Raw genomic sequence first — 57,671 nt, 5'->3', positions numbered from 1 at the left:
GGAAAGGACCGGCCATTCGTCCCAGGCACCTTCCAGTCCCGAGCGACCGTAGCCGGTCGTAAATACGAGCGGCACACCCTTGCCTCTGAGATATTGCGCGACCGGAAAAACTTTTTCGCCATTGATGTTCACATCAAGAACCGCAACGCTGATTGGCCCAACCTCCTGAACCATATCGCAGGCTCGCTGCAAGCGCATTGCCAGACCTACAACCTCGCACCCCAGATCAAAAAGCATGTCTTCCAACTGCATGGCGACAAGCGTTTCATCTTCTACAATAAAGACCCGCAGACCAGAACTGTGTGCTTCGTCATCCAACTGAGCCATCGGGTTTTCTCGCCTGCTGTTCTATTAAAAAATTCATCAAACAGGTAAATCCTGCCGCATTAAATTCGAAATCGACCTGACCACTCAATTCACCCTCAACAATTCGCCGAAGCATGCGGAGACCGAAGCCCGGCTCCGCACTGACGTTCTGTTCAAGGCCTCCAGTTTCACGCCACTCAACGTTCAAGCGGTTTGGAACTGCCTTATCCTCGCTCCATACAACGTGCAGACTGCCATTTGGTTGCGCCAGCGATCCATATTTTGCCGCATTTGCTCCCAACTCGTGAAATATCAGCGCAATCGCTATTGCCTCATTAGGGTCCAGCAGAATTTTCGGTCCGTCCAGCACAATAGAGTTGCTGTTGAAGGCCGACAGTTCCCGTTCAACCACGACTTGAAACTCTACCTGCTGCCAGTAACGCTCGCTCAGCACATCATGCGCGATCGATAGTGCACGTATGCGGGAGTCAAAATTCCTGCGAGCCTCCTCCGGCGGTTTACCACCAAACAGGCATTGCCGTCCGATCGACTGAACCGCAGAAAGAGTGTTCTTGACCCTGTGGTTCAACTCATCCAGCAGAAGGCGCTGCCGGCGGGATGCCTGTATGGCATCTGTCTGGTCTGTGGCCTGACCAAAGGTGCCGATGATTTCACCGGTTGAATCGCGAATGGGATGCAGCGAAATATCGACATACCGGTCGACGTGGCTGCCGTCCTCACTCAATTGCAATGGGATGTTCAAACCGCCAATGTGAAATGGCTGCCCGGTTTGATAAACCCGGTTGAACTCGGCCTCCAGCCCCATGCTTGTCAGCTCGGGAATAGCCTGTGCCAGAGTGCGCCCGACAAGCTCGCGCCCGGCAAGATATTTCACCAGAGTGTCGTTGGCGAAGGTGAAGACATGGGAGGCACCCTGAAATGCCGCAACCATGGCCGGTGCCTGCTGGAAATACCGCCGAAAGTCCGCATCTTTGCGCCGTTCAACTCCGCCAGACCCAAGCAGCGCATCATCTGGCCGAGCATCGGCATCGGGCAACAGATTGCTGAATGGCACAGTGACCGCGGCCCGCAGATGCGTTATTTCTGTCAGGTCAGTTACGCTGTGCAGCACGAAAGCGAGCTGTCCCGCCGCATCGAAAAGCGGCGTATGCACCACGCGCCAATAACGCTCGGCGGCTTCCATGCGCGGTTCACCGGCCTCTGCAATCGGGTAGAGAATGCTGTGTATCCGGTCTGGCTGGCCGGTGGAAACAACGGTCAGAAATGAGTTTCTGATCTGCCGAACGGCTGCTCCCCGCCCGGGAAACGCCTCAAAAAAATCCATTCCGGCCAAGTCTGTCGATGATCTGCCCGTTGCTGCCTCGTAAGCAGGATTTGCCGCGGCAACCCGCATATTTGTATCCAATACCAGATGCGGCGATGGAAGGGCTGCAAACAACTGGGCGAAATCAAGCCGGTTCATAAAATTTCCCGTTTGGGTGCACTGCTTGCATGAACAAGTAGCGGCAAGACAGTGCTCTTCGAGAAAATAACTGAATTAAATTTTTGAAATCTGAAGATGAGTGAAATGAAAGCCAGGCTAGCGGCGGCCCGGAGCATTGTTTTCCGGGCCGCCAGATGCATCAGCGGGTCAAGCGCTTGTAGGTCGGGCGCTTGGGATTAACCGATTCCGGACCAAGGCGACGGATCTTGTCCTGCTCATAATCTTCGAAGTTGCCCTCGAACCACTCGACATGGCTGTCACCTTCGAATGCCAGAATGTGGGTGGCAAGCCGGTCCAGGAACATGCGATCGTGGCTGATGACCACTGCGCAGCCCGCATATTCTTCCAACGCGTCTTCCAGTGCTGCCAGCGTTTCCGTGTCCAGATCGTTGGTCGGTTCGTCCAGCAGGATGACATTGGAACCTGATTTGAGCATTTTGGCCAGGTGCACGCGGTTGCGCTGACCACCCGAAAGAGTGCCAACCTTCTGCTGCTGGTCCGGACCCTTGAAATTGAAGTTCCCAACGTAAGCGCGGGAGTTCATTTCGTATTTGCCCAGCTTCATAATATCGACAGCGCCGGTGATTTCTTCCCAGACGTTTTTATCTGCATCAAGGTCGTCACGGCTCTGGTCAACATAGCCGAGATCCACTGTCTCACCGATTTTGATTTCGCCCGAGTCGGCTGTTTCCTGACCCGTCAGCATGCGAAACAGGGTGGATTTACCCGCGCCGTTCGGCCCGATAATCCCGACAATTCCACCTGCTGGCAGCTTGAACGAAAGATTCTCGATCAGAACCCGGTCGCCGTAGCTCTTGGTCAGATTCTCAATCTCGATGACCCGGTTGCCCAACCGTTCACCAGTCGGAATAACAATCTTGCCATCTGCCGGGCGACGATTTTCGGCCAGCTCAACCAACTCATTATAGGCTTTGATGCGGGCCTTGGACTTGGACTGCCGGGCTTTTGGCCCCTGCTGCATCCACTCCCGCTCACGGCTCAGGGCGCGCATTCGGCTGTCGGACTCACGCCCTTCCTGCTCCATCCGCTTGGACTTCTTTTCAAGGTAGGTCGAATAGTTGCCCTCGTAAGGCACACCCCGCCCACGATCGAGCTCCAGAATCCAGCCGGTGACATTGTCCAGGAAGTAGCGATCGTGCGTGATCATGAGGACAGAGCCTTCATATTCACGCAGGTGCTTTTCCAGCCAGGCTATGGTTTCGGCGTCCAGATGGTTGGTCGGCTCGTCCAGCAGCAGAATGTCCGGCTTGGCCAGAAGAAGCTGGCAAAGCGCAACGCGCCGCTTTTCACCGCCCGACAGCGGGGCCACAAGCGCATCACCCGGAGGGCAGCGCAGCGCATCCATCGCCATTTCGACCTGGCTTTCCAGATCCCAGAGATTCTGGCTGTCGATGATATCCTGAAGCTTGGCACCCTCTTCCGCCGTCTCGTCGGAATAGTTCATCATCAGTTCGTTGTAACGGTCCAGAATTGCCTTTTTATCAGCAACGCCCTCCATCACATTTTCGACGACCGTGCGCGACTCGTCCAGCTTGGGCTCCTGGGCCAGATAGCCAACTGTTGCGCCCTCCGCCGCCCAGGCCTCACCGGTAAATTCCTTATCCGTGCCCGCCATGATTCGCAGCAGCGTGGATTTACCGGCGCCGTTTGGGCCGAGAATGCCGATTTTTGCGTTTGGGTAGAAGGAGAGATTGATATTCTCCAATACCTTCTTGTTTCCGTAAGCCTTGGTAAGGTCGGACATGTGATAAATGAACTGGCGAGCCATGAGCCGTCCCGGATTTCCTGCAAGCTGGTGAACAAAGGCGCTGTGACCTGATATCTGCCCGAACAGAACCTGTTTCAGGCAAAAAATCAGCAGCGCATGTGAATTACGCCTCTATATGGCGAAGACAGGGCGAGAATGCAAAGGCTTGACGTGAAGCTCAATCCGTTCGATCCAGTCGCCATATGCGCCAGCCAGCAATCGGAACACGAGAATGATACGCCACATTGTTTTCTTCAGTGCACGTGACAAGGCCGACATTCCGGCGATTGTGGAGAAATTGAAAACACTGGGCACCATTCCTCACAGCACGCATTTTGAAGTGTGCATGAACGGGAAGGTGGACCCGATGGGCAATGATATCGACATCATCGTTTACGGTGAATTTGCCGATAGTGACGCGCTCGCCGCTTACAAGGCGCATCCGACTTACGCCGAATCAACCCGCACCGTGCGTCCGATGCGCGAGTTGCGCTATTCGGCAGATTACGAAATTCCTGACAAAGGTTGATGAAGGCCGCTGTTTTTTGGCCGGAGCATTTCTCGTTGAAACGGATACGTTTCAACGTAAGACAATGCGACCAAGCTAAAAATTGGCGCGTTACGGGTGATCAAATCAGCTGAAACGCGTCAAAGCATTTCTCTTTGAAACGGATTCGTTTCAACGCAAGACAATGCGACCAGACTAAAAATTGGCGCGTTCGGGCGATCAAATCACCTGATGCGCGCCTGCCCTGGTGCATCCACCTCTCCTTCGCGACAGCCCCATGCCTGCTGCGGTGCACTGGCAATCAGCCTTGCAAGCGGCTGGTCCTGCGAGATTTGCCCGGCGAGAGAAATCCGCAATTCGCGGATAAGGCGGCGATCGTCAACGGTGACACAATCCACAAGCACGCGGTCGCCTGCCCCACGACCAAAGGCATCGTCAAATGCCCGGCGGATTTGCCTGGATGATAGCGTGTTGCCGACATTGCGCACAAAAAGCTCGCCCACCAGTGACTCGTTCAACTGGTTGATCAGGCGGGCGGCACTGTTGAAGTAAACGTCTGGCTGCAGGCCCGAGCAGGAGCCGTGCTTGACCCACTGGTGCCGGTCCAGCCCCGATTCCACACCGGGCATGACATGCGCCAGGTTGCGCGCTGCAGAGCGTGAAAGCTCGACGGCTGGCAAGCGACTCCAACGCCCTGCTTCATCCGCTGATCTGACTCTGTCCGGCACGTTGCAATATTGCCCGGCTTGCTGTGGCCACAAACCATGAAGCGCGAAGCTCAATGGTGAATCGCCGCCGCTGCATTCACGCATATCAGGGCGTGTTTCGCAAAAGCTGGCATGCCAGTTGGCCGCCAGAACAAACTCTTCGACTTCTGGTTGTGATGCGTCGATGTCAGGAACGGCTCGTCGCGCCTCCTGCGTGCTGTCTGGCTGGCTGCCGACACGCCCGCAGCCATATGGCACCCAGCGGCGTTCCGGCTCTGCACCCGGCACAAGAATAAGGTAATGGCTGCCCGGTACAGAGTTTCTACCCAGCAATTGGTAGGATTGTCCGGCGGCAACGGTGACATTTCCCGGGTTTGGCCCGCCTTCCCTGATGGCGGAAGGCGCGGCACAAGTTGCTTCAGCAACAAAGGTGCCCGTCATTGGCACCTGTGCATTTGCAGGCAAAATTGTCAGGACAAACGCCGCAAGCGTGATAAGAACTCGTTTCATGTCGTGAACCATAAAACAGTTTACGCAAAAGTGTGTAACGCTTTTGGTGGGATTGTGCCGGGCATCGACACAGTTGAAAGCTCCTTTGTCACCCTCACGGTCTATGCGATAATTTCATGTTTGACAGCACCGAGACTCTGACATCTGCCACGGGGGCGCGGCTCGCGGTTCGCTGGACCATGGCTACAGGCAGGCCCCGCGCCATTATGCTGGTTATGCATGGGCTGGCAGAGCACAGCGGCCGCTATCACGCATTTGCCGACTGGCTGTCGAAGCGCGGCTTTCACGCCTACGCAGCGGATCACCGCGGCCATGGTGCAACGACTGCGATTGACGCCCCTCCCAGGCAGTTTGCCCGCAAAGATGGGGTGCAGGCAGTTGTTCGCGACTGGCAATCTGTGAGAGCGCTGGCGTTGAGCAGGCACGGCGCACTGCCAGTCCTTATTTTCGGCCATTCCATGGGCGGGCTGCTGGCGCTGAATTATGCCATATCGCACAGCCATGACATGGCGGGGCTGTGCCTGTGGAACTGCAATTTCGATGTTGGTCCGCAGGAACATCTTGCGCGGATAGCATTGAAGGCGGAGCAGGGTTTGAAAGGGTCGGACGTTGCAAGCGGCCTGTTGCGGCGCGCAACATTTGAAAGCTGGCGAAACAGCGTTTCCCCAAGACAGACTGACTTTGACTGGTTGAGCCACGACAGAGATGCCGTTGCTGCCTACATTGCCGATCCGCATTGCGGGTGGACGGCCACAAACTCCATGGCACAGAACCTGCTGCAGATGGTCATGACGGGAGGCCGGCAAAAATCGCTGGCATGCCTGCCGGCAGGATTGCCCATTCACCTGCTTGCGGGCACTGCCGACCCGGTCACAGAGCAAGGTGGCTCAATGCAAAGGCTGGCGGAAAAACTGCAGCATTGCGGACAAAAAAACCTGACGCTGGAACTGATATCCGGCGCCAGGCACGAAACATTGAATGAGTTGCCAGCCTATCGCGATGCGGCGCTGCAATCACTGGGCCAATGGCTGAAAAAAGCCACCGGCTGAAAAATCAGCTTTCCACACCGTAGGAAAGATCATCGCCGAGGTTGCAAACCGAGTAACACAGCTCCAGAGCGACGTTTTCATAGGAATGGATCACACGTTCCAGATGCAGCACGGGTGCGCCTTGTGAAATTCCGAGTGCCGCAGCATCGTCCGCGGACGCAAGAGCCGGGGTAATCCGCTCTGATTTGCGGGTGGCCAAACCATTAGCCGCCCAACCACCCTCGGCAAGGCTTCGCAATTTGTCCTGCGGCATGGATTTGCGCGAGGCATCGCACGGGATGAACACTGTCTCTTTCAGAACCAGACGGCCCTTGAATTTACGGTTGCGCTCGAAGCGCAGCACCGTTGATTTGTCAGTCAGACCGAGCGCGGTGGAAACCTCCGGTCGGGCTTTCTGCAATTCGGCATTTTCAACTTCAGTGCTCAAAACGGCCTTCTCGCCCGTTTCATCCAGAATGTTGGAAAACCGCGATTGCATGCTTTCGGAGCTTAAATCGGCAACAATCGTGCCGCGGCCCTGCTGGCGCTCCAGAAGAGCATATTCGGCAAGCACGTCGAAAGCCTTGCGCACAGTACCGATGCTGATGCCAAGCGAGCGGGCAATGTCAGACTCGTTCTCGATGATCTGCCCCGGCGCCCACTGACGCGACACAATGCGCGTTATAAACTCATCCGCAACCTGTTGGTACAGCGGTCGAATGTTAAACTGCTTGATCGCAGGCATGGCGGGCAACTCCCTCAATATTCGAATTTGTAACTTATGATATGCATTAATTGCTATAAAAAATCAACCTCTAATTGAATATTTATGGTTGTGTTGCGACGGAAATCTGCTTGACAGAAAAAGTTACGTCGCCTTAGCAACTACGCCGTTTAAACGTTTCAAGACTGCTCGGCAATGGGCATGTCCACCCGCAGCGTTACACAAGCTTGAATGAGCAAGGCGCTGCAAATACAAATGAATTCCCTAGAGCAATATCCTTTATCCATTTAACTGCCGCAGAATATTAGCAAGAGGATTACATCTAGCTCACGGTTGATCTATGTCAAACTTTCGAGTGAGACTCAACCACTTAAGCGTGTGGTTTTCGGGGTTCTCAGAGGCCACTATGTCGCGAACAACCGCCGCGCAGGTTGCTCCATGCCGAAATACTTCGGGCGCTCTGTCCAGGGTAATGCCGCCAATTGCAACCAGTGGCAGCGCTCCAATTTGCCTGCGCCACTCCGCAAGTCGTTGTGGCGTCTGGGGTTCCCACGGCATGACCTTCAATTGCGTTGGCCAGATTGGTCCCAGCGCCACGTAATCGGGCGCGACCGAGAGCGCCGTTTCCAACTCGTCTTGACTGTGAGTTGAAAGCCCGAACCGCATATTGGCGCGTCGAATTGCCGCAAGATCGGCGGTCTCCAGATCTTCCTGCCCTATGTGGATAAAATCGCAATCCTCTTCCAGCGCAATCTGCCAGTGATCATTGATCACAAGTTGACAATTGCCGTTCAGGCAAATCTCTCTGGCTTCCTGGATTTCTCGCCTCAGCAGCGGCAGTTCCATATCCTTGATGCGCAGTTGGATGAGCTTGGCCCCCACCCCGACCAGACGCTTCACCCATTGGGCGCTGTCCACTACCGGATAAAACGGATCAAGCTTTGTCATGTGAAGGCACGCCCCAGAACCGGTGTTGATGCTTGCGCAAGATTGCGCGGCTCGATGGCCCCGGCTTCAAAGGCCAGTCGACCGGCCTTCACAGCCAGGGCAAAGGCCGATGCCATAGCAGCGGGATCAGCGGCGCGGGCAATTGCAGTGTTCAAGAGCACTCCGTCATAGCCTAGCTCCATGGCCGCACTGGCATGCGATGGTACGCCCAGCCCCGCATCAACAATCAGGGTCAAATCCGGAAAACGGTTGCGCAGTGCTTGCAGGCCATGCCGGTTGTTCAAACCGAGGCCCGAACCAATCGGCGCGCCCCAGGGCATCAGGACGCTGCATCCGCATTGCACCAGCCGCTCACAGACGCTCAAATCTTCCGTTGTGTAGGGCAGAACCTCAAACCCATCGCGGCACAGTATTTCAGCCGCCTCCACCAGCCCGTACACATCCGGCTGCAAGGTTTGCGCATCGGCAATGACCTCCAGCTTGATCAGGTTGGTGCCAAACACTTCCCGGGCCATTTGTGCAGTGGTTACAGCTTCTTTGACACTGTAGCAGCCCGCAGTGTTGGGCAGAACATCGAAGCCCAGTTCATTGATCAGCGACCAGAATGCCGCGCCGGCCTTGTCAGCCGCCGCCTCCCGGCGCAGTGAAACGGTGACCAGTGCTGGCTCGGCCGCCCGCAAGGCGTTCTGCAGAACAATGGGTGATGGATATTGCGCTGTGCCCACCATCAGGCGGGATTCATAGCGCCGGTTATAAATCTGCACCTTCAGCCTCCCTGCATGGGGGCCAGAATTTCCACGCTATCCCCTTCCGTCAGCCTCGCCGCTTCTCGCTGCAACCGCGGCACAAACACGCGATTCAATGCCGTAGCCACCCGATTTTCGTCGTAGCCCAGCTCGCTGACCAGCGCCGCAAGATCCGGCGCATTGCTTTGCGCGCTATCGCCATTGATTTGAAGTTTCATACAACCTCTCTTTCTGCCAACGCATATGCGGCAGCTTGTTCACTGCAATCGGGCGCCAGCAGAAACCCATGCCGATACATGCCCGTCAGGCTTATTGTTCGTCCATTGCGGATGATGCGCGGAAGATTGTCAGCAAAGGCCGGTCGGATGCCTGCGCCCAGCTCAAGAACTTCCGCTTCTGCGAAGGCCGGATGCAAAGAGTAAGCCGCATTCATCAATTCCACAGCAGAACGCAATGTGACCGGGCCGCAATTGGCGCTTTCCACCATTGTGGCGCCAACCATGAAGCGGTCTTCACCATGCGGCACAACATAAAGCGGCCAACGCGGATGCAGCAGCCGGATCGGTCTTTGCAGTGTGATATCGCGACAGCGCACTATCAACATTTCCCCGCGAACGCAGCGAAGACCTGGCGCCTCTGCCTCAACCCCGCGGCAGTCAATCACCGCCTCGGCGGACAGACTGGCGGGCGTGATCACGTCCTGCCCAAAAGCCGTGCGGCCACCCAATTGCACAAAACGCGCCAGCAATTCACCCAGCGCAGCACGTGGCTGCAAATGCGCCTCTTCCGGAAAAAACAAAGCTTGCGAAAATCGACCCGCCAGATCTGGCTCAAGGTCGCTCAATTCCGGCCGCTCCAGCGTCTGGTGATTGCTGGTGTTGCGGCTCAGCCGCTTAAGCTCCACCAGGCCGGGCGTCGGGTCCACAACCAAAGTGCCGTTGCGCTTCAAGGTGCTGGTGTGTGCGGCCCACCAGTCAATGCCGGCAAGGCCGGGTCGGACAATACAATCGTCGGCCGTTTCCGCCTCGCAAAAAGGTGCCAGCATGCCGCCGGCCAGCCATGAGGCCGCACCCTGCCCCAATCGCTCCTGCCGTTCATAAAGCGTAACCGGCACGCCCGCCTCTGCCAGCCTTACGGCCGTGCAAAGTCCGGCAACGCCAGCCCCCAGAACAGCAATCATATCGCATCTCCGCGTTGTGGAGACCCAGACACTGGCCAGTGAGTGAATAAAGCCAGACCTGCAATGTGCCCCGCCACCATTGGGAAATGGTTTGGCAAAAGCGACATGGCAGATGAAAGTGCGGCTCACTCCATCCCTACGCCAGTGTCAACTGGATCAGGTTCTTAGGGTCGCCGCGCGCCTTGTGTGGCAATCGGCCTCTCAGTTCCTTACCCGGAACTCCCCTTGGACACCTGCCAAGCTAGTCATTGGCCCTGATATGTCAAGCGAAGAGCATACGCGCTGGCGGCAATGTCGGAAATTTTCTCATGTCGCTTTTATACAAGTCGTGCGCCGTTTTTATTATCGCAACAATTGAGTGCGCGATGCCATGGTAGCAATGTTCGGATTGGACCTGAAAAATGATGCAAAAATTCTCCGGCTTTCAGATCATTGCCAAGACGCTGGGTGGAAACAAAGGGTGGAAAGCGCAATGGCGCGACGCCGCTCCGCGCGCCAGCTATGACGCAATCATCATTGGTGGAGGCGGCCACGGCCTTGCCGCCGCCTATTATCTGGCAAGCGAACACGGAATCAGCAATGTTGCCGTGCTGGAAAAGGGCTGGATCGGCGGCGGCAATACCGGCCGCAACACCACCATCATCCGTTCCAATTATCTGTTCGAGGAATCGGCAGCGCTTTACAACCACGCGCTCAATCTGTGGGAAGGCCTGTCGCAGGAACTGAATTACAACGTCATGTACTCACCGCGCGGTGTCATGATGCTTGCGCACAATATTCATGATGTGCAGGTGTTTCGCCGGCATGTGCATGCCAACCGGCTGGCTGGCGTGGACAATGAGTGGCTGACCGCGCAGCAATGCAAGGATTACTGCCCGCCACTGAACATAGATGCGGCCACGATGCGCTATCCGGTGCTGGGCGGGTCATTACAGCGACGGGGCGGAACGGCGCGGCACGACGCGGTTGCCTGGGGCTATGCACGGGCCGCATCCGCCCGTGGCGTGGACATTGTTCAGAACTGCGAGGTCAAGGCAATTTTGCGCGGGGCGGATGGTGCTGTTACCGGGGTGGAAACAACGCGCGGCACCATTCATTCCAGCCGCATTGGCGTTTCTGCCGCGGGCAATTCGTCCGTTGTGCTGGATATGGCCGGAGTCAGCATGCCGCTGGAAAGCTTTCCTCTGCAAGCGCTGGTTTCCGAGCCGGTCAAGCCGGACTTTCCATGCGTTGTCATGTCCAACACCATTCACGCCTATATCAGCCAGTCTGACAAGGGCGAAATGGTCATAGGTGCGGGCACAGACTCTTACACCTCCTACACCCAGCGCGGAGGCCTGCACATTGCCACCCACACGCTGGACGCGATTTGCGAGTTGTTTCCGCAATATCGCCGGCTGCGCATGCTGCGCAACTGGGGCGGCATTGTTGATGTTACGCCGGACCGATCGCCCATTATAGCCAAAACTCCGGTGCGCGGCCTGTATGTCAATTGCGGCTGGGGAACCGGCGGCTTCAAGGCCACACCGGGTGCCGGAAATCTTCTTGCCTATACGATGGCGCGTGACACGCCGCACCCTATCAATGCCCCATTCACCATTGAACGTTTTCGCGATGGCACGCTGATTGACGAAGCTGCCGCTGCAGCCGTTGCGCACTAACCAGTACAGGCAAACCCATGCTGCTGATTGACTGCCCCTATTGTGGACCAAGGTCGGAACTGGAATTTCGCCATGCGGGCGAGGCCCATGTTGTGCGGGCGCACACACCGTCTGAAGTGAGCCTGGATGATTGGGGTTCGTATCTGTACAACCGCAGCAACAAGCGCGGCATGCACGCTGAGCGCTGGCGGCATATTCATGGATGCGGGCGTTTCCTCAATGCGTTGCGCGACACTCAAACCGACTTCATAACTGCGACATACAAAGTCGGAGAGCCCAGACCGGTTGCCGTTGAAGCAGCTTCGTTTCAACGCAAGGAGAATGCGACGAAGCGTTCCGGGCCGGAGGGCGGCCAATGAGCGGTTTTCGCAATGAGGCTGGCGGCAGGATCGATAGAAACAAGCCGGTCAGTTTCACGTTTGACGGCAAAACCTATCGCGGCTTTCAGGGCGACACGCTGGCTTCCGCGTTGATTGCCAACGGAGTGCATCTGGTCGGGCGATCGTTCAAATACCATCGTCCTCGCGGCATTTTAACCGCAGGCAGCGAAGAGCCTAACGCCCTTATTGGTGTGGATCGGGGGCCAGGTCGCTATACGCCAAACCTGCGCGCGACGCAGATTGAGGTTTATGACGGGCTGAAGTGCGAAAGCCAGAACCGCTGGCCATCGCTGGACTGGGATGTTGGTGAAGTCAACAATGCCATAGGGCGTTTTCTGTCGGCCGGCTTTTACTACAAAACCTTCATGTGGCCGAAAAAAGCATGGGAAAAGCTGTATGAGCCGCTGATCCGCCGCGCAGCAGGGCTTGGGCACGTGCCCACCGGGGCGGACCCGGACCGCTACACGCAGCACTATGCACATTGCGACGTGCTGATTGTGGGCGCTGGTCCTGCCGGTCTTGCCGCGGCCCTTGCTGCAAGTGAAAACGGCAAAAGGGTTATCCTTTGCGATGAACAGTCAGAACCCGGCGGGTCGCTGCTGTATGAGGACACAGCGACAATAGACGGTGTACCAGCAGCAGAATGGTTGCAGCAGACGCTGGCCGAGCTGGCAAAACGGCCCGGCCTGACCATTCTGCCCCGCACAACGGCATTCGGCTTCTACCCTCACAATTTTCTGGGCCTGGTTGAGCGTGTAACGGACCACCTTGCTGCCCCTGCAGCAAGCCTGCCACGAGAAAGAGTGTGGCAGGTGCGGGCTGGACGGGTGATTTTTGCCACCGGCAGCATAGAGCGGCCATTGGCTTTCCCGGAGAATGACAGGCCGGGTGTCATGATGGCGGAAGCTGCAAGACAGTATCTGCACCGCTATGCCGCCAGACCCGGAGAATCCGCTACGATTTTTACCGCTAATGACAGTGCCTATCGCGCTGCGCTGGACCTGCTGGCGGCCGGGGTGGAAATCAAGGCCATTGCAGATCTGCGCCCGAACCCGACAGGCCCCTGGGCGGACAAAGCGCGAGCGGTGGGAATTCCGGTCTATGGCGAAACCGCGGTTATCGGCACACGTGGCCGGTTGCGGCTCGGCAGTGTCATTCTCGGCCGGGTTGGCTGGCGAAGCGGGGAAACTGTGCCCTGCGACACGCTGTTGATGTCCGGTGGGTTTACGCCCAGCGTTTCGCTGTTTTCCCAATCTCGCGGCAAGCTGCGCTGGGACACGGCGTTGCAAGCCTATATCCCGGCTGCCTCAGCGGAAAATGAGTGTTCTGCCGGTGCATGCCGGGGCGTTTTCGACCTTGCAGCAGTTTTGGCAGATGGTTGGGAAGCGGGCCAATCCGGCGCTTCGCGCAATTTCATCACTGATGCCGTTTCCGTTGGCCAGAGCGGTTTTGTCGGCGCTACCCCACATCGTCGAAAGCCTCATGCGCTGAAGGCCTTTGTCGACTTCCAGAATGATGTGACAACCAAGGACATCAAACTGGCAACGCAGGAAGGTTTCCACTCGATTGAACATGTGAAACGCTACACAACGTCTGGAATGGCAACGGATCAGGGGCGGCTTTCCAATATCAACACGCTGGCGCTTGTTGCCGATACGCTGGAAAAGTCTGTGCCGGAAGTCGGGCTGACGAGTTTCCGCCCGCCCTATACGCCAACGAGTTTTGGTGCGTTTGCCGGCGTCGCGCGGGGCGAGTTGTTTGATCCGGTGCGTCGTACGCCCATTCATGAATGGGCAGCAGCGCACGGTGCGGCGTTTGAAGATGTGGGCCTTTGGAAACGCGCACATTATTTTCCGCAGGCAGGTGAGGATATGCACGCCGCAGTGGCGCGTGAATGCCGCACCGTACGCGACCGCGCGGGCATTTTCGACGCCTCGACCCTTGGCAAGATTGAAGTTGCCGGACCCGATGCCGCGGAATTCATGAACCGCATGTACACCAACCCGTTTCAAAAACTGGCGGTTGGGCAATTGCGCTATGGTGTGATGTTGCGAGAAGACGGGTTTGTGCTGGATGACGGTGTGGTTGCCCGTCTGGCCGAAGACCGGTTTCACGTAACCACCACCACAGGCGGTGCTCCGCGCGTTCTGCACATGATGGAAGATTACCTGCAGACCGAGTGGCCGGATTTGAACGTCTGGCTGACGTCCATCACCGAAGAATGGGCCACCATAGCTGTGCAAGGCCCAAGGGCGCGCGACATTCTGGCGCCGCTGGTCGAAGGCACGGATATTTCGCGCGATGCCATGCCGCATATGACATGGCGCGATGGCAAGGTAGCGGGCATTCCCGCCCGCATCTGGCGAGTATCCTTCACCGGTGAGCTTGGCTTCGAGGTGAACGTGCCTTCCGGCTATGGGCGCACCATATGGGAAGCCATCCTTGCTTCAGGTCAGCCGCATGGCTTGACGCCGTATGGCACGGAAACCATGCATGTGCTGCGTGCCGAAAAAGGCTACATCATCGTGGGGCAGGAAACCGATGGAACTGCCGTGCCGGACGATGTGAACCTTGGCTGGGCGGTTGCCCGCAAGAAGCATGATTTCGTCGGTATGCGATCATTGCAGCGTGCTGCACTACAAGCGCCGGACCGCAAGCAGCTTGTCGGCCTGTTGACCGATGAACCGCAAACCGTTCTGGAGGAAGGCGCGCAGCTTGTTGCTCATGCGGATGAGCGCACCGCAGCTTCAACGATACCGGCATTGGGCCATGTGACTTCGGCCTATTATTCCGCAACGCTGGGCCGCTCCATTGCTTTGGCTCTGGTGCAGGGCGGGCGTGGACGTCTGGGCCAGAAGCTGGATGTGCCAATGCCGGATGGCCGCATAGCGGTCAGCGTGGTTGACCCGATTTTCTATGACAAAGACAATGAGCGCCTCAATGGCTGAGCCAAGATATGAAAATCCGCTTGATATGTTGGCAGCTTCCAGCAGGCCGTCGGAAGCCGTGCAGTTGCGGCTTGTTCAGGCGCGCAGCCGCCTGAGCTTTCGCACGCGGGATGATGCGGCCATTGCTGCGGCTGACGATATTACAGGCACGCCCCTGCCCCGACTGGCGTGCCGGTTTTCGGAAAATGATGACCGGCGCGCTTTGTGGCTGGGACCGGACGAGTGGCTGCTGACCGCGCCGCTGGCGCAAGGCCCGGATCTGCATGAAAAACTGGTCAAGGCCTTGAAGCCGTTTGCGCATTCGCTGGTCGATGTCAGCCACCGGTCGGTTTCGTTCAGTGTCAGCGGTCCAATGGCGGCGCGCATCATCAATTCCGGTTGCCCGCTCGATCTTGGCAATACAGCATTTCCAATTGGCGGCTGCACGCGCACGGTGCTGGCCAAAACCGAAATTCTGCTGTTACGCTCGGGCGAAGAACACTATCATATAGATGTATGGCGCTCTTTCGCGCCTTATGCATGGAACTACCTGGAAGAAGCGCGCCGAGAATATATCGGGTAATCCGCAAGCTGGGATTGGGAGAGGATTTCGGCTGATGGTTTCGCTGTTTGAACTGTTCAAAGTGGGCATAGGCCCATCCTCATCGCACACGGTGGGGCCCATGCGTGCCGCTTCCAGTTTCGTGCGCGATCTGGCAGGCCAGCCAGATTATGCCGACGTCGCGCGCATAGACGCCACGCTTTACGGCTCGCTGGCATGGACCGGACGCGGCCATGGCACGGCAGAGGCGGTTATTCTGGGCCTGTGTGGAAAATCGCCTGAAAGCATAGAGCCGGATCAGGTGGCAGAGGTTGTGGCAGCCGTGCGAGCCTTGCGCCGCCTGCGCCTGCCGCAAGGGCGCGGCGTGCATTTCACCGAAGCTGACAACCTGATTTTCGATTTTGTAGCAGAGGCTCCGGTTCACCCCAACACTCTGAGCTTTGCCGCTTTCGACGGCGACGGGCGGGTGATACTGGAACAGCGCTGGTGCTCTGTCGGCGGTGGATTTGTTGTGCCGGAAGCGGAAGTCGGTCTGGACACCGTTGAGACGGTCAACGTGCCGTTTGATTTTTCCAGCGGCCGCACTTTGCTGGATATTGGCCGCAGAACAGGCTTGTCGATAGCCGAAATTGTCCGTGCCAATGAGCACGCTTTGCGCACGCCAGAACAAGTGACCGAGCATCTTGATCGGGTGATCAGGGTGATGATGAGCTGTGTGGATCGGGGGCTGGTGGCAGAGGGTGAATTGCCCGGCGGCCTGTTTGTAAAACGCCGGGCAAAAGCGCTGAAAGGCAAACTGGAAGCAGACCATTTGCGCAATGCGCGCCACCCGCATGAAATCATGGACTGGGTGAGCCTCTACGCCATTGCTGTTAATGAGGAAAATGCGGCCGGCGGCAGGGTTGTGACTGCGCCGACCAATGGTGCTGCGGGTGTGGTGCCGGCGGTGTTGAGTTACTATCAGAACCATTGCACCAGCGCATCACGCGTTGGCATGGAGAACTTTCTGCTGGCGGCCACGGCGATTGGTGGCCTGTTCAAGAAAAACGCTTCCATATCCGGCGCCGAGGTTGGCTGTCAGGGCGAGGTCGGTGTGGCCTGTTCCATGGCGGCAGCCGGCTTGGCTGCTGCTTTGGGCGCCAGCAATGAGCAGGTGGAAAATGCCGCCGAAATTGGCATGGAGCATCATCTTGGCATGACGTGCGATCCGATTGGCGGGCTGGTTCAGGTGCCGTGTATAGAACGCAACGCTTTTGGCGCGGTGGCCGCCGTACAGGCTGCATCATTGGCAATGCGCGGTGATGGCCAGCATATTGTTTCTCTGGACAAGGTCATTGCCACCATGCGCGAAACCGGCCGCGACATGGCAACCAAATACAAGGAAACCTCGCAAGGCGGGCTGGCGGTCAACCATCCCGAATGCTGAGGTTTCGATGACGCTGATTACGCTGTGAATGGCAAACGATAAGGGCACCAGTCAGGGTCACGTTCGGCCGGGAAATTCTATTTGAACGGACAGTTCCGCCAACTTCAGCTAACCACGAATAGCACTTTGCACCTTGACGAATGTGACAGATGATGATCCTGTATGGTTATCATACTTGTACAATTTGTCAGGCGCTTTATGTTGGTGTGGCGGTTTGCTTCTACGGCTTTGTCTTTATTCCTGCTCACTGGCCCGGTTGTCTCTCAGGAAGCCATTCGATTTTCGTGGCCGGTGAATGCCGGGCCGTTGAACCCCCATCTTTACAGCCCCAACCAGATGTTTGCGCAGGGAATGGTTTACGAACCTCTGGTGCGCTATCAACCTGATGGAAAGATTGTGCCCTGGCTGGCGCAGGCCTGGGACGTATCGCCAGATGGCCGGGTCTATATCTTTCAATTGCGGCTGGATGTGCGTTTTTCCAATGGCGAGGTTTTTAACGCGGCGGCGGCCGCTGCCAATTTCAATGCTGTTCTGGCCAATCGGCAACAGCACGCCTGGCTGGAGCTAGCCAACCAGATTCTGTCTGCTGACGCTATTGGTGATTACACCCTGCAACTGACGTTGAAAGAGCCATATTACCCCTTGTTGCAAGAGCTTGCCTTGCTGCGCCCTTTCCGTTTTGCAGCGCCATCACAGTTCATCAATGAGGGCACAAAAGAAGGAATTCTTGCGCCAGTCGGCACAGGGCCCTGGATTTTTGCACAAGCGCGGCCATTTGAGTTTGACCTGTTTGTCCGCAATGACACCTATTGGGGCGCCAAGCCGGATTACCCATCCGTCGAAATCAAGATCATTCCGGACGCGAACACTCGAACCGTCGCATTTGAAACAGGCGAAATCGATCTGATCTACGGCGTGGATGGCCAGATTTCGCCCGATACGTTCGAGCGTTTTCGCAACTCCGGCACAGCAACAGCAGAGCTTTCCGAGCCTATGGAAACGCACATGCTGGCGCTGAATACAGGCCATGGCCCGACGGCCGATCTGGCAGTGCGCCGGGCTATCAACCACGCGGTCAACAAGGACCTGATGGTGAGCCACCTGTTTCACGGCACACAAAGCCGCGCGGACACACTGTTTGCGGCCAATGTTCCCTATGCAGATATCGGTCTGGCACCCTATGCTTATGACCCGGAGAAATCCGTTGAGCTGCTGGAAGATGCCGGATGGATGACCGATACCGACGGCGTGACACGCAGCCGAAACGGCGAACCGCTCATCATTGATCTCTGCTTCATCGGCAATGACGCAAATGCCAGGGCCATGGCCGAAGTTGTCCAGGCGGAGCTGGCCAAAATCGGCATCAGCGCAGTGCTTGTGGGGGAAGAGGAAAGCAGCATCAACGCCCGCCAGGTTGACGGACGGTTTGGCATGATCTTCAACCGGACATGGGGCGCGCCGTATGATCCGCATGCATTCGTCAGCTCAATGCGGGTTCCCTCACACGCAGATTACCAGGCGCAGCTTGGCCTGACAGACAAAGCCGAGATTGACGCACGCATTGGCGAGGTGCTGCTTTCAACTGATGAGGCTGCCCGGCAGGACCTTTATACGCAGATTCTGACTCGCCTGCACGAAGAAGCCGTCTACCTGCCGCTGACTTATGCGCGGGCAATTGTCGTGGCAAAGCCAGAGTTGGGTGACGTGCCCTTTGGTGCAATTTCCAGCGAGATTCCCTTCGACAAGCTGATACGACAGAACGACTGACCATGGCGGGCTTTGTTCTCCGCCGTCTGGCTCTGATCCCGCTGATGCTGCTGGTGGCCTCTCTGGCAATATTCCTGCTGCTTCGACTTGGACCTTCCGACCCGGCAATGGACTATTTACGCCTTTCCCGCGTGCCGCCTACGCCGCAGGCGCTGGAACAGGCACGGCAATTTCTGGGGCTCGACCAACCGCTCGTCACGCAATATCTGGATTGGCTGTACAACGCATTGCAGCTTGATTTCGGCGTTTCCTATGTCACGCAACGCCCGGTCCTGCCGGATATTCTGTATTACCTGCCCGCAACCTTGCAACTGGCGGGGCTGGCGCTGGTCCTGACACTTGGCCTGTCCATACCCATGGGCATGCTGGCGGCGCGGCACCGGGGCAAATATCCGGACAGGCTTGTTGGTTTCATTGCCTTTGCCGGAGTTTCCATGCCCAATTTCTGGCTTGGCTTTCTTCTCGTCGCCCTGTTCTCGGTACATCTGGGCTGGCTACCACCCATGGGAAAAGGCGGTATTGCCCATTTCATCATGCCGGCTATTGCGATTTCCTGCATGTCCATCGCCATCAATGCGCGGCTGTTGCGTGCCAGCATGCTGGAAGTGGCAAGCCAGCGGCACGTCACTTACGCGCGGCTGCGCGGCCTGCCCGAGAGCCGGGTGGAGAAAGCCCATATTCTGCGCAATGCGCTTTTGCCGATTATCACGGCCACCGGCATGCATATTGGTGAACTGATCGGCGGCACCCTGATCATCGAAACAGTGTTTGGCTGGCCGGGTGTCGGCCGCTTTGCTGTTTCGGCAATTTTCAACCGGGACTATCCGGTCATCCAGTGCTTCACCCTGGTCATGGTCGCGATTTTCGTTCTCTGCAATCTGGTGGTTGACGTGTTCTACGCATGGGCCGACCCGCGCATACGCCTTTCTGCCAAAGGTGTGGAATGAGCGATCTGGTGTTGAACCGCCCCCGGCACGGCGCAAGGAAACAGCAAAGCGCAAGATGGCCGGAGCGCATGGCTTTAGCCATCATCGGTCTGTTGGCGCTGACCGCCCTGTTCGGTAGCTGGCTGACCCCCTATTCCCCTCAGGCGATCGACCTTGCCAACCGCTTGCAGCCGCCAGACAGCGCGAACTGGCTGGGCACTGATCATCTGGGCCGCGACATCCTCTCCCGGTTGATAGAAGGCGCAGGCATTTCACTGGGCGCAGTTGCGATAACCCTTTCGCTCATTGTAACGCTCGGCATTGTCATTGGCGGTTCTGCCGGCTTTATCGGCGGCCGGTACGATCAGATTGTCATGCGCATCACCGATATTTTCCTGACATTTCCAACTCTGGTTCTGGCGCTGTTTCTCATTGCCATTCTTGGCACCGGCCTGATCAATGTCATCATCGCCATCACCCTGTCGCACTGGGCATGGTACGCCAGAATCGTGCGCGGCATCGTCCTGTCGCTCAGACACAGAGAGTTTGTGCTGGCCGCCCGCATGGCCGGTGCCGGCCGTGTCAGAATCTTTGTCGATCATTTGCTGCCCGCCACATTGTCCCAACTTGTTGTTCTGGCCACGTTGGACATTGGCCACATCATGCTGCACATCTCTGCCCTTTCCTTCATCGGACTGGGCGTCGCGCCCCCTGCTGCCGAATGGGGCGTGATGATGTCTGATGCGCGGCAGTTTGTCTGGACACAACCGCTAATGATTTTCTGGCCCGGCCTGGCGCTTTTCATCAGCGTCATGGCGTTCAATCGGTTGGGCGATGCAATGCGCGATCGCCTGGACCCGGCCTTGATGTCGGAACATCAAATATGACTGCAGGTGCTCTTTCCTTCTGCAACATCAGCGTTACCACCACGCATGGTCAAAAGCCGCAAAGGTTGGTGGATGATGTTTCGCTGGTGCTGAACCGGGGCGAGGTTCTTGCGCTGGTGGGTGAAAGTGGCTCCGGCAAATCACTGACCTGTGCAGCAGGGCTCGGCACCCTGCCACCCGGTACACTGATGAGCAGCGGCAGCATGCGCCTTGGCAGTGAAGTTCTGCCCCCGGAGCAACTGCGCGGCAGGCTGGTGGCCAGCATCATGCAAAATCCACGCAGCGCATTTAACCCGGTGCGCACTATGCAGGCCCATGCATTTGAAACATTGCGGGCGATGAATGTGCCGAAATCGCAATGGCCGGAGTGCCTTGCTGCTGCCATGCAGAGCGCAGGGCTTGATGCTTCGGAAAGCACGCTCAAACTGCATCCGTTTGAAATGAGCGGCGGCATGCTGCAAAGAATGATGATTGCCTTGGCACTTCTGGGCAACGCGCCGTTTCTGATAGCCGATGAGCCGACCACCGACCTTGATCTGGTGCTGCAGCGCGACATTCTGAATTTGCTGGACAGGATGCGCACAGATTACGGTCTGGGCCTTTTGCTGATTACACATGATCTGGCCGTGGTCGCCCGGCTGGCAGACCGTGTTGCCATTATGGACAAAGGGAAGATTGTCGAAACCGGCAGCACGCACGATATATTCTGCCAACCATTCCACCCGGTCACCCGGCGGCTGCTGAGGGCGCATCTAACGCTCTACGGTCTGGAGTGCGCATTTTGAACGTTCTTGCCGCCGACCAGCTCCGCAAAGCATACCACACAGGCAAGCCAGTGCTTGACGCCGCCAGCCTGACCATTGCCAGCGGGGAATCCGTGGCGCTGCTGGGCCGCAGCGGCAGTGGCAAAAGCACTATGGCGCGTCTGCTCAGCGGGCTCGAAAAGCCAGTCGCAGGAAGCGTTCTGTTTAACGGCAAGTCGCTGTCGCACTTCAGCAAGCCGGATTGGCGCCAGTTTCGCCAAGCCGTGCAAATGGTGTTTCAGGATCCTCAAAGCGCGGTTAACCCGCGTCACTTGGTCAAGGACATCATCAGCGAGCCTCTGCGGCATTTGTGCGCCATGCCGCACAAGGACCAGATGTCGCGGGTGGATGAGCTGTTGCATGGTGTGGGACTGGATGCTTGCGACGCCGAAAAGCTACCGCATCAATTGAGCGGTGGGCAGTTGCAGCGGGTCTGCATAGCCCGCGCTCTGGCTCCGCAACCGCGCCTGATCATACTGGATGAGGCCACCTCCAACCTTGATCTGAAGCACCAGCTCCAGATATTTGAATTGTTTGGTCATTTTCAGAAAGGCCTTGGCGTCTCCTTCCTGCTGATAACCCATGATCTGAGGCTGGTTAACCGCTTCTGCCAACGACTTGTTGTGCTGCATAATGGTGCTGTCGTGGAAGAAGCCCCCACCGGCCCATCTCTGCACCTGAAATCTGCAGAGGGCCGCGCTTTGCAGGATGCGGTGTTGCCGCCGCTGCCAGCCTAAATTGAGGCGTGTCGCGAAAGCGCCAGATTTCGTCGCTTGTAGTAAAGTATCACAATAAGAATAGCTCCAGACTGGCTGCGAGCATTTCTTGTTGAGACAGGGTCGTTTCGACGGCTGAACAATGCGACACGACACAGATTGACAGCCTTTCAGATGAACTTTCAATCAGCTGAAGCGCTTTAAAATGTACGGGCTTTGCGGAGATAACGCCCATGCTGGACCGCTCTGAATCTTCTCTGGCATCACTGTTGGCACGCCGCATTCCGGGCTACACGCTGGAAGCGCCGTTTTATACCAGTCCGGAAATTTTTGCCGCCGACATGGAGGCAATTTTCGAGCAGCACTGGATTTACGTCGGCGTTGAACCCGACGTGCCCGAACCCGGCGATGTCGTGACGGTGGACATTGGCCGCAACTCCATTCTGATTGTGCGCGACGACGATATGGGTGTGCGCGCCTACCACAATGTCTGCCGGCACCGTGGCGCAAGGCTGGTGCTGGAAGAAAAGACCACAGTGGGCAATCTGGTCTGCCGCTACCATTCATGGACTTACAATCTGGAAGGCGATCTGATCCACGCCGAGCATATGGGCGAAAATTTCGACCGTTCGTGCCATGGGCTGAAATCAGTTCACATCCGCTCGCTGGAAGGATTGCTGTTCATCTGTCTGGCCGAAGAGCCGCCGGAAGACTTTGACGGCATGGCAGCGGTGATGGCGCCTTACATTGCCCCGCACAATATTCGCGAGACGAAAATTGCCTATCAGCATGACCTGATAGAGCCGGGCAATTGGAAGCTGACCATGGAAAACAACCGCGAATGCTACCATTGCGGGGCCAACCACCCGGAATTGACCGTGCCGCTGTTTGCCTATGGCTTTGGCTTTGCGCCTGAAGAGCTGGACGATCTGGAACGGGAGCAGGCGGAGCGCTATGCCTGCCTGGTCACCGCTGAGCACACCGACTGGGAGCGTATGGGCATTCCCTCGCGCTGCCAGGAACATCTGGACGATATGGTTACCGGCTATCGCGCGGAAAGATTGCCGCTGGATGGCGCGGGAGAAAGCCACACGCTTGACACCAGGGCCGCCAGCAAAAAGCGGCTGGGCAGCCTGCCCAGCGACAAGATGGGCGCCCTGCACTTCTGGACCCAGCCCAATAGCTGGCACCATTTCATGGGCGACCATGTGGTCACATTTTCGGTCATTCCGCTGGATGCCAACCACTCGCTGCTGCGCACGAAATGGCTGGTGCACAAGGACGCCGTCGAGGGTGTGGATTACGATCTGGAAAATCTGATCGGCGTGTGGATGGCCACCAACCAGCAGGATTCCGATCTGGTGGGCTATTGCCAGAAAGGCGCGACATCGCCCGCTTACCAGCCCGGCCCCTACTCTCCGCACACCGAAATGCTGGTTGATAAATTTTGCAACTGGTACATCAAACGCATGCTCGCCTGGCACGGGCCAACGCGCGTCACGGCCAAAGCCTGAAAGGTCAAGGGTGAGCGCAATGGACCCACAACCAGCTTCTTCGCCCACGGGTTTTTACGAGTGGAACCCGAACGAAGATGACGTGCTGATCTGCAGGGCGGTGCGTGAAGAGACGCCCGATGTGAAAACCTTTGTTTTTGCCCCGCGCAAAGGACGGCATTTCACCTATCAACCGGGACAGTTTCTGACGTTCGAGTTCGAAATATCCGGTGAAACCATCTACCGCTGCTACACGATTTCTTCAACCCCGACACGACCTGACACGGTTTCCATCACGGTCAAGCGGGTGGCAGGCGGCCCGGTTTCCAACTGGCTGCACGACCAGTTTCGCCCCGGCATGATGCTGCGAGCCACCGGGCCAATGGGAGATTTCAGCTGGACGGTGAAACCAACCCAGCCGAAATATCTGCTGATTTCAGGTGGCAGCGGCATTACGCCGATGATGTCGATGACGCGCAGTGCATTTGATCTGGCAGAAATACGCGACACGCTGTTTGTGCATGCGGCGCGCTCTCCGGCCGATCTGATTTTTCGCGATGAACTGGATTTCATGGCCCGGCGCAACCGCTCCATACGCGTCGGCTATATCTGCGAGGGTGACAGCCCGCATGAGGCCTGGTCTGGTTTGCGCGGACGCCTGACACATGGCGCCTTAACAGCTCTTGCGCCGGATTTCATGGACAGGGTGGTGTTTGTCTGTGGGCCCGCGCCGTTTATGGCGGCGGTGCATGCGGTACTGGCTGCAGCCGGATTTGATATGAGCCGCTATTTTCAGGAAAGCTTCCGGTTTGAGGATCTTTCGCCTGCCGAACAGGAAGCAGTGGAAGAGGCAGCGGACGAGCTTTCCACCGATATCACCACCTACCGGATCGAGTTTGCCAAAACCCGGCGCGTTGTGGACTGCCCGGAAAACATCACCATTCTGGACGCCGCCCGCCGCGCGGGCATTCGCCTGCCCTCTTCCTGCACGAAAGGGCTGTGCGGCACCTGCAAATCCCGCAAGGTTTCCGGTGATGTTGAAATGTCCCATCAGGGTGGCATAAGGCAACGCGAGGTTGATCAGGGAATGATCCTGATCTGCTGTTCACGGCCGCGATCAGACGTTGTTATAGACAGGTGATGTCATGACAGCCAAAACCGACCTTTCTGCCATGGTGCGTTTCGGCTTTCTGACCATGCCGAATTACTCGATGATTGCCGCCACAGCAGCAATTGAAGCCTGCCGCATGGCCAATTACATTGCCGACCGCGCAATTTATCAATGGCAGGTTGTCACTCTGTCCGGCGAACCGGCCGTTGCATCCAACGGGTTGTGGATGGGTGAAACTCACGCCCTTGCGGATATGGAGCGGCCAGACGTTGTTTTCGTCTGCGGCGGCGTCAGTATCCGGCAGGCAACCGGGCTGCGGCTTCTGGAAGAGCTGCGCCGCCTTGCCCGCCGCGACATAGCGCTAGGCTCACTCTGCACCGGTTCCTATGCACTGGCGCAGGCAGGTCTGCTGGATGGTTATCGGTGCGCCATCCACTGGGAAAGCCTGCCGGCAATATCTGAAGAATTTCCCGATATCAGCTTTGTTGACGATATTTTCGTTGTCGATCGCGACCGGCTGACCTGCACCGGTGGCAATGCGCCAACCTATCTGATGGCGCGGCTGATAGAAGCGCGACTTGGCAGCGAGGTGACACGCGGTATCAGCGAGCAGTTCATATTGGAACGTCTGCGGGGCGGTGCGGAGTCGCAACGCCCGTTTGCCAAGGGGCAGGAACGCCTGCACCCGGCATTGCAGGAAGCGGCGCGCCTGATGAAACGCACTCTGAATGCACCGCTGGCCATAACGGCCATAGCTCAGAGAGTGGGCCTCTCTTCGCGCCAGCTTGAGCGGCTGTTCCAGCAGCATGCGCGCGTCAGCCCGGCGGAATACTACATGGCCCTGAGGCTGGCGCATGCCCGGCTGCTGCTGCGGCAATCCAGCATGAAGGTCACTGCCGTTGGCATGGCTTGTGGCTTTGTATCCTCAGCGCATTTTTCCTCTTCCTATCGCCGCCATTACGGCTATGCGCCGCGCGCCGAACGCCAGCCACATGACTACAGGCCGTCAGAAGCGCTTGAGGGTGTGTCATGATTGCCAATGCACAATCCCTGTTGCGGCCATTGACCATCAAGGGTCTGACCATCCGCAACCGCATCATGTCCACCAGCCATGCGCCCGGCTACGGCAAGGATGGCAAGCCGCAAGAGCGTTATCAGCTCTATCATGAAGAAAAAGCCCGTGGCGGCATCGGACTGACCATGTTTGGCGGTTCATCGTCGGTGGCGTTGGACAGTCCGGCCACACCGTGGGCGCAGATATCCGTGGCGGATGACAGCGTCGTACCGTTTTTTCAGGAGTTTTCAGACCGCATTCACAGCCATGGCGCCAAGCTGATGATCCAGCTGACGCATATGGGCCGGCGCACCCGTTCAGACACGGACAACTGGTTGCCCACCATTTCGGCGTCAGTGCGGCGCGAGCCGGCCTCTCGCTCCACGCCCAAGGCCATGGAAAAAGAAGACATTGCCCGCGTTGTCAAGGATTTTGCCGATGCGGCCGTACGAGCCAGAGCTGGCGGGCTGGATGGCTGCGAAATTTCTGCGGCGCACGGCCATCTGGTGGACCAGTTCTGGAGTCCGGCCAGCAACGAGCGCGCGGATGAATATGGCGGCAGCCTTGAAAACCGCATGCGGTTCGGCATTGAGGTGCTGGAGGCCATGCGCGCTGCTGCGGGTGATGACTACATCATCGGCATTCGCATGTCGGGCGACGAGCTGGTGGCAGATGGACTTTCGCAAACCGACCTGATGACAATTGCCACGGAATATTCGCGGCGCGGACTGGTGGATTTTCTCAACATCATGGGCGGACAGGCACGCGACCATATTGCCCATGCGGTTTCGCTGCCGAATATGAGCTTTCCCGTCGCGCCGTTTCTGTATCTGCCAAGCGCCATCAAGCGCGAGGTGGACGTGCCAGTGTTTCACGCCCAACGCGTGACCGATCTGGCCACTGCCGCGCGGGCCGTGGCAGAAGGCCATGTTGATATGGTGGCCATGACACGGGCGCATATTGCCGATCCGCATCTGGTCAACAAGCTGCAGGACGGGCGCGAAGATGACATTCGCCAGTGCGTTGGTGCGGGCTATTGCATAGACCGAATTTACACCGGCGGCGATGCGCTTTGCATTCAGAACGCCGCCACCGGGCGCGAGGCAACAATGCCACATGTGATTGTTCCCGGGCCAGTGGCACGCAAGGCGGTGGTGGTGGGCGGTGGTCCGGCCGGGCTGGAGGCGGCGCGGGTTCTGGCCTTGCGGGGCCATAGGGTTGTGCTGTTTGAAAAGCAGAAAGCCACCGGCGGGCAGATTTCCATTGCGGCCAAGGCGGGCTGGCGGGAGGCATTGACCGGCATTTCCCGCTGGCTGAACGCGCAGGTTGTCAAACTGGGCGTGGACATGCGGCTGGGACAGGAAGCAACAACGGAACTGGTGTTGTCGGAGCAGCCCGATATTGTGGTGATTGCCACCGGCGGCAGGCCCGGTCTTGGCCATGCAAAGGGCGCTCAGGATCATGCCATTTCAACATGGGATGTTTTGAGCGGCAAGGTAACCCCCACCGGCTCTGTGCTGCTTTATGACGAACAGGGAACGCACAATGCGGCTTCAACCGCCGAGCATATGGCCAAATCCGGTTGCCTGGTGGAAATTGCCACTCATGACCGGATGATAGGCGAGGAAATTGGCACGACAAACCAGCCGATCCACCTGCGAGACCTGTATCGGCTGGGCGTTGTCATGTCGCCCAATATGGAGCTGGTTGAAATCTATCCTGAAGGCAACCGGCTGGTTGCCGCCTTGCGCAACACATACACCGATGTTGAGGAAGAGCGGGTGGTTGACCGCGTGGTGGTGGACTACGGCACGCTGCCGCTGGATGCATTGTATTTCGAGCTGAAAGACCGGTCGGCCAATCATGGCCAGACAGACCAGCATGCTTTGCTGCTGGGTCAGCCGCAGCCTTTGCCCCAGGCTGGCGGCTATGCACTCTACCGGCTGGGAGATGCCGTGGCAGGGCGCAACATCCATGCGGCAATTTTTGACGCATTGCGCCTGTGCAAGGATTTGTAACCATGGTGCAGCGCGGAGGAACAGCATGATCCTGCCGCTGGCCATACTGGTTGCCGCCATGGTCGGGCTGGCACTGTTCCGATTGGGAGAGCGGGCTGCGCTTTGGCGACAGGGCCGCGCGTCTGCGGTCAACTGGCGATCCGGCCTGATGGCTTTGCCCCGGCGCTATCTGGTGGATGTGCATGCCATTGTCCAGCGCGATCAACGTGCTGCCCGCATGCATGCGCTGGCGGCTGGCGGACTGGTTGCGGCATCCATTCTGTCACTGGGTGGCTTCCTGCCGTTTCTGGCGCACTCCACGCTTTACGCATGGCTTACCGGCGGCGCATTTCTGGTTATGCTGGCGGGCAGCCTTCTCGCCGCGGCACGCCGGGCGCTGCATCCTGCACGGCGGCTTCCTGGCGGGGCTTTCCGCTTTCTGCCGGCGCTTCTGTTCCTCTATTCTGCCGGTGGCGCCATGGCCGCCCTGCCCCTTGCGCCAGCACCGCAGGTTCTGGGCCTGACCATGGCCACGATTGGCGGGCTTGCACTGGCATGGCAGGCGGGCAATGGGCCGATGCGCCATGCTCTGGCTGGCGCTTTGCATCTGGCGGCACATCCTCGGCCCACGCGCTTTTCCGGTCATCTCGCCAGCAATCTGCTCCCAACAAATCTTGACGCGGAAAAGCTCGGGGTTGAAACCCCGGCGGACTTCAGCTGGAACCGGCTGCTTTCCTTTGACGCATGCGTGCAATGCGGGCGGTGCGAAAGCGCATGTCCTGCCTTTGCCGCTGGCCAGCCGCTCAGCCCCCGGCACCTCATCGCCGATCTGGCCCGCGCCATGGCGCATGACGAGAATGCGCCGATCATCGGCACGGATGCCGCCATTCATCCCGACACATTGTGGTCCTGCACCACCTGCCGCGCCTGCGTTGAAGAATGCCCGATGATGATTGAGCATGTGGACGCGGTGGTGGATCTTCGCCGGTTCCAAACCATGGAACTGGGTGCGCTGCCGGCAAAAGCTGAAACCGCGCTTGCCGCTCTGCGGCAGGCAGATGAACCGGGAGGGCGGCCACTGGCTTCGCGGCTGGACTTTGCCGCCGGGCTGGAACTGCCGCTGATGACCACCAAAGGCCGGGCAGATGTTCTGTTGTGGCTGGGTGAAGGCGCATACGACCTGCGCTATGGCCGCACATTGCGTGCGCTGGTGCGGCTTTTGCAGCATGCAAGGGTCGATTTTGCAGTGCTGGGGCCACAGGAGCGCGATTGCGGCGACATTGCCCGTCGCCTGGGTGACGAGGCTGGTTTTCAACGCCTCGCAGCTGCCAATATTGCAACTCTTGCGCAATATCAGTTCAACCGTATTGTCACCGCCGACCCGCACGCTCTGCATGTCTTGCGCAATGAATATCCAGCGCTGGGCGGCATTTATCAGGTAACCCATCACAGCCAGTTTCTGGAAGAGCTGGCAGCAGACGGGCGCATGACGGTGCAAAACCTGCCCGCACAAACCGCAACCTACCATGACCCATGCTATCTGGGCCGGTACAATGGCGAGGTTGCTGCCCCGCGCCAACTTCTGGCGCGGCTGGGGCTGGACGTCAGGGAAATGCCGCGACATGCCATGCGGTCGCGTTGCTGCGGCGGCGGCGGTGGCGCAGCGCTGAGCGACATTGCGGGCGAAAGGCGCATTCCCGATATTCGCATGAATGAGGCAAAAGCCACGGGTGCGACCCTTCTGGCCGTGGCTTGCCCGCAATGCACCGCCATGCTGGAAGGCGTTGTTGGTGAGCGCCCCGATGTCATGGACCTTGCAGAACTGGTTTTGCGCGCGGTGGAAACGCAACCGCTGAAAACGCCGGTGGCAGCATGAGCCGCCCGCGCAGGGACCCGCGTCTGGCGCGGGAAGCTATGCGGGTTGCCGGCGACGCACGCCCGCGTTTTGACCGCACATCGACCGCTGGATTCCAACCCGTTGAAACAGCAAAACGGCAGCAACTGGCAATCATTGTTGAGAATCCGGAATTCTGGGTGGTTGCCGTGGCAGACAGAGGCATCAGCGACCTGAACCCGGTTGACCGGCAGGTGCTGGGCGCGGCACGCGCTCTCGCTGGCAAATCGGGCGGAGTCGTTCTGATTGCCGAGAGGCCGGTTGACGGGGCGGGGGCCGCCGGGGCAGACCGCGTTTGCGTCTTGCCGCCTGACATACACCCGCAAGCCCGCGCTGAAAGCCTGATTGCGGCCATCAGAACCTTAGAGCCGCGCCATATCATTGTTGCGGAAACGCTTGACGGCGGCGACCTTGCCCGCCGCCTTGCCGTTGCGTTGAACCTGCCGTTTTTCGCCAATGCCGAGCAAGTCAGCGAGCGCGGGCTGGTACGCGGGCTGCCTGCTCAAAGAGTTGAACAAGTTGCACAGACGCCGCCCGCCATAATCACAATCGCGCCAGATATGGTGCCGCCCTATGCCGCAGACCAGCGTGAGGCGCGACCATTGCCCGCCCCGACTTCAACCTGCAGCGAATGGCAGGCAGAGATGCTGCCTCTGGACACCGGGCAATTGCCGTTGACGGAGGCAGATTTCGTAGCATCTGCCGGCAATGGCATTGTGGATTTTGACCTGTTTCGCCAGCTTGCCGCTGCCCTTAAGGCAACGCCCGGTGCCAGCCGCGTTGTCTGCGATGCCGGGCTCATGCCGCGTGAGGCGCAGGTGGGCGCATCCGGCACTGTGCTTGCAGCCGGGTGCTACCTTGCCCTTGGTATTGCTGGCGCTCCGCAGCATCTGCAAGGCATTGCGGATTGCCAGCACGTTATCGCAGTCAACACGGATCTGCATGCCGCCATGATAGCCCGGGCTGATCTGGCCATTGTCGGCGATGCACACCCCATCATGGTTGCGCTGCTGTCGCTGTTGGCGGAGGAAGATGCATGAAGGCGGTTGTTCTTCTGTCCGCCGCACGCCACCCGGAAACCGGCAACCCGCAACCACAGCAGGAAGAGTTGCAGGCCATTGCGCTGGCAAACGCGCTACAGGCTGAAACACTAGGCCTTTATGCTGGAAATGATCTTCAGGCGGTCGCGCCAGCACTGGGCCATGGGCTTACGCAGATTGAGCACCTGGCAATTCCGGACAGTCTGGATGTATTGCCTGCCCTGCAGGCCAGATTGAACGACATCAAGCCGGCGCTGGTTCTGGCGGGCGGGCGCAGTGGCCGTGATGCAACCGGCATGCTTCCCTATCTTCTGGCGCAAGCCATGGGTTGGCCGGTCCTGGCCAACATTGCTGCCATCAGCGTGGATGGTGATGCGTTTGTTCTGGATCAGGCGCTTGGCAAAGGCCAGCGCCGCCGCATACACCAGACGGGGCCGTTGCTGGTGACGGTGCATTCTTCTGCCCTGGCTGCAATGCCATTCGCATTTGCCCGCCAGCGCCGCGGCGTCATTTCTGAACTTGCGGCGGATGGACCAGATTGGCAGCAGGAGCTTGTCGAGCGGCCGTTGCGCCCCCGCCCCAGATTGATGCGCAATACCGCTCTGGGCGGCAGCGCGGCAGAGCGCTTGAAGGCCGCCACGGAAGCGGCAAGCGGTGATGGAGAACTGCTGATTGCCCCTGAGGCAGAACACGCTGCCAGGGCCATTCTGGCGCATTTGCGCAAGCTTGGCCTGGGTTAACGCTGCGCTGTCTGCCAGTTTTCGGGCCGGTGGTACTTCACCGGCACCGCTGGCAGCATGGGCCTGCCCAGAATATGGTCTGCCGCTTTCTCCGCCAGCATAATTGTCGGAGCATTCAAATTGCCGGTGGTAATTGCAGGCATAATCGATGAATCGACAACGCGCAGACCATCCACCCCGATCAGCCGCGTCTCTTCATCCACAACGCTCAACGCGTCATCCGCCTGCCCCATTCTGTTGCTGCAGGACGGGTGGAAGGCGCTTTCCACATGTTCACGCACAAAGGCGTCTATCTGCTCATCGCTCTGCACATCGGCACCAGGCTGAATCTCCCGTCCGCGATAGGGGTCAAATGCCGCTTGCGCAAAAATTTCCCGCGTCAGCCGCACACAGGCGCGCATTTCTTCCCAGTCTTCCGGGTGGCTCATATAGTTGAACTGCACCAGCGGCGCAGCCCTCGGGTCTGCTGATGCCAGCCGCACCTGCCCGCGCGACCTGGAGCGCATCGGGCCGACATGCGCCTGAAAACCATGCTCGGACGCCAGCCCCTTGCCATCATACGTCACCGCCAACGGCAGAAAGTGAAACTGAATATCGGCATATTCAACACCGGGACGCGAGCGGATAAAGCCGCCAGCCTCGAAATGATTGGTGGACCCGAGGCCGTTTTTCATCAACAGCCACTGCGCCCCGATGCGCCCCTTCGCCACCAGACTTTGCGCGGAGTACAGGGTCAGCGGCTGGGTGCAGGCAAGTTGAAAGTAAAACTCCAGATGGTCCTGCAAATTTGTCCCGACACCGGGTCGATCGGCAATGACGTCAATGCCATGGCCTTGCAGTTCTGCACCACCGCCAATGCCTGAAAGCTTCAGAAGCTTGGGCGAATTGATGGAACCGGCGGACAGAATAACCTCCCGGCTGGCGTGAACCACCTGCCGCTCACCATTCAGCAGAAACTCCACACCCGTGGCACGCCGCCCGTCAAAAACAATCCGCTCAACCAGCGCATGCAACTGCACGGTCAGATTGGCGCGTTCCATTGCCGGGTGCAGATAGGCATTTGCCGCAGACCAGCGCCGACCATTATGCACGGTCATGTCCAGTCGGCCGAAGCCTTCAAAATGTTCGCCATTGTAATCATCGGTGACATCATAACCCGCCTGCCGCCCGGCTTCGATGAAGGTTTGGTACAGCGGGTTTGTCAGTTCACCATAGCGCGTGTGCAATGCGCCTTCCGACCCGCGATAGTCGTCACCACCGCTCTGCCTGCTCTCTGCCTTGCGAAAATACGGCAGCACATCGGCATAGGACCAACCCCGCGCACCCAGCTTTTCCCAGCCATCGAAATCCTGCGGCGCGCCGCGCACATACACCATGCCATTGATGGACGAAGACCCGCCCAGCACCTTGCCGCGCGGCAGGTTCATGCGCCGATTGTTCAAATGGGGCTCCGGCAGGCTTTCATAACCCCAATTGTACTTTTTCATGTTCATGGGAATGGAAAGCGCGCTGGGCATCTGGATCAGCATGGACCGGTCAGAGCCGCCATATTCCAGCACAAGCACCCGGTTTGACTTGTCCTCGCTCAGGCGGGAAGCCAGCACCGAACCGGCCGAACCCGCACCAATAATGACATAATCAAACCGCTGTTCGTGCATGACATACCTTGGAGCAGTTCAGGTCACCTGAACTGCTCCAACCCTTTGTTGTGTTGCATTGCCCTGCTGTTGAAGCGTTTGCGCCCCAACAGGAAATGCTTCAGTAGGGAGCTTCCACCGGCCCCAGATTGACGTAGACGCTCTTGACGCGTGTATGCGCCTCCAGAGCGGCGCGGCCATTTTCACGCCCAAGCCCGGATCGCTTCACTCCGCCAAATGGCAGCTCGATCGGCGTTAGATTGTAATGGTTGATCCAGGTTGTGCCGGCATCCAGGCGTGCAATAACCCGGTGCCCGCGCGCCAGATCGCGGGTGAAGACGCCAGCGGCCAAACCAAATTCGGTTGCATTGGCGCGGCTTACAACCTCGTCTTCGTCGCGGAAGGTCAGAACCGACATGACTGGGCCGAAGATTTCCTCTGTGGCAATGCGCATATCATCGCGGCAGGCATCAAACACCGTTGGGGCAACAAAGGCACCCTGTGCCAGTGCTCCATCTGTTACCCGGTGACCGCCACTGACCAGCCGCGCACCCTCGCGCCGACCAACTTCAATGTAGGAAAGCACCTTCTGCATGTGCTTTTCAGAAATCAGCGCGCCAACCTGTGTCGCCGGATCCAGCGGATCGCCAACAATCATGCGGGCCGTGCGTTCAACCAATCGTTCAACAAACCGCTCATGCAGCCCCTGTTGCACAAACACACGGGTGCCGTTGGAACAGACCTCGCCGGCGGAATAGAAGTTCGCCAGAAGAGCCGCGGAAACCGCATCATCAAGATCGCAATCATCAAAAATCACCAATGGTGATTTGCCGCCAAGCTCCAATGTCACCTGCTTCATGGTGTTGGCAGCATCGGCCAGCACACGTTTGCCGGTGCCAACCTCACCCGTCAGCGAAATTTTGGCAATGTCGGGGTGGCGAGACAGCAATTGCCCGGTAGAGCCATCGCCCTGCACCACATTGAAAACGCCGTTCGGCATTCCGGCGCGGGTGAAAATTTCCGCCAGTTTCAGCGCCGACAGCGGGCTCAGCTCCGCTGGTTTGAAAATCATGGCATTGCCGGCCGCCAGCGCAGGGGCGGCTTTCCACGCAGCAATCTGCAACGGATAATTCCAGGCGCCAATGCCGGCAACAATGCCCAACGGCTCCCGCCTTGTATAGCCAAACGCCTGCGGACCAAGATCCACATGCTCGCCAACCAGTCCCGCCGCCAGTCCGGCAAAATATTCCAGACAATCCGCGCCGGAGGCAATGTCCACAACGCGTGTTTCCTGCACCGGCTTGCCGGTGTCACGGGTTTCCAGCTCGGCCAACTCATCATTTTCTTCGCGCAGCAAGGCCACGGCTCGCTGCATGATGCGGCCACGCTCTGCACCGGTCATTGCCGCCCAGACAGCCTGGCCCTTTTTGGCAGACTGCACCGCACGGTCCACCTCGTTTGCACCGGCAATTGGCACCTGCGCCAAAACCTCGCCTGTTGCCGGATTGATGTCGGCAAAAGCCGGGCCCCGAATGTCGGTCACCAGGTGTCCGTCGATATAGCAACCCGCCACCGGCGCGGAGGAAATAACGGCCGGGCGCGGCAGTGACTTCGGCGCAGCCGGGCGCGCGGCGGCGATTTCCCGGTCCACAAATTCGCTGGCCATGCTGCGCGCAGCTTCGCTGTCGGTTTCCACTGTTTGCGAAAGGGTGGAACGCAACCACAACCCGTCGATCACCGCGGCAATGGCCAAAGCGATGCGCGGTGCATCCTCAGTCGATACCAGCGCCCGCAGGTCATGACGAAGATTGGAAAGCATGCGCTGCTGGTAAACACGCTGAACCCGCCTCAACCGGTCGGAATGCAGGACCTGCCCCCAGAAGGCCAGCCAGACACTGCCAGTGCGCTGGTCAAACTCTTCCGGTGCCAGATTGGCATCAATGATAGCCTGTATACGCTCTCTCGGGCCGTCAGCGGCGCGCAGGCGCAACAGCACAGCATCGGAAACACGGCTGGCCAGATGCCGCAATGTTGCTTCAAGCAGGCCATCCTTATCACCGAAATAATGTGATACAAGGCTGGCAGCAAACCCCGCTCTGCCGGCGATTTCGGTCAGGCTGGATGCGGCAAAACCCACCTCCGCCATAGACTCCACGGTGGCATCCACCAGTTGGCGGCGGCGCTCATCTTCGACTCCAATGCGGGGTGCGGGCGCAGCTTTGCTCATAAAAAATCCTTCACGGGCAGAATAACAGATATTGAACAAGCGTTCAATGAACTGGTTGATTTTCGATCACTAGCATATGACTCGGCACATACTGGCAAATAAATGTCGCATATCCAATAGAATTTAACTTGAACGCGCATTCAACAGCCAATTGACTTTTCTGGTCTTCGTGCCAGACTTCTTGATATCCGCTTACATGTCATTGTGCAGTTACGGCAAGACAAGCTAGTGAACCATTCAGATTGTTATTTTAGCAAAAGAGGGAATCTATGTCGCTCGCCTTGAAACTCAAAATGCCGGTATTTGCGGCCATTGTTACAATCGCCGCTTTCTCAGGCCAGGCAGTCGCAGCAGAACCTCAGTCCTGCAAGGCGGTCCGGTTTGCGGATGTGGGCTGGACAGACATCACCGCAACCACGGCAACCGCCTCCATTGTTCTCAAAGCCCTCGGCTATGAACCGCAGACCAGCATTCTGGCCTTGCCTGTTACATTCACCTCGCTGGCCAATGGTGACATTGATGTGTTTCTGGGCAACTGGATGCCAACAATGGAAGCCGACATTGCCCCATATCGCGATAAGGGCACAATCGAGGTTATCCGCACCAACCTGACCGGCGCAAAATATACGCTGGCAGTTCCAGCCTACCTTTACGACAAAGGCCTGACATCGTTTGAGGACATTGCAAAATTCCGCGATGAGCTGGGCAACCGTATCTATGGAATTGAACCCGGCAATGACGGCAACCGCCTCATTCTGGAAATGATCAATGATAACAAGTTCGACCTTTCCGGCTTCGAGCTTGTTGAATCTTCCGAGCAGGGCATGCTTTCGCAGGTGTCCCGCCAGACACGGGGCGAACAGCCGATTGTGTTTCTGGGCTGGGAACCGCATCCGATGAATGCCAATTTTGATCTTCGCTACCTGTCTGGCGGCGATGATGTGTTCGGCGCGGATTTTGGCGGCGCGACGGTGGACACAAACACCCGCAAAGGCTTGAAAGACGAGTGTCCCAATCTTGGCCAGTTCCTTGCCAATCTGGAATTTTCACTGGAACTGGAAAATGAAATCATGGGCGGCATCCTGAACGACAGCAAGGAGCCGGAAACGGCAGCCAAAGAATGGCTTGCGGCCAGCCCGGATGTTTTGACACCTTGGCTTGCAGGTGTGACAACCTTTACCGGCGAGCCTGGTCTTGATGCGGTCAAGGCTGACATCGGTTCATAAACCACGTCAGAAAACCCTGACAAATCACTGATATTATGTATTTAAATTAATGGCGGATGCAGACCACTGCATTCGCCATTGTCGTTTCAGTCCCTTGCAATCACAGATTTTTCAACGGATCTCAAAGCTCTATCCAGAGATATTTGTCGATCTTCCCGCAAAATAGTTGACTTTTTTATTCATGATTTAATAAGTGCATCATAGCACTCGGTTGGCGTTGGCACTGAACGTCAGACACAAGGTTAAATCCGCGGTCAAAGGATGCGGCGCAATGACATTGAAGTTTTCCACGGCGGCCTGCGCCTTGCTTTTTGCCTTGGCGCTTACGGCACCAACTGCCATGGCACAGGTTGAAAGCCAGCCGGCCGACCCCGCTCCGGCTGCCGCACCCATCGTCGCCCCTCCACCGGCCGCTGATCCTGCCGCCCCAACTGCGGGTGAGCCTGTGGAGATACAACCGGCAGATCCGACAATTGTTGAAACAGAGCAGGCCCCGCTCAGCACGCTGCCGCATGATCTTTCGCCCTGGGGCATGTTCATAGCCGCCGACTGGGTGGTCAAAGCTGTGATGATCGGGCTGGTTTTTGCGTCGCTGGTGACCTGGACAATAGGTCTGGCCAAGGCGTTGGAATTGATTTTCGCCAAAAGACGGGCGCGCGTGGCAGTGCGCCGGGTGGAAAGCGCACGGTCTTTGGCTGACCTTGAAGGGCAAGGTAGAGGCGCGCTGCGCAACGGGCCGGTAGCAGCGCTGGTGCATGCAGCCAATGATGAGCGGCAACGCTCTGGCGCCCTGGCGGCCGATGGTATCAAGGAACGCGTTGCAATTTCCCTGACCCGTATCGAAGCGCGTGCCGGCCGTCGTATGACGCGCGGCACCGGCGTACTGGCGACCATCGGGTCCACTGCACCCTTTGTCGGCCTGTTTGGCACCGTCTGGGGCATCATGAATTCGTTCATCGGCATCAGTCAGGCCAACACCACCAATCTGGCGGTTGTTGCTCCCGGTATTGCCGAGGCTTTGCTGGCAACCGGGATTGGACTTGTTGCGGCCATCCCTGCCGTCATCATCTACAACAACTTCGCCCGGGCCATTGGCGGCTATCGCTCCATTCTGTCCGACGGTTCAGCCGCCATCCTGCAACATCTGTCGCGAGATCTGGATGCCAGAGACACCGTTGAAGTGTCATCCACTTTGCATCGCCTCAACCAGGCAGCGGTGTAGCGTCATGGGCATTCAACTCAAAGAATCGTCAGATGATGATGTCGGAGAGATTTCCGACATCAACGTGACGCCTTTTATCGACGTTGTTCTGGTGCTTCTGATCATTTTCATGGTCGCGGCCCCGCTGTCCACTGTGGATGTTCCGGTGGATCTGCCGATTTCCAATGCGCAACCTGCACCCAGAACCGATGAGCCGGTTTACCTGACCGTGCAGGACGATCTGCGTCTGGTGCTTGGCGAGCAGGAAGTGGAAATGGAAACTCTGCAAACTCCGCTGGATGCCCGTACCGAGGGCGACCGGGAGCAGCGTATTTTCCTGAGGGCCGATGGCGCTGTGGCCTATAGCGACCTGATGGATGTGATGAATGCACTGCGCAGTGCCGGCTATCTGAAAATTGCATTGGTCGGGTTGGAGGCTGGCAGCCAGCCGCAGCCTCAGGTGGCGCAATGACGGTCAGGTTGCCACACTACCGGCGAATAGAAAAATCACATGTCGGGCTGACCACCCTGCGATGGGGAGCAGCGGCGGCAGCCATTTTGACACTGCACAGTGCGGCCGCCTGGTATGGGTTCATGCGTACGCCCGAAGCGGCGCCTTCCGGCATTCAGGAAGCGGCCGTGTTGATTGACATGGCCCCGCCTGCCGCCTCTGAATTTGTTGCAGCCACAGATGCGGAAGTTGCGGAAGAACATTCGGAGGCACAACCGGAACCAGTCACTGAAACGCCTCCGGTGGAAGAGCCTGAGCCACAGCCGGAACCCGATCCTGTAGTTGAACCAGAGCCCGTAGTTGAACCTGAGCCGGTTGTTGAACCGGAGCCCGTAGTTGAACCTGAGCCAGTGGTTGAGCCTGAGCCGGTTGTTGAGCCGGAGCCGGTGGCCGAACCAGAACCAATTGTTGAGCCGGAGCCTGTTGAGGAGCCGGACGTTTTGCCTCCGGAACTGCCGCAGATGGAAACCACTTCCGATGCTGTGCTGAATGTTCCGGTGCCCACAGTCAGGCCACGCCCGCCGGAGCCACCGGTTCGCCAGGCCGTGCGGGAACGCGAAAGACCCAGAAAAGAGGCGGTAAAACCTCAACGCCAGCAGAAGCCTCCAGCCCCCAAACCTCCGCAATCGCGAAGGGCGGCTCCGGCACCCTCTGTCGCGTCCACGGGCCAGCCAAACCGCCAGGCCAGCCAGGGTGCGCAGGTTTCACCAAGAGCGAAAGCAACGTGGCAATCACGCATTCAGGCGCGGGTTAACCGCGCTGCCAGCCGCACGCGCGCTTCCGGCAGACAGGCCGCGGTTGTCACCGTGCAGTTTTCAATGGATGGCGGCGGCAGGCTGACAGGATCAAGACTGGTCCGCTCTTCCGGCAATGCGGCTCTGGACCAGCAGGCGCTGCAACTGGTGCAGCGCGCCGGGCCATATGATGCGCCGCCGGACGGCGCACCGGTTTCGCTGACATTGCCAATTCGCTTCAACAATCGATGACCAACGCCCGTTGTAGCACTACCGCTACAACGGGAAATGCTGGCACTCACGCACTGTCCTGACGTTGAAACTCAAGCGTTTCAACTGGAAATGCTTGTTTTCCCGCATTGTCCTGACGTTGAAACTCAAGCGTTTCAACTGGAAATGCTTGTTTTCACGCATTTGCCTGACGTTGTAACTCAGGCGTTTCAACTGGAAATACTTTAAAGCGGCTTCAGGCCAGCTTCAATTTCCTGGCGTCGTGGCTCCAGAAATGGTGGCAAGGCCAGACTCTCACCCAGGCTTTCCATCGGTTCATCCGCGGCAAAGCCCGGGCCATCAGTGGCAATCTCAAACAGAATGCCATTGGGCTCGCGGAAATACAGGCTGCGGAAATAGTAACGATCCACCGGCCCGCTTTGTGGCAGGCGCAAATGTGCCAGTTTCTGCGTCCATGCGTCGTAGTCGCCATCCGGAATGCGAAATGCAACATGGTGCACGCTGCCGGCCCCGGCCCGCGCCTGCGGCAGGTCTGGCTCCACCGCAACATGCAATTCTGCGCCAGCACCACCCTCGCCCATCTCAAACACAAGGGTCCGTGCACCCTCCAACCCGGCATAGTCGCGCGCTCTGCGCATGCCAAGAATCTGAGTGACCACTAGCTCCGTACGCTCGGCATCCGGCACGCTCATAACAATGGGGCCAAGGCCGCGGATCTGGAATTGCTCCGGCACGGAGCTGCGGTCCCACGGATGCACCTCTCCCTGACCGCCATCGTCAACAAGAGACAGACGCTGACCCTCAAAATCCTCGAAATCCAGGGTCAGCCGGTCATCACGGGTCACAATGCCACCATGCTGCACACCAGCCTCTTCCAGCCGCTTTGCCCAGAATTCCAGTGCATCACGGCCAGCCACACGCAGCCCGGTGCGCACAATGGAGTGGGTGCCCCGCCGTTCCCTTTCCACCGGCCAGTCGAAAAACGTGATGTCAGTGCCGGGGCTGGCTTTACCGTCGGCATAGAACAGGTGATAGGCGGATACATCGTCCTGATTGACGGTCTTTTTCACCAGCCGCATGCCCAGCGTGTCGGTGTAAAAACGGTGGTTGCCTTTGGCATCAGCCGTAACGGCGGTCAGATGGTGAATTCCGGTCAATTGCATTGTTCAAAGCCTCCGCTTGCGTGGGCGAACCAGCAAATTCGCCGTGCGTTTGTCGTTGGCATCTATATGGCAGGCCAGACCGGCTCATCCCACCGGGTGCACCTACAACAGACTGTCAACGCCAGACCGCCCAATCAATCGCGCGGGAATTCCGGTTTGCGCTTCTCGATGTAAGCAGCCATGCCCTCTCTCTGGTCCTCCAGCCCGAACATGGAATAGAACATCCGGCGCTCAAACCGCACACCTTCCACGGTGGAAACTTCTTCCGCCCGGCTGATGGTTTCCTTCGTCATCATGGCAATGGTTCGGGAAAAACCGGCAATGGTCTGAGCCATTTCAAGCGCCTTGGCCTCCAGCTCCGCCGTGGCGAAAATTCGGGCAACAAGGCCGCAACGCTCGGCTTCCTGCGCATCCATCAACCGGCCTGTCAGGCAAAGCTCCATCGCCTTGGATTTGCCGATCAACCGGGTCAGGCGCTGCGTGCCGCCCATTCCCGGCATCACACCCAGCTTGATTTCCGGCTGACCAAAACGGGCCGTTTCCCCGGCCACGATAATGTCGCACATCATCGCCAGTTCACAGCCGCCGCCCAGCGCATAACCGTTCACCGCGGCAATGGTGGGCAGGCGTGTGGCAGCAAAGCGGTCCCAGTCGGCAAACCAGTCCTGACCATACATTTCGCGGTGGCTGGCGGGCTGCATTTCCTTGATGTCGGCCCCGGCTGCAAAGGCTTTTTCCGAACCGGTGATGACAATGCAGCCAATATCCGGGTCCCGGTCAAAGCTTTGGGCAGCATCGGCAAGCTCTTTCGCCACCTGCCGGTTCAGAGCATTCAATGCTTCGGGGCGGTTCAGGCGGATCAGGGCCGCACGACCGATCTTTTCAATGATGATTGTTGTCATGCTTGTTCCTGTAGAAGCATTGTGTCGGTTTCAGTCCGGCGGTGCTCTGGCACAAAATTCCGGCATCGACCAGAGCACGCACTCTTATGAGTAGACGGGGTCGGGCACGCCCGGCACAGGCGCAATATCTTCCGGGTCAAAGGCTCCGGCTTCCGCCAAAGTTGCGGGTGACCATTTAGGGTTGCGGTCCTTGTCAATAACCGCAGCGCGCACGCCCTCATAATAGTCTGGCGCAGACAGGCAGCGGCAGGCGGCATGGTACTCCCGCGTCAGGCAATCTTCCAGCGTGGGTGCCGTCCGCCCAAGACGCAGCAGCTCGCTCGTAACCAGCAGGCTGCGTGGAGAGCGCGAAAGAATGGTCGCCAGCGTGCGTTTGGAAAATTCCAGGCTGCGGTGCGTCAGCGCCTCAACAATATCATTCACCGTGTCATGGCGAAACACCGCTTCGATCTGCGCTTCATATGTTTCAAACAGGCCAGGCTCAGGCTTCTCGGCATATTGCTCAATCACCGATTCCAGTTGGCTGGCATCTGCAGCCAGCAATGCATTGCGGAATTCGCCGAGCCTTTCGGCGCGAATATGATGATCGGCAAGGCCGGCATGGATGACATCCGCCGCGCCCACTGTTTCACCCGTCAACGCCAGATAGCGCCCGGTTTCCCCCTGCGCGCGAGCAAGCCGGTAGGTCGCGCCCACATCCGGCAGAAAGCCGATGCCGACTTCCGGCATGGCAAAACGGGTATTGTCGGTCACAATGCGGTGAGACACATGCATGGCCAGTCCGGCACCGCCCCCCATGATGATGCCATCCATCAAGGCAATCACCGGCTTGGAATAGTTGGCCAGAGTGTGAATGAGGCGGTACTCATCTCGCCAGAACGCTTCCGCCTCGCCAGATTGCTCTTTGCCTTTCTCTACCAGATAGCGAATGTCACCGCCGGCACAGAAGGCCCTGTCGCCAGCGCCTTCCAGCACAATGTGGGACACGGCCGGATCGCGGGCATATTCGGTCAAGGCTCCTTGCGCTATGCGCACCATTTCCGGTGTCAGCGCGTTCAACGCCCTTGGCCTGTTCAACCGAATAATTCCGGCGCGCCCTTCAACGCCAGTCAGAACCGGACGCTCCGTTTCATTACCCTGCATCACGACTGTCTCCTCCTGCCAAAATTTCGCCTGTGCAATTGCAGAGCAGCATAAAGCCAGCACGTGGCGTGCATCAAGCGCCGTCAATTCGCCGCATAGACACCTCAGAAACAACCCTTGAAGTACATCCCATGTGCCAGAATAATCTGTGGTAAAGGAAACCTTAACGTCATTGGCCTAGCATGAGTGGCTCGCAGATGATCTGAACTCCCATTGGAGGAACGAAATGCCAGGAATTGTGCGCTTTCGCGGAACTATCAAACCGGCGTTGATTTCACTTGCCTTAGTTATCGGTGGCCTGCAACCAGCCATGGCCGATGCTGGCTTTCAAAAATGGATTGCCGATTTTGAGAAAACCGCTGTAGCCAATGGCGTAAGCCGCGACACATATCGGGCCGTGTTTGCCGGCGTGCGGCAACCCGATCCGGATGTATTGCAGAAAGCGCGCTTCCAGCCGGAATTTCGTGATGCCGCCTGGGACTATCTGGACAACCGCGTCAATGAGGAAACGGTGGCCAATGGCCGCCGCATGGCGCAGCAGTACAAGCGCACTCTGGACTTTGTTGAGCGCAAATATGGCGTCAGCCGCAACATCCTTCTGGCCATCTGGTCGATGGAATCCAGCTATGGCGAAGTTTTGCAGCGGCCGGATGTTTTGAAATACGTGCCGCAGGCATTGGCAACCCTTGCCTATCAGGATCAACGCCGCGCCAAATTTGCGCGTGAGCAGTTGATAGGTGCAATGAAGATTGTGCAGAAAGGCCATGTGCAACCCAGAGGGCTGACCGGCTCGTGGGCGGGTGCCATGGGTCACACGCAATTTATTCCAACCAGTTACCTGGCCTATGCGGCCGATGGTGATGGCGACGGGCGTGCCGATATCTGGAACTCGCCGGCAGATGCCCTTGCCACGGCTGCAAATCTGTTGAAGCAGAATGGCTGGCAGACCGGTAAAACCTGGGGTTACGAAGTTGCCGCACCACGCGGCGTCAATCTGAAATCTCTGGAGCGTGCCAACAAGACTTTGGGCGAGTGGCAGCGCCTGGGCTTCAGGCGCGCAAACGGTCAGGGTTTTCCTCAAGGATCCGATAACGCAAATCTGATCATGCCGGCCGGAGCCAATGGTCCGGTGTTTCTGATGACGCGCAACTTCTTTGTTATCAAGCGTTACAACAATTCAGATCTGTATGCGCTTGGCGTTGGTCATCTGGCCGACAGAATTGCCGGCGGCGGCGAATTTGTTCAAAACTGGCCGCGGGGTTATACTCCCCTTTCAGTGGCAGAGCGGTACGAGTTGCAGCAGCGGCTTTCACGGCAAGGGCTTTATGACGGCAAGATTGATGGCAAAATCGGCAGTGGATCGCGGCTTGCGATCAGCGCTTACCAGCGGCAAAGGGGCGTTGCAGAAGATGGCAACGCATCCAAGGCCCTGCTCGACCTTTTGCGCAGGCAGTAAAGCATGAAGAGCAGGGCTAACAGCGTAGGTCGGCGCATACGCCTTCTTTGTTACCCGCTCTCTCTGGCAGTGGTCATAACCGGCATGCCTGTGCCGGTTGCCTATGCGCAGGAAAAGCCGCGCAATCTTCTGGAAATGCTGTTTGGTGTGCAGCGGCAAACTGTGAAAGAGCCGCGGCCAACGGTCAAGAAGCAGCGCACAACGCGCAAAAAAGCCCCGCGGCGCCAAGGCACATCATCCACGGCAAGAAACCGCGCACCGGCCGCGGCACCTGTGGCGCCCGCAGTTGCCAAGGCCGACGACGCCCGAAAAATTCTGGTTGTCGGCGATTTTATGGCGTCATCTCTGGCGCGCGGTTTAACAGACAGCTTTGCCAGCAACGCCCATGCAGTGGTGATTGGCAAAGCCAATGGCTCTTCCGGTCTGGTGCGGGATGATTTTTACGACTGGAACGACGCGCTACCCAAGCTTATAGAATCTGAAAAGCCCGACCTGATCACCATCATGCTGGGCGGCAACGACCGGCAGGCCATACGGCATGGCGGCGCATCACAGCCCTTGCGCTCGGACCTGTGGACGCAGGAATACGAAAAGCGGGTCAAATCCCTCGTCGCCCTGGCGCGGGAAAACAACCTGCCGCTGGTCTGGGTGGGTCAACCGTCTTATCAATCCGACCGGATGAGCGTCGATATGACGTTTCTGAACGGCGTCTACCAGAAACATGCTACGGCGGCAGGCGGCGAGTTTGTTGATATCTGGGGCGGCTTTGCGGATGCCAGCGGCGCTTATATCACTTCTGGCCCGGACGTGGCTGGCCAACAGACCCGCCTGCGCAATTCTGACGGCATCACGCTGACGCCCGCCGGAATAGCCAAGCTGGCCTTTTTCGTTGAAAAGCCGATCCAGCGTATACTCGGCCTGCCGACTGACGGCGGGGCGATGGCTGTTGCGCCGGAAGAAGCGCTACCGCAGATTGTTGCGCCACTTGTGAACCCTGGCAATGCCACCAAACTTGCCCCGGTTGCGTTTTCTGACCCCGGCTTTGATGGAGGCGAACAATTGCTGCGCGCGCCCGCGGAACCGGCAAAGCCCAATGTCGATCCATCCCCGCGCGAAAAGCTGGTTTACTCCGGCCTGCCCGCACCCTCGCAGGAAGGGCGGGCGGATAATTTCAGCTGGCCACAAACAACGCCATAAATTTTGCCACTAACGCGGCAGCGTGGTTTTGCCCATCAGGCTCAGGTCGATGGCATGGGCAGCCTGCCGCCCTTCACGAATAGCCCAGACCACAAGCGACTGGCCGCGCCGCACGTCGCCCGCAACAAACAGCCGGTCGATGGAGGTGGCGTAGTCGCGGTCATTTGCCTTGATTGAAACATTGCCGCGCCGGTCCACTGCCCGCTCCAGCGTATCGCCAGCGCCCGAAAGCAACCCATTATAGTCGGGTCCGGAAAAGCCGATGGCGATGAACGCCAGGTCCGCACGAATGATGAATTCCGTGCCAGCCACGGGACGGCGCTGCTGGTCCACCTCGGCGCATTTGACCCCGGTCAAAACACCGTCTTCGCCAACAAATTCCAGCGTGGCAATCTGGAATTCGCGCACGGCACCTTCCGCCTGGCTGGACGAAACCCGCATCTTGGTTGCCCAATAGGGCCAGGTCGTCATCTTGTCTTCCAGTTGCGGTGGCATGGGGCGAATGTCGAGCTGCGTTACTTTGACTGCGCCCTGCCGAAATGCGGTGCCCACGCAGTCCGAGGCAGTATCGCCCCCGCCAACAACCACGACATGCTTGCCACCGGCCCAGATTTCCGGCGCTTCCCACAAAACGCTCTGCAGGCTTTCGCCACCCACGCGGCGGTTCTGCTGCACCAGATAGGGCATGGCATCATGGATGCCGGTCAGGTCATTGGTTGGAATGCCCGCGTCGCGCGGGGTTTCAGCGCCGCCGCAATAAAGCACGGCGTCATACAGGGCCAGAAGCTCGTCCAGTTGCTTGTCTTTGCCGATTTCCACGCCGCAGTGGAAGGTGACACCCTCTCCGCTCATCTGTTCAACGCGGCGGTCAATCCAGTGCTTTTCCATTTTAAAATCAGGAATGCCGTATCGCAGCAGACCGCCGGGGCGGGATTCGCGCTCAAACACATCCACTTCATGCCCCGCCCGGCCAAGCTGCTGGGCCGCGGCCATGCCAGCCGGACCAGAGCCGATAACGGCAACCCGCTTGCCTGTAATGGTTTCCGGCGGCTGCGGCTGCACCAGCCCAAGGCGGTAGGCCTTGTCGGCCAGTGCCTGCTCCACGGTCTTGATGGCAACCGGCACGTCCTCCAGATTCAGCGTGCAGGCTTCCTCGCATGGCGCGGGGCAAATTCTGCCGGTGAACTCGGGAAAGTTGTTGGTCGAATGCAGGTTGCGGATCGCGGTTTCCCAGTCGCCGGAATAAACCAGGTCATTCCAGTCGGGAATCTGGTTGTTGACAGGGCAGCCGGTGGGCCCATGGCAGAATGGTATGCCGCAGTCCATGCAACGCGCTGCCTGCTTGCCCACTTCATCATCGGAAATCGGCAGGGTGAACTCGCGAAAATGGCGAATACGGTCCGACGCCGGCTGATATTTTGCCGTCTGCCGGTCGATTTCGAGAAAGCCCGTAACCTTGCCCATTCTCCACTCCGTCCCTGTAATTCACGTTTTCGGATTTAAGGCCACACTTCAGGGCCACCGGCTGGAAAATCCTCGCCCTGATTTGAAGCGAAAACTTTCCAGCATTTGTTTGCAATTTTGCTGTTTCGAGATTTACTCGGCAGCAACCGCCATGCGCATACGCTCCATTTCCTGAAGCGCCCGGCGATACTCAACCGGCATCACCTTCACAAATTTCGGCCGATGCACTTCCCAGTTATCCAGTATGTCACGGGCTCGCTCGGAGCCTGTGTGATGCAGATGCTTGGAAATGAGCTGGTACAAACGCTCATTATCATGACCGGTCATATCGGAAGAAACGTCAACAAGCCCCTTGTGCTGCAGGTCACCACCATGGTGGTGCAGCTTTTCCAACAGCTCGTCCTCTTCCGGCACTGGCTCCAGGTCCACCATGGCCATGTTGCAGCGCTCGGCAAAGTCGCCGACTGCGTCATAGACATAGGCAACGCCGCCCGACATGCCAGCAGCAAAGTTGCGCCCGGTTTGGCCAAGAATAACCACAACACCGCCGGTCATATATTCGCAGCCGTGGTCGCCAACGCCCTCCACAACCGCAATGGCGCCGGAATTGCGTACGGCAAAGCGTTCACCCGCAACACCGCGGAAATAGCACTCGCCGGAAATGGCGCCATACAGAACCGTGTTGCCAATGATGATGGATTCTTCCGGCACAATGCGCGTCTCTGCCCGAGGGCGAACAATAATCCGTCCGCCCGATAGCCCCTTGCCCACATAGTCGTTGCCATCACCCACCAGATCAAAGGTAATGCCGCGCATCAGAAATGCGCCAAAGCTTTGCCCGGCGGTGCCTGTCAAAAGCACTTTGATCGTGTCATCCGGCAGCCCCTTCAAGCCATATTTCTGAGCAACCTTGCCAGACAACATGGCACCGGCCGAACGGTCGACGTTGGAAATGGGCGTTTCCACCACCACCGGCTGGCGGTGCGCCAACGCAGCCTCAGCCTCGGCAATCAACTTGCGGTCCAGCACATCGGCAATCGGATGTTCCTGAAGACGGGTCCAGCGCATTTCCTCATGCGGTGCATCCGGCTTGTAGAACACATTGGTGAAGTCCAGCCCCTGCGCCTTCCAGTGATCAATCATCGGCCGCTTGTCCAACCGGTCGGCATGGCCAATCAGTTCCGTCAGCGTGCGCACGCCCATTGCAGCCATCAGCTCACGCACTTCTTCAGCCACGAAGAAGAAGTAGTTGATAACGTGTTCCGGCGTGCCCTTGAAGCGCTTGCGCAGAACCGGGTCCTGCGTTGCCACGCCAACCGGGCAGGTGTTCAGATGGCATTTGCGCATCAGGATACAGCCAGCCGCAATCAACGGGCCGGTGGCGAAGCCAAATTCATCCGCGCCCAGCAGCGCGCCAATGATCACGTCACGGCCAGAACGCAGGCCACCATCCACCTGCAACGCCACGCGTGAGCGAAGGCCATTCAGCACCAGTGTCTGCTGGGTTTCCGCCAGACCCATTTCCCATGGGGAACCGGCATGCTTGATCGATGTCAATGGCGAAGCGCCGGTGCCGCCATCATAACCGGAAATCGTGATGTGGTCGGCTCGTGCCTTGGCAACACCAGCGGCAACCGTGCCAACGCCAACTTCCGACACCAGCTTGACCGAGATGTCCGCCTGGGGGTTTACGTTTTTCAGGTCGTAGATCAGCTGAGCCAGATCTTCGATCGAATAAATGTCATGGTGTGGCGGCGGTGAAATCAAGCCAACGCCTGGCGTGGAATGCCGGGTCTTGGCAATCGTTGCGTCCACCTTGTGGCCGGGCAGCTGCCCGCCCTCACCCGGCTTTGCACCCTGAGCCACCTTGATCTGCAGCATATCCGCATTCACAAGATAGTCGGCGTTCACGCCAAATCGGCCCGATGCAATCTGCTTGATGGCAGAGCGTTCCGGGTTGGAGCTGCCATCGCGAAGGGGCAGATAGCGGTCTGGCTCCTCGCCGCCCTCGCCGGTGTTGGACTTGCCACCAATGCGGTTCATGGCAACTGCCAGTGTCGAGTGCGCCTCGCGGGAAATCGAGCCAAAGCTCATTGCGCCAGTGGCAAAGCGCTTGACGATTTCCGAGGCGGGTTCCACCTCGCTCAGCGGCACCGGCAACAGGCCGACCTCTTCCGCCATACGAATGCGGAACAAGCCGCGAATGGTCGAACTGGCCACGGCGCTCTGGTTGACCAGCGCCGAATATTCCTTGTACTTCTCCCAGCTATCCAGCCGCACAGCGTGCTGCAGCGTGGCCACCGCCTCTGGTGACCACATATGCGCCTCACCGCGCACGCGGTAAGCATATTCGCCGCCGACAGCCAGAGCGCGCGCCAGCACAGGATCTGCCGAAAACGCCCGTTCGTGACGCTCCACCGTTTCGCGTGCAATTTCTTCCAGCCCGACACCCTCAATCGTGGTCGCCGTGCCTGCAAAGTAATGTTCGACAAAACCGGTCTTCAGGCCAACAGCGTCAAAAATCTGCGCGCCGCAATAGGACTGGTAGGTCGATATGCCCATTTTGGACATGACCTTGAGCAGTCCCTTGCCCACGGATTTGATGAAGCGGTTGATGATTTCCTTCTGGTCCACCTCTGGTGGAAAGTCACCGCGTGCATGCATGCCGAGCAGCGAGTCAAACGCCAGATAGGGGTTGATTGCCTCTGCGCCATAGCCGGCAAGGCAAGCAAAATGGTGCACTTCACGCGGCTCGCCAGATTCCACGACCAGTCCGACCGCTGTGCGCAACCCCTTGCGAATAAGGTGGTGGTGCACAGCCGCGCAGGCCAGCAGCGCGGGAATGGGAATACGATCCGGCCCAACCTGCCGATCTGACAGGATGATGATGTTGTAACCGCCGACCACGGCAGCCTCGGCGCGCTCACACAGGCGCTCCACCGCGCCCAGCATCCCCTCGGCGCGTTGTTCGGTGGGGTAGGTGATGTCCAGTGTCTTGGTGTCAAACCGGTCTTCGGTGTGACCAATATTGCGGATTTTTTCCAGATCGCCATTCGTCAGAATGGGCTGGCGAACTTCCAGCCGCTTGCGGCGCGATGTCCCTTCCAGATCAAAAATATTCGGGCGCGGGCCAATGAATGAGACAAGGCTCATCACCAGTTCTTCGCGAATAGGGTCGATCGGCGGGTTGGTTACCTGCGCGAAGTTCTGCTTGAAATAGGTGTAAAGCAGCTTCGACTGGTCGGACATGGCCGAAATGGGCGTGTCCGTGCCCATCGACCCAATAGCTTCCTGGCCCACCGTGGCCATCGGCGCCATCAACAACCGTGTGTCTTCCTGCGTATAGCCAAACACCTGCTGCCGGTCGAGAAGAGACACATCCGAGCGCGCGGCGCGCGGTGCCACCGGCTTTTGATCTTCCAGAATGAGCTGGCTGTTTTTCAGCCAGTCGCGATAAGGGTTGGCCGTGGCAATCTCGCGCTTCAGCTCATCGTCGGAAACGATGCGGCCCTTATCGAGATCAATCAGCAGCATGCGGCCGGGCTGCAAGCGCCACTTCTTGATAATGCGCTCTTCGGCCACTTCCAGCGTGCCAGCTTCGGATGCCAGAATGACATAGTCATCATCCGTCACGACATAGCGGGCCGGCCGCAAACCGTTGCGGTCCAGCGTTGCGCCAATCTGCTTGCCATCGGTAAAGCAAACGGCGGCCGGGCCGTCCCACGGCTCCATCAAGGCAGCGTGGTATTCGTAAAACGACTTCAGGTCAGCCGGCATCTGCTTGTTGCCAGACCATGCCTCGGGAATCAGCATCATCATTGCATGGGCCAGCGAGTAACCGCCCTGCGTCAGAAATTCCAAGGCATTGTCAAAACACGCCGTGTCGGACTGCCCTTCATATGAAATTGGCCACAGCTTGGAAATGTCATTGCCAAACAGCTCGGAATCAACCGATGCCTGACGCGCCGCCATCCAGTTGACATTGCCGCGCAGGGTGTTGATTTCACCATTATGCGCAACCATGCGGTATGGGTGAGCCAGCCGCCAGGATGGAAATGTGTTGGTGGAAAAGCGTTGATGCACCAATGCAAGTGCACTTTGAAACCGTTCATCGCGCAGGTCTGTATAATACGCACCAACCTGATAGGCCAGGAACATGCCCTTGTAGACAATGGTGCTCGAAGACAGCGACACGACGTAAAAATCCGTATCAACCGCATTCATTTCCGCATAGACGCGGTTGGAAACCACCTTGCGGATCAGGAACAGCTTGCGCTCAAAGTCCTCATCCGTCACGCAGGAGGTGGAACGCTGGATGAAGACCTGCCGGTGAACCGGTTCCGTCGCCATGATTTCCGGCGCCCTGGAAAGCGATGAGTTGTCGACCGGCACTTCACGCCAGCCTATGACCTGCAACCCTTCTTCGGCTGCGGCCTTTTCAAACAGTTCCTTGAAATGCAAACGGCGGTCTGCATCCTGCGGCATAAACACAAAGCCAACGCCGTAGTGGCCAGGCTGCGGCAGGGTCACGTCCTGCGCTGCCATTTCCTGCCGGAAAAATTCATCAGGAATCTGCACAAGAATTCCCGCACCATCACCCATCAACGGGTCTGCGCCAACCGCGCCCCGGTGAGTCAGGTTTTCAAGAATTCGCAGACCTTTGCGCACAACGTCGTGCGACTTGTGGTTTTTCATGCTGGCAATGAAGCCAACGCCGCAGGCATCATGCTCATTGGCAGGGTCGTACAAAGCGGTTTTTGCGGGCAGCAACCGGGGCTGGGTCGGCTTTGCCGCCCGCCACTCACGCGCTTGTGTTCTCATTACACCCTCCCGACTGCGGTGTGAGGCGCGTTCCGCACCTCATTTTTGCTCTCGATAATAAGACAGCCATGCTGACCTATCCTGTTTATCGCAGGTTTTTCTACAATCTGCAATGCTTCTATTTCAAACGGTTCAATTTTTTTTCACAGTTCTAAGAAAGCTAATTTAATCGATTTAAATGCACTTTACACGGGCTTTTTCGCAGTATATTCGCTGTCCATGTTCTTCGCTTCAGACAATTGGTCCGGCGTACACCCGGCAATCGCAGCTTCTCTCAACCAGCACTCGCAGGGCGCAGTGGCGGCCTATGGGCAAAGTGCGCTCGATCGTCAGGTCGCCGCGCAGTTTAACGAAGTGTTCGAGCGAGAGGTCGCCGTATACTTCGTAGGCACCGGAACGGCAGCCAACGCTCTGGCCCTCTCTGCTTATAACAGGCCGGGCGGTGTAGTTCTATGCCATGCCGAGGCGCATATTCATGTTGACGAGTGTGGCGCACCGGAGTTTTTCTCGCCCGGCGCAAAGCTGGCTGCAGTCAGCGGTGCGCACGGCCTGATGAACTCGGCCGCCTTGGCCAGCAAGCTTGCAGGGTTTGACCCGCAATTTGTGCATGGCGGACAGCCGATGGCTATATCTGTCAGCCAGCCTGGCGAAGCAGGAACGCTTTATTCGGCTGCCGCCCTGGCGGAAATTTCGCAGCTTGCTCATCAACATGCCCTGCCCCTGCACATGGACGGCGCACGCTTTGCCAATGCATTGGTGGCAACTGGTCTGACACCGGCGCAGATGACCTGGCAAGCCGGTGTTGATGTCATGTCGTTCGGCGGCACGAAAAACGGCTGCTGGTGCGCAGAAGCCGTGGTGTTTTTCAATCCGGAACAGGCACGCCAGTTTCCGTACATCCGCAAGCGTTCAGCGCAGCTTTTTTCCAAATCGCGTTTCATTGCTGCGCAGTTCCTGGCCTATTTCCAGAACAATCTCTGGTTGGAACTGGCAGCCCATTCCAACGCTATGGCCACTCTTTTGCGGCAAGCCATAAACAGTTCGCCCACCTCACGCCTTGCGTGGGATGGCACCACAAACGAAGCGTTCGTTATTGTGCCAAATGCTGCGGCGGAGAGACTGCAAGCCGCGGGCTCAATGTTCTATGACTGGCCTGTGCCTGATCCGGCGGATTTTATCATCCAACCCGATGAACGGCTGCTTCGTCTCGTAACGAGCTGGTCCACCAGCCAGCAGGAGATTGAACAGTTCAGCGATTTCCTGGATTAGAACTGCCTTTTCTGATTTGTCAGATCAACTTGCCGATCAACCATCCGTTTCAACAGGTGGGAACCAAACCGCCATCTAGGCGTTCTTTGCTTATAGCAAAAATGGAGATCTCGATGGCCACGGATGCTTTTGCGCAAGGCAAGCTTGCGTTTGAACACAATCTTCCAATGTCTTCATGCGAATACCCTGTGGGGTCCAGCCTTCGGGCAGATTGGATGTCCGGGTGGACTGAGGCCAACAATCTGGCGCGCCGAACTGTTTCGGATACCGATCCGCACCCGGGCATGATGGGTGATGGAACTGAGGAACAGAATTTGAACCAGAAGGGCAATCCGGACGCTCGCATCACTGAAAGCGAGGTTCGTGAAGCCTTCGGGAAAAAGTAAAAGCGCCTTCGACAATCGAAAGCGCTAAATGCTCGTTTCAAGCCTTCGCGATGCCAGATCGCGAAGGCATTTTTGTTACAGGAAAGCTTGGGCCTAGGCAGGGGCAGTGATGGTCCAGGCCGCGTTCCAGATTGGCTGCATAAACTGGGCATAGCCCGGTGAGCTGACATCCGTCGCAGCAGCCATGGCGTTGGTCAGCGTTTCAACCTGGACACCCACCAGAGCTCGCCCGGATTGATCGGCGATAGCAAAGCCGTTGTAATTTTCCTCCTTGAAGAAATCCATCACCATAACGCCGCTCTGACCCATGAACTGCGACTTGTCGGTATCCAGAATGACTTGTTCACGGCGGACCAGCAGATGATTGTCCTCGCGAACGAAGTAGAGATTTCGATAATCGATGCCGGTGAAAATCAGCAGCGCCCGGGCCATGTTTCCCCCTTCTTCCGCCAAAACCAGATCATGACCGAAATCACCGTCAAAGAAGAATGTGTCACCGCCCAATGCGTAGAGATAGTCATCTCCCGCACCACCATCCAAAAGGTCAGCGCCGGCACCTCCGCGCAATTCATCTCTGCCGGCACCGCCAAACAGAATGTCTTTTCCGTTGCCGCCGTTCAGTGAGTCGTTCCCGCCACGGCCAATCAGGTAGTTGTCGGTTGAACTGCCCGTCAGAATGTCGTTGAACTCCGAGCCGATAGCCCGCTCGACACTGCGCAGACTGTCTTTGGACGGAGCTGCACCGCCTGCCCAGTCTGCCGTTCGGCGTTCCAGGTTGATATCGACGCCCTTGGTCAGAAACTGTGCGCTGACCCAGTCTATTCCCGCGCCGCCATCAAACAGATCGAACAGCGTTTTATCGACCATGACGTAAATGTCGTTGCCGCCGCCGCCAAAGACCTGGTTCTGCACTTTCGCCGCAGCACCTTCATTGAAGATAAGGTCATTGCCATCACCCGCCTGAATGATGTCCGAATCCGCACCACCAATGATGGTGTCATGGCCATTGCCGCCCCTCAGCGTGTTTTTGCCAGAACCACCCATCAGCAATGTGCCGACATTTGAAGCGGTGAGAATGTCGTCACCTTCCTGGCCGTACAGCGCGCCGCCGTCTGCACCACCAATCAGGCTGTCATTGCCTTCCCCACCCCAGATCAGGTCACGGCCCGCATCACCGGAAATCGTGTCATTGCCTAGTCCGCCAAACAGGTGGTCGTCACCGTCGCCGCCTGAAATCACATCATTGCCTGCGCCGCCGTCAATTGTGTCCTTGCCGGCTTCTCCATACAGGAAGTCTTTGTAAGCCACTTTGGCACCGGCCGCAGAGGCATCCTCCATACCGGGCGGCGTATCGCCGAAGACAAGATCGTCACCCGCACCGGCGTAAATGGTGTCCAGGCCATCTCCGCCGATCAGGGTGTCGCCCAGCTTCGTTGGCGCAACATTGGCATCACCAGTGGGCTTGGGTCCCGTGTCTGTGCCGGTGTCACGCAACACATCATCACCAGCGCCACCCAAGGTCAGATCATAGCCCTCGCCACCATCAACAGTATCGTTGTCGTCACCGCCATGAATGGTGTCGTCTCCGCCCAAACCTTCTGCGACGTCGCGTCCGCCATTGAGATAAAATGTCTGGGCAAGAGCATCGCCGACAAATTTATCGTTGACATTGGATCCGGCAATCCACTCGACATTCTTCAAAAGGTCGGCGTTGACACCACTGAATACGTTCTTATGCGTTACAATGGAGCGGGTTTGGATGGTGGTGGTCTTCTTACCCTCTTCAATAACGGTTTCTTTCAGCACTATTTCGTGGATGTCACCGTAGCCGATTTTCGACACTTCATAATCGGAACCGGTTTTTGCTGTGTTCGGTGTGGCAACGACGGTAATGCCACCCGCAATCACTTCTTCCCACCTTGTAGTGTCCGTATTGAACACATTGACTTTGGCGGCACTTGAAATGGCGTGCTGATAGACGGCGCCGTCGATGCCTTCGCCGCCATCCATCTCGCCCGCGGTCAGCCCGAAAATGACCTGGTCATTGCCGTTGCCGGCTTTAACCACAACACCGCCTGCTGAACCACTAACCTTGGAAGCAGTACTGTATTGCTGAGGGGTAATGATGTTTGCACGCGTTGTAGCAACATTTCTCACGTCGATAATGGATGACGTTTCGCCCTTGTCGACAAATTTAATCGGCGTTGTTGGCAAACTGGTGGAATAAGACGACTTCTTACCCTGCTTTATCTGCTTTCGCTCTTCATCCGATACCGGCATGATCGGGCTGTCGATAAAGACATATTGAGATTCCGCGCTGGTCGTAATGTCGATCTCATCCGAGTTCAGCCGGCTTGTGACCCCAAGACTGTCGACGGACACGTTGCTGGAGCTCTTCATGTTTTCGATAGCCGCGTTGCCAAGATAGGCACCAATGACAAGCATCTCCGCTGTCACTTCCTGCCGGGTAATGGCAACAACTCTCTTGACCTCGGTGGTGGCCGCCATTGTCTTGACAAGGTCAATATATTTGCCTTGCACCGCCTTGAAATTATCATCGTAGCCAGCGTTCCAGAACAGGCCGTAGGCAGTTGCCAATGACTCCTTCGTATTTTCACCTGTGCCGTATTTTTCCCAGATCTCATTTTGAAGATCGGAAGATTTTGGACCAAAGAGGCTGCCAAAAATTCCAGGAAGCAGATTAAGGCCCGGGATTCCGGCTGAGATGAGTGTCAGCTCGTTAACTTTGAGGACATCGCCGATAGCCTTGTAGCCAAGCCAACCGGAGTCGCTCGCCCGTTGATAATACTGGTCGCTCAGCTCGCCCATTTCAACCGATTGCTGAAGGGACCGGAAATCGAAACTCGAAACCATTGCGCCAATGGCAGCACCCCACGGCCCAGCCGCCATGGAGACCATCAGGCTGCCAGCCAGTTGCGTTATCATTGTCGCGGCGCCAGCAGCTATATAACCACCGGACGCGCCCTCGTTCTGGGCAGCATCGGCCAGTTGCATTGCATCAGACGTCAAACCTGCCAGCGCTGCCAGGCCGCCAATTGCGCCACTGACACCGGAAAGACCTTCAACGCCAGCGGCGCTGAGGCTCATGGCAACACCACGCATGGCTTCAAGCGCGTTTTCCGTTGCCAACAGGGCGTCTCTTGCCAGGATAAGCCCGGACGCTCCGCTTTCCTTATTCTCGTGAAATTGCAACGCATAAGCTGCAGTCTGCAGAATATTGACAAGCGCTATGCCAATTCCGCCACCTATCAATTGGTTGGCAGTTGCTTCAGCGCCCTTTCTGTTTGCATAAAAAGCGAAAAAGCCTTCAAGCAATATCTGAGAAAAATCCGCGGATAAAAGGAGCGTTTCTTTACCTCCGCCGCCTTCCTGATGAGAAAGCGCAGTAACAATATTAATGAATTTCGCTATTGTGTATACAGACGTTATATTTTGCCGGTAGATATTGTTCTTTTGTTCAAGAGCTCGATTATCCGCATTTCCCGCGGGCGCAAAATTACCTGCCTGATAAGAAAAATTCAGGTTTTTGCTGAAGACCATATTGTTGTCTGCGGGCGCCATGCCCGCATTCATGCGGCGCTTGAAATCCATAAGCTCGTAAGACAAAGCCAGCTTGGACCGAGGACTGACCAGCCGCGCATTGCGCCAAACCGAATTGTAAACATTATCGTAGGTCTTGCGATGGTCCCATCCGACCTGACCTATAGGCTCTTCAACGGGAGGGTTGATAGCGTCTGAGCCCGCTTCGGCAAGCGGATTCAAAACGTTGCCGGCCTGCATCTGCTTGAAAACCGCCTTGGTCACTTCGTCCAGTGTAAAATCTGGAACAAAGGCCGGCTTATCGGTAAAGTCGGTCAACAGGCTTCGAATGGCCTCATCGACACCAGAAATTTCTGCTTTTGTCTTATTGTACTCGGCAATCGCCAAACGAATATTATTTAAAATTTCAGCCGTAGTCAAAACCGGGTCAGTAGAACTCATTTGTTTTCTCCACTTTATTCGCAATTCATAGGCAAACCAATAATCTTGATTTGAAAAATTTAAGGATATACCGGAATTTAAGGTTTTATTCGAAGGAAAATAAGCACGTCATCTTGTCTCTATATTTGAACTTGATATAAAACCCGGTGTTGTGGTTCAGGCAAAATGACACAACTATACGTGCCAAAATTGAAAAAAGTAATATTTATACGCAGTTATATATTCTATAATATATTTATTTTATAATGTACTTTTATGAAAGATGCAAATTGGCTTGCAGAGGTCATGGCAAAACACTTTTCGAAACCTGCTGCCGGCGCGAAGAGTGTCCTGTGCATGAGCAACTGCAAATGGAAGGAGAGACGACCGAATTCTTCGGAAGGATCACTTAGATATCCGGTCGTCAGGCGATCGATGGTTGTGACAGCGTTTCTCTACTGATCAGGCGCCAACAGCGACTGCCCATGTACCATTCAATCAATGCCTGCTTTTCGAAAGCCAACTGCACCTTGTCTGGTGTTTTGATCATGCGTGTGTTGCGCCAGATGCCGTTGTAAAGATCGTCATAAACCTTCGATCCGTCCCACCCGACCTGGTTTATCTGGGTTTTTGCGGCAGGTATAAGGGCTGCCAGTTCTTCCCCCTCAGCTTTAAGCAATGAAGCGGCCTGCCCGGCCTGGGAGAATATCGCCCTGGTTTTCTCGTCAAAATCGAAGGTCGGCAACTCTGGAGATTTATCAACGAAATCGCTGAAAAGTGTTTGAACAAGAAGTTCGATTTTCTCAATT

General features: G+C 57.6%; 45 protein-coding genes and 1 riboswitch (2 of these 46 running past the window's edge). Of the genes, 27 read left to right on the top strand and 18 right to left on the bottom strand.

What is annotated here, in order from left to right:
* The 3 genes from FPY71_RS05640 to ettA form a co-directional block, all read right to left on the bottom strand.
* On the bottom strand, positions 1–327 hold the 5' portion of the coding sequence (locus tag FPY71_RS05640) for a response regulator (RefSeq protein WP_149298390.1). 129 nt of this gene lie to the left of the window's left edge; 327 of the gene's 456 nt are visible here — the first part of the coding sequence; it begins with the start codon at positions 325–327; its stop codon lies beyond the left edge, outside the window.
* The gene (locus FPY71_RS05635) at positions 311–1,789 is read right to left on the bottom strand and encodes a sensor histidine kinase (protein ID WP_149298388.1); all 1,479 of its coding nucleotides are present in this window, start codon (positions 1,787–1,789) and stop codon (positions 311–313) included. Before FPY71_RS05635 ends, FPY71_RS05640 begins: the two co-directional genes overlap by 17 nt.
* Before the next feature lie 160 nt (positions 1,790–1,949).
* Positions 1,950–3,599, bottom strand: a complete 1,650-nt coding sequence (gene ettA, locus FPY71_RS05630) for an energy-dependent translational throttle protein EttA (protein WP_149298386.1) — start codon at positions 3,597–3,599, stop codon at positions 1,950–1,952.
* A gap of 211 nt (positions 3,600–3,810) precedes the next feature.
* Between ettA and FPY71_RS05625 the strand changes: the two genes are divergently transcribed.
* Positions 3,811–4,107: a Dabb family protein gene (locus FPY71_RS05625; RefSeq protein ID WP_149298384.1), complete on the top strand. Its 297-nt coding sequence runs from the start codon at positions 3,811–3,813 to the stop codon at positions 4,105–4,107.
* A gap of 203 nt (positions 4,108–4,310) precedes the next feature.
* Here FPY71_RS05625 and FPY71_RS05620 read toward each other — a convergent pair whose 3' ends face one another.
* Positions 4,311–5,303 (bottom strand): ribonuclease T2 family protein, encoded by a 993-nt coding sequence (locus FPY71_RS05620; RefSeq protein ID WP_188052219.1) that lies wholly within the window; start codon positions 5,301–5,303, stop codon positions 4,311–4,313.
* Positions 5,304–5,419: 116 nt separating this feature from the next.
* On the opposite strand from FPY71_RS05620, the gene FPY71_RS05615 reads away from it, so the two are divergent.
* Positions 5,420–6,352 carry an alpha/beta fold hydrolase gene (locus FPY71_RS05615; RefSeq protein WP_149298380.1) on the top strand — a complete coding sequence of 311 codons (933 nt, stop codon included), beginning with the start codon at positions 5,420–5,422 and terminating at the stop codon, positions 6,350–6,352.
* A gap of 4 nt (positions 6,353–6,356) precedes the next feature.
* Here FPY71_RS05615 and FPY71_RS05610 read toward each other — a convergent pair whose 3' ends face one another.
* The 5 genes from FPY71_RS05610 to FPY71_RS05590 all read right to left on the bottom strand — a co-directional run bounded on the left by FPY71_RS05610 (position 6,357) and on the right by FPY71_RS05590 (position 9,929).
* The gene (locus FPY71_RS05610; protein WP_149298378.1) at positions 6,357–7,076 is read right to left on the bottom strand and encodes a GntR family transcriptional regulator; all 720 of its coding nucleotides are present in this window, start codon (positions 7,074–7,076) and stop codon (positions 6,357–6,359) included.
* A 306-nt stretch (positions 7,077–7,382) separates the two neighbouring features.
* Positions 7,383–8,003: a thiamine phosphate synthase gene (locus FPY71_RS05605; RefSeq protein WP_149298376.1), complete on the bottom strand. Its 621-nt coding sequence runs from the start codon at positions 8,001–8,003 to the stop codon at positions 7,383–7,385.
* Positions 8,000–8,767 carry a thiazole synthase gene (locus tag FPY71_RS05600; protein ID WP_149298374.1) on the bottom strand — a complete coding sequence of 256 codons (768 nt, stop codon included), beginning with the start codon at positions 8,765–8,767 and terminating at the stop codon, positions 8,000–8,002. The genes FPY71_RS05605 and FPY71_RS05600 overlap by 4 nt, the downstream gene beginning before the upstream one ends.
* Before the next feature lie 2 nt (positions 8,768–8,769).
* Positions 8,770–8,967 carry a sulfur carrier protein ThiS gene (gene thiS / locus FPY71_RS05595; protein ID WP_149298372.1) on the bottom strand — a complete coding sequence of 66 codons (198 nt, stop codon included), beginning with the start codon at positions 8,965–8,967 and terminating at the stop codon, positions 8,770–8,772.
* Positions 8,964–9,929, bottom strand: coding sequence for an FAD-dependent oxidoreductase (locus FPY71_RS05590; RefSeq protein ID WP_149298370.1), 966 nt, complete (start codon positions 9,927–9,929; stop codon positions 8,964–8,966). Before FPY71_RS05590 ends, thiS begins: the two co-directional genes overlap by 4 nt.
* Before the next feature lie 116 nt (positions 9,930–10,045).
* A riboswitch (TPP riboswitch) is annotated at positions 10,046–10,165 on the bottom strand.
* A 168-nt stretch (positions 10,166–10,333) separates the two neighbouring features.
* Between FPY71_RS05590 and FPY71_RS05585 the strand changes: the two genes are divergently transcribed.
* The 17 genes from FPY71_RS05585 to FPY71_RS05505 all read left to right on the top strand — a co-directional run bounded on the left by FPY71_RS05585 (position 10,334) and on the right by FPY71_RS05505 (position 31,313).
* Positions 10,334–11,590: a sarcosine oxidase subunit beta family protein gene (locus tag FPY71_RS05585; protein WP_149298733.1), complete on the top strand. Its 1,257-nt coding sequence runs from the start codon at positions 10,334–10,336 to the stop codon at positions 11,588–11,590.
* Between the two features lie 17 nt (positions 11,591–11,607).
* Entirely contained in the window at positions 11,608–11,949 is a 342-nt protein-coding gene (locus tag FPY71_RS05580; protein WP_149298368.1) for a sarcosine oxidase subunit delta, read from the top strand.
* Positions 11,946–14,918: a sarcosine oxidase subunit alpha family protein gene (locus FPY71_RS05575; RefSeq protein WP_149298366.1), complete on the top strand. Its 2,973-nt coding sequence runs from the start codon at positions 11,946–11,948 to the stop codon at positions 14,916–14,918. The genes FPY71_RS05580 and FPY71_RS05575 overlap by 4 nt, the downstream gene beginning before the upstream one ends.
* The gene (locus FPY71_RS05570) at positions 14,911–15,480 is read left to right on the top strand and encodes a sarcosine oxidase subunit gamma (RefSeq protein ID WP_149298364.1); all 570 of its coding nucleotides are present in this window, start codon (positions 14,911–14,913) and stop codon (positions 15,478–15,480) included. The genes FPY71_RS05575 and FPY71_RS05570 overlap by 8 nt, the downstream gene beginning before the upstream one ends.
* A gap of 34 nt (positions 15,481–15,514) precedes the next feature.
* Positions 15,515–16,885: an L-serine ammonia-lyase gene (locus FPY71_RS05565; RefSeq protein WP_149298362.1), complete on the top strand. Its 1,371-nt coding sequence runs from the start codon at positions 15,515–15,517 to the stop codon at positions 16,883–16,885.
* A 171-nt stretch (positions 16,886–17,056) separates the two neighbouring features.
* Positions 17,057–18,652 (top strand): nickel ABC transporter substrate-binding protein, encoded by a 1,596-nt coding sequence (gene nikA / locus FPY71_RS05560; RefSeq protein ID WP_188052237.1) that lies wholly within the window; start codon positions 17,057–17,059, stop codon positions 18,650–18,652.
* Positions 18,653–18,654: 2 nt separating this feature from the next.
* Positions 18,655–19,599, top strand: coding sequence for a nickel ABC transporter permease subunit NikB (nikB, locus tag FPY71_RS05555; protein ID WP_149298358.1), 945 nt, complete (start codon positions 18,655–18,657; stop codon positions 19,597–19,599).
* Positions 19,596–20,465, top strand: a complete 870-nt coding sequence (gene nikC, locus FPY71_RS05550; RefSeq protein WP_149298356.1) for a nickel ABC transporter permease subunit NikC — start codon at positions 19,596–19,598, stop codon at positions 20,463–20,465. Before nikB ends, nikC begins: the two co-directional genes overlap by 4 nt.
* Positions 20,462–21,250: an ATP-binding cassette domain-containing protein gene (locus FPY71_RS05545; protein ID WP_149298355.1), complete on the top strand. Its 789-nt coding sequence runs from the start codon at positions 20,462–20,464 to the stop codon at positions 21,248–21,250. Before nikC ends, FPY71_RS05545 begins: the two co-directional genes overlap by 4 nt.
* Positions 21,238–22,005, top strand: a complete 768-nt coding sequence (locus FPY71_RS05540) for an ATP-binding cassette domain-containing protein (RefSeq protein WP_425457857.1) — start codon at positions 21,238–21,240, stop codon at positions 22,003–22,005. Before FPY71_RS05545 ends, FPY71_RS05540 begins: the two co-directional genes overlap by 13 nt.
* A gap of 212 nt (positions 22,006–22,217) precedes the next feature.
* Positions 22,218–23,498: an aromatic ring-hydroxylating oxygenase subunit alpha gene (locus FPY71_RS05535; protein ID WP_149298353.1), complete on the top strand. Its 1,281-nt coding sequence runs from the start codon at positions 22,218–22,220 to the stop codon at positions 23,496–23,498.
* A 19-nt stretch (positions 23,499–23,517) separates the two neighbouring features.
* The gene (locus FPY71_RS05530; RefSeq protein WP_149298351.1) at positions 23,518–24,618 is read left to right on the top strand and encodes an FAD-binding oxidoreductase; all 1,101 of its coding nucleotides are present in this window, start codon (positions 23,518–23,520) and stop codon (positions 24,616–24,618) included.
* A 4-nt stretch (positions 24,619–24,622) separates the two neighbouring features.
* On the top strand, positions 24,623–25,621 hold the full coding sequence (locus FPY71_RS05525; RefSeq protein ID WP_149298349.1) for a GlxA family transcriptional regulator: 999 nt from the start codon (positions 24,623–24,625) through the stop codon (positions 25,619–25,621).
* Positions 25,618–27,660, top strand: a complete 2,043-nt coding sequence (locus FPY71_RS05520; protein ID WP_149298347.1) for an NADH:flavin oxidoreductase — start codon at positions 25,618–25,620, stop codon at positions 27,658–27,660. Before FPY71_RS05525 ends, FPY71_RS05520 begins: the two co-directional genes overlap by 4 nt.
* A 25-nt stretch (positions 27,661–27,685) precedes the next feature.
* Entirely contained in the window at positions 27,686–29,515 is a 1,830-nt protein-coding gene (locus FPY71_RS05515; RefSeq protein ID WP_149298345.1) for a DUF3483 domain-containing protein, read from the top strand.
* A complete protein-coding gene (locus tag FPY71_RS05510; RefSeq protein WP_149298343.1) occupies positions 29,512–30,573 on the top strand; it encodes an electron transfer flavoprotein subunit alpha/FixB family protein in 1,062 nt (353 codons plus the stop codon). The genes FPY71_RS05515 and FPY71_RS05510 overlap by 4 nt, the downstream gene beginning before the upstream one ends.
* Positions 30,570–31,313 (top strand): adenine nucleotide alpha hydrolase family protein, encoded by a 744-nt coding sequence (locus FPY71_RS05505; RefSeq protein ID WP_149298341.1) that lies wholly within the window; start codon positions 30,570–30,572, stop codon positions 31,311–31,313. The genes FPY71_RS05510 and FPY71_RS05505 overlap by 4 nt, the downstream gene beginning before the upstream one ends.
* Here FPY71_RS05505 and betA read toward each other — a convergent pair.
* On the bottom strand, positions 31,310–32,971 hold the full coding sequence (betA, locus tag FPY71_RS05500; protein WP_149298339.1) for a choline dehydrogenase: 1,662 nt from the start codon (positions 32,969–32,971) through the stop codon (positions 31,310–31,312). The genes FPY71_RS05505 and betA overlap by 4 nt on opposite strands.
* Positions 32,972–33,071: 100 nt before the next feature.
* Positions 33,072–35,177, bottom strand: a complete 2,106-nt coding sequence (gene betB / locus FPY71_RS05495) for a betaine-aldehyde dehydrogenase (RefSeq protein WP_149298337.1) — start codon at positions 35,175–35,177, stop codon at positions 33,072–33,074.
* Positions 35,178–35,446: 269 nt separating this feature from the next.
* On the opposite strand from betB, the gene FPY71_RS05490 reads away from it, so the two are divergent.
* The 4 genes from FPY71_RS05490 (at position 35,447) to FPY71_RS18430 (ending at position 39,101) form a co-directional block, all read left to right on the top strand.
* Entirely contained in the window at positions 35,447–36,403 is a 957-nt protein-coding gene (locus FPY71_RS05490; protein WP_188052217.1) for a choline ABC transporter substrate-binding protein, read from the top strand.
* Between the two features lie 271 nt (positions 36,404–36,674).
* Positions 36,675–37,625, top strand: coding sequence for a tonB-system energizer ExbB (gene exbB, locus FPY71_RS05485; RefSeq protein WP_149298335.1), 951 nt, complete (start codon positions 36,675–36,677; stop codon positions 37,623–37,625).
* A gap of 4 nt (positions 37,626–37,629) precedes the next feature.
* The gene (gene exbD / locus FPY71_RS05480) at positions 37,630–38,076 is read left to right on the top strand and encodes a TonB system transport protein ExbD (RefSeq protein WP_149298333.1); all 447 of its coding nucleotides are present in this window, start codon (positions 37,630–37,632) and stop codon (positions 38,074–38,076) included.
* Positions 38,073–39,101, top strand: coding sequence for an energy transducer TonB family protein (locus tag FPY71_RS18430; protein ID WP_188052216.1), 1,029 nt, complete (start codon positions 38,073–38,075; stop codon positions 39,099–39,101). The genes exbD and FPY71_RS18430 overlap by 4 nt, the downstream gene beginning before the upstream one ends.
* A 203-nt stretch (positions 39,102–39,304) precedes the next feature.
* On the opposite strand, the gene FPY71_RS05465 is transcribed toward FPY71_RS18430, so the two are convergent.
* The 3 genes from FPY71_RS05465 to FPY71_RS05455 form a co-directional block, all read right to left on the bottom strand.
* The gene (locus tag FPY71_RS05465; RefSeq protein ID WP_149298329.1) at positions 39,305–40,243 is read right to left on the bottom strand and encodes a ring-cleaving dioxygenase; all 939 of its coding nucleotides are present in this window, start codon (positions 40,241–40,243) and stop codon (positions 39,305–39,307) included.
* Between the two features lie 134 nt (positions 40,244–40,377).
* Entirely contained in the window at positions 40,378–41,145 is a 768-nt protein-coding gene (locus FPY71_RS05460) for an enoyl-CoA hydratase (RefSeq protein WP_149298327.1), read from the bottom strand.
* Positions 41,146–41,229: 84 nt separating this feature from the next.
* Positions 41,230–42,288 (bottom strand): enoyl-CoA hydratase/isomerase family protein, encoded by a 1,059-nt coding sequence (locus FPY71_RS05455; RefSeq protein ID WP_188052215.1) that lies wholly within the window; start codon positions 42,286–42,288, stop codon positions 41,230–41,232.
* A 226-nt stretch (positions 42,289–42,514) separates the two neighbouring features.
* Between FPY71_RS05455 and FPY71_RS05450 the strand changes: the two genes are divergently transcribed.
* Both FPY71_RS05450 and FPY71_RS05445 read left to right on the top strand, forming a co-directional pair.
* A complete protein-coding gene (locus FPY71_RS05450; RefSeq protein ID WP_149298323.1) occupies positions 42,515–43,744 on the top strand; it encodes a lytic murein transglycosylase in 1,230 nt (409 codons plus the stop codon).
* Positions 43,745–43,747: 3 nt separating this feature from the next.
* A complete protein-coding gene (locus FPY71_RS05445) occupies positions 43,748–44,941 on the top strand; it encodes an SGNH/GDSL hydrolase family protein (RefSeq protein ID WP_149298321.1) in 1,194 nt (397 codons plus the stop codon).
* Between the two features lie 9 nt (positions 44,942–44,950).
* On the opposite strand, the gene FPY71_RS05440 is transcribed toward FPY71_RS05445, so the two are convergent.
* Positions 44,951–46,405 (bottom strand): glutamate synthase subunit beta, encoded by a 1,455-nt coding sequence (locus FPY71_RS05440; protein ID WP_149298319.1) that lies wholly within the window; start codon positions 46,403–46,405, stop codon positions 44,951–44,953.
* Positions 46,406–46,537: 132 nt separating this feature from the next.
* Entirely contained in the window at positions 46,538–51,226 is a 4,689-nt protein-coding gene (gene gltB / locus FPY71_RS05435) for a glutamate synthase large subunit (RefSeq protein ID WP_149298317.1), read from the bottom strand.
* A gap of 219 nt (positions 51,227–51,445) precedes the next feature.
* Here gltB and FPY71_RS05430 point away from each other — a divergent pair, with 219 nt between their 5' ends.
* Both FPY71_RS05430 and FPY71_RS05425 read left to right on the top strand, forming a co-directional pair.
* Positions 51,446–52,495, top strand: a complete 1,050-nt coding sequence (locus FPY71_RS05430; RefSeq protein WP_149298315.1) for a threonine aldolase family protein — start codon at positions 51,446–51,448, stop codon at positions 52,493–52,495.
* A gap of 113 nt (positions 52,496–52,608) precedes the next feature.
* Positions 52,609–52,881 carry an Rmf/CrpP family protein gene (locus FPY71_RS05425; protein ID WP_149298313.1) on the top strand — a complete coding sequence of 91 codons (273 nt, stop codon included), beginning with the start codon at positions 52,609–52,611 and terminating at the stop codon, positions 52,879–52,881.
* 93 nt (positions 52,882–52,974) lie between these two features.
* On the opposite strand, the gene FPY71_RS05420 is transcribed toward FPY71_RS05425, so the two are convergent.
* Both FPY71_RS05420 and FPY71_RS05415 read right to left on the bottom strand, forming a co-directional pair.
* Entirely contained in the window at positions 52,975–56,883 is a 3,909-nt protein-coding gene (locus FPY71_RS05420; protein ID WP_149298311.1) for a calcium-binding protein, read from the bottom strand.
* 403 nt (positions 56,884–57,286) lie between these two features.
* Positions 57,287–57,671, bottom strand: the 3' portion of a protein-coding gene (locus FPY71_RS05415; RefSeq protein ID WP_149298309.1) for a hypothetical protein. It continues 92 nt past the right edge of the window; the window shows 385 of its 477 coding nt (coding positions 93–477); its start codon lies beyond the right edge, outside the window; the stop codon is at positions 57,287–57,289.

The organism is Aureimonas fodinaquatilis (assembly GCF_008369445.1).
In the GTDB taxonomy this organism is placed as follows: Bacteria; Pseudomonadota; Alphaproteobacteria; order Rhizobiales; family Rhizobiaceae; genus Aureimonas; species Aureimonas fodinaquatilis.
This window is presented reverse-complemented; position numbering and strand designations above follow the sequence as displayed.

Coding starts and splice junctions, on each gene's coding strand:
- FPY71_RS05580 (WP_149298368.1), top strand. CDS start 11,608: ATGCTGCTGATTGACTGCCCCTATTGTGGACCAAGGTCGGAACTGGAA.
- FPY71_RS05565 (WP_149298362.1), top strand. CDS start 15,515: ATGGTTTCGCTGTTTGAACTGTTCAAAGTGGGCATAGGCCCATCCTCA.
- FPY71_RS05520 (WP_149298347.1), top strand. CDS start 25,618: ATGATTGCCAATGCACAATCCCTGTTGCGGCCATTGACCATCAAGGGT.
- FPY71_RS05430 (WP_149298315.1), top strand. CDS start 51,446: ATGTTCTTCGCTTCAGACAATTGGTCCGGCGTACACCCGGCAATCGCA.
- FPY71_RS05615 (WP_149298380.1), top strand. CDS start 5,420: ATGTTTGACAGCACCGAGACTCTGACATCTGCCACGGGGGCGCGGCTC.
- FPY71_RS05510 (WP_149298343.1), top strand. CDS start 29,512: ATGAGCCGCCCGCGCAGGGACCCGCGTCTGGCGCGGGAAGCTATGCGG.
- FPY71_RS05460 (WP_149298327.1), bottom strand. CDS start 41,145: ATGACAACAATCATCATTGAAAAGATCGGTCGTGCGGCCCTGATCCGC.
- FPY71_RS05440 (WP_149298319.1), bottom strand. CDS start 46,405: ATGGGCAAGGTTACGGGCTTTCTCGAAATCGACCGGCAGACGGCAAAA.
- gltB (WP_149298317.1), bottom strand. CDS start 51,226: ATGAGAACACAAGCGCGTGAGTGGCGGGCGGCAAAGCCGACCCAGCCC.
- FPY71_RS05590 (WP_149298370.1), bottom strand. CDS start 9,929: ATGATTGCTGTTCTGGGGGCTGGCGTTGCCGGACTTTGCACGGCCGTA.
- FPY71_RS05535 (WP_149298353.1), top strand. CDS start 22,218: ATGCTGGACCGCTCTGAATCTTCTCTGGCATCACTGTTGGCACGCCGC.
- FPY71_RS05585 (WP_149298733.1), top strand. CDS start 10,334: ATGCAAAAATTCTCCGGCTTTCAGATCATTGCCAAGACGCTGGGTGGA.
- betB (WP_149298337.1), bottom strand. CDS start 35,177: ATGAGCAAAGCTGCGCCCGCACCCCGCATTGGAGTCGAAGATGAGCGC.
- ettA (WP_149298386.1), bottom strand. CDS start 3,599: ATGGCTCGCCAGTTCATTTATCACATGTCCGACCTTACCAAGGCTTAC.
- FPY71_RS05620 (WP_188052219.1), bottom strand. CDS start 5,303: ATGAAACGAGTTCTTATCACGCTTGCGGCGTTTGTCCTGACAATTTTG.
- FPY71_RS05420 (WP_149298311.1), bottom strand. CDS start 56,883: ATGAGTTCTACTGACCCGGTTTTGACTACGGCTGAAATTTTAAATAAT.
- FPY71_RS05525 (WP_149298349.1), top strand. CDS start 24,623: ATGACAGCCAAAACCGACCTTTCTGCCATGGTGCGTTTCGGCTTTCTG.
- FPY71_RS05570 (WP_149298364.1), top strand. CDS start 14,911: ATGGCTGAGCCAAGATATGAAAATCCGCTTGATATGTTGGCAGCTTCC.
- FPY71_RS05490 (WP_188052217.1), top strand. CDS start 35,447: ATGTCGCTCGCCTTGAAACTCAAAATGCCGGTATTTGCGGCCATTGTT.
- nikC (WP_149298356.1), top strand. CDS start 19,596: ATGAGCGATCTGGTGTTGAACCGCCCCCGGCACGGCGCAAGGAAACAG.
- exbD (WP_149298333.1), top strand. CDS start 37,630: ATGGGCATTCAACTCAAAGAATCGTCAGATGATGATGTCGGAGAGATT.
- FPY71_RS05530 (WP_149298351.1), top strand. CDS start 23,518: ATGGACCCACAACCAGCTTCTTCGCCCACGGGTTTTTACGAGTGGAAC.
- FPY71_RS05450 (WP_149298323.1), top strand. CDS start 42,515: ATGCCAGGAATTGTGCGCTTTCGCGGAACTATCAAACCGGCGTTGATT.
- FPY71_RS05505 (WP_149298341.1), top strand. CDS start 30,570: ATGAAGGCGGTTGTTCTTCTGTCCGCCGCACGCCACCCGGAAACCGGC.
- FPY71_RS05465 (WP_149298329.1), bottom strand. CDS start 40,243: ATGCAATTGACCGGAATTCACCATCTGACCGCCGTTACGGCTGATGCC.
- betA (WP_149298339.1), bottom strand. CDS start 32,971: ATGCACGAACAGCGGTTTGATTATGTCATTATTGGTGCGGGTTCGGCC.
- FPY71_RS05455 (WP_188052215.1), bottom strand. CDS start 42,288: ATGCAGGGTAATGAAACGGAGCGTCCGGTTCTGACTGGCGTTGAAGGG.
- FPY71_RS05545 (WP_149298355.1), top strand. CDS start 20,462: ATGACTGCAGGTGCTCTTTCCTTCTGCAACATCAGCGTTACCACCACG.
- FPY71_RS05515 (WP_149298345.1), top strand. CDS start 27,686: ATGATCCTGCCGCTGGCCATACTGGTTGCCGCCATGGTCGGGCTGGCA.
- exbB (WP_149298335.1), top strand. CDS start 36,675: ATGACATTGAAGTTTTCCACGGCGGCCTGCGCCTTGCTTTTTGCCTTG.
- FPY71_RS18430 (WP_188052216.1), top strand. CDS start 38,073: ATGACGGTCAGGTTGCCACACTACCGGCGAATAGAAAAATCACATGTC.
- nikB (WP_149298358.1), top strand. CDS start 18,655: ATGGCGGGCTTTGTTCTCCGCCGTCTGGCTCTGATCCCGCTGATGCTG.
- FPY71_RS05445 (WP_149298321.1), top strand. CDS start 43,748: ATGAAGAGCAGGGCTAACAGCGTAGGTCGGCGCATACGCCTTCTTTGT.
- FPY71_RS05635 (WP_149298388.1), bottom strand. CDS start 1,789: ATGAACCGGCTTGATTTCGCCCAGTTGTTTGCAGCCCTTCCATCGCCG.
- thiS (WP_149298372.1), bottom strand. CDS start 8,967: ATGAAACTTCAAATCAATGGCGATAGCGCGCAAAGCAATGCGCCGGAT.
- FPY71_RS05605 (WP_149298376.1), bottom strand. CDS start 8,003: ATGACAAAGCTTGATCCGTTTTATCCGGTAGTGGACAGCGCCCAATGG.
- FPY71_RS05425 (WP_149298313.1), top strand. CDS start 52,609: ATGGCCACGGATGCTTTTGCGCAAGGCAAGCTTGCGTTTGAACACAAT.
- FPY71_RS05625 (WP_149298384.1), top strand. CDS start 3,811: ATGATACGCCACATTGTTTTCTTCAGTGCACGTGACAAGGCCGACATT.
- FPY71_RS05610 (WP_149298378.1), bottom strand. CDS start 7,076: ATGCCTGCGATCAAGCAGTTTAACATTCGACCGCTGTACCAACAGGTT.
- FPY71_RS05575 (WP_149298366.1), top strand. CDS start 11,946: ATGAGCGGTTTTCGCAATGAGGCTGGCGGCAGGATCGATAGAAACAAG.